Annotated in this window: 49 protein-coding genes and 1 pseudogene (1 of these 50 running past the window's edge); 30 read left to right on the forward strand and 20 right to left on the reverse strand. The window is 57.4% G+C overall.

Annotation, left to right across the window (positions count from 1 at the left end):
* The 4 genes from AB2L51_RS06340 to AB2L51_RS06355 all read left to right on the forward strand — a co-directional run.
* Positions 1-807: MotA/TolQ/ExbB proton channel family protein (locus AB2L51_RS06340; protein WP_400921178.1), on the forward strand; the 807-nt coding region annotated here is incomplete at its 5' end.
* A 3-nt stretch (positions 808-810) separates the two neighbouring features.
* Positions 811-1,236 (forward strand): ExbD/TolR family protein, encoded by a 426-nt coding sequence (locus AB2L51_RS06345; protein ID WP_395583041.1) that lies wholly within the window; start codon positions 811-813, stop codon positions 1,234-1,236.
* Positions 1,237-1,306: 70 nt separating this feature from the next.
* Positions 1,307-1,738 (forward strand): ExbD/TolR family protein, encoded by a 432-nt coding sequence (locus AB2L51_RS06350; protein ID WP_166117222.1) that lies wholly within the window; start codon positions 1,307-1,309, stop codon positions 1,736-1,738.
* A 16-nt stretch (positions 1,739-1,754) separates the two neighbouring features.
* On the forward strand, positions 1,755-2,984 hold the full coding sequence (locus AB2L51_RS06355; RefSeq protein WP_395581766.1) for a tetratricopeptide repeat protein: 1,230 nt from the start codon (positions 1,755-1,757) through the stop codon (positions 2,982-2,984).
* A 69-nt stretch (positions 2,985-3,053) separates the two neighbouring features.
* Here AB2L51_RS06355 and AB2L51_RS06360 read toward each other — a convergent pair whose 3' ends face one another.
* The 11 genes from AB2L51_RS06360 to AB2L51_RS06410 form a co-directional block, all read right to left on the reverse strand.
* Positions 3,054-4,544 carry an efflux transporter outer membrane subunit gene (locus AB2L51_RS06360; RefSeq protein ID WP_395581884.1) on the reverse strand — a complete coding sequence of 497 codons (1,491 nt, stop codon included), beginning with the start codon at positions 4,542-4,544 and terminating at the stop codon, positions 3,054-3,056.
* A gap of 54 nt (positions 4,545-4,598) precedes the next feature.
* Positions 4,599-7,754 (reverse strand): efflux RND transporter permease subunit, encoded by a 3,156-nt coding sequence (locus tag AB2L51_RS06365; RefSeq protein ID WP_395581767.1) that lies wholly within the window; start codon positions 7,752-7,754, stop codon positions 4,599-4,601.
* A 4-nt stretch (positions 7,755-7,758) separates the two neighbouring features.
* A complete protein-coding gene (locus tag AB2L51_RS06370) occupies positions 7,759-8,955 on the reverse strand; it encodes an efflux RND transporter periplasmic adaptor subunit (protein WP_395581885.1) in 1,197 nt (398 codons plus the stop codon).
* Between the two features lie 246 nt (positions 8,956-9,201).
* The gene (rodA, locus tag AB2L51_RS06375; RefSeq protein ID WP_395581886.1) at positions 9,202-10,356 is read right to left on the reverse strand and encodes a rod shape-determining protein RodA; all 1,155 of its coding nucleotides are present in this window, start codon (positions 10,354-10,356) and stop codon (positions 9,202-9,204) included.
* A gap of 4 nt (positions 10,357-10,360) precedes the next feature.
* Complete coding sequence (mrdA, locus tag AB2L51_RS06380; protein WP_395581768.1) at positions 10,361-12,283, reverse strand: penicillin-binding protein 2; 1,923 nt, start codon at positions 12,281-12,283, stop codon at positions 10,361-10,363.
* A gap of 19 nt (positions 12,284-12,302) precedes the next feature.
* A complete protein-coding gene (locus AB2L51_RS06385) occupies positions 12,303-12,866 on the reverse strand; it encodes a rod shape-determining protein MreD (RefSeq protein ID WP_166113869.1) in 564 nt (187 codons plus the stop codon).
* A gap of 4 nt (positions 12,867-12,870) precedes the next feature.
* Positions 12,871-13,785, reverse strand: a complete 915-nt coding sequence (mreC, locus tag AB2L51_RS06390) for a rod shape-determining protein MreC (RefSeq protein WP_395581769.1) — start codon at positions 13,783-13,785, stop codon at positions 12,871-12,873.
* An 89-nt stretch (positions 13,786-13,874) separates the two neighbouring features.
* Entirely contained in the window at positions 13,875-14,921 is a 1,047-nt protein-coding gene (locus AB2L51_RS06395) for a rod shape-determining protein (RefSeq protein WP_095350065.1), read from the reverse strand.
* Between the two features lie 216 nt (positions 14,922-15,137).
* A complete protein-coding gene (locus AB2L51_RS06400) occupies positions 15,138-16,727 on the reverse strand; it encodes a 2-isopropylmalate synthase (protein WP_395581770.1) in 1,590 nt (529 codons plus the stop codon).
* Between the two features lie 134 nt (positions 16,728-16,861).
* Positions 16,862-17,032 carry a hypothetical protein gene (locus AB2L51_RS06405; protein WP_395581771.1) on the reverse strand — a complete coding sequence of 57 codons (171 nt, stop codon included), beginning with the start codon at positions 17,030-17,032 and terminating at the stop codon, positions 16,862-16,864.
* 11 nt (positions 17,033-17,043) lie between these two features.
* Positions 17,044-18,096: a COX15/CtaA family protein gene (locus AB2L51_RS06410; RefSeq protein ID WP_253530757.1), complete on the reverse strand. Its 1,053-nt coding sequence runs from the start codon at positions 18,094-18,096 to the stop codon at positions 17,044-17,046.
* Between the two features lie 118 nt (positions 18,097-18,214).
* Here AB2L51_RS06410 and AB2L51_RS06415 point away from each other — a divergent pair, with 118 nt between their 5' ends.
* From AB2L51_RS06415 to AB2L51_RS06440, 6 genes are all read left to right on the forward strand, one after another.
* On the forward strand, positions 18,215-18,895 hold the full coding sequence (locus AB2L51_RS06415) for a TVP38/TMEM64 family protein (RefSeq protein WP_395581772.1): 681 nt from the start codon (positions 18,215-18,217) through the stop codon (positions 18,893-18,895).
* A 136-nt stretch (positions 18,896-19,031) separates the two neighbouring features.
* On the forward strand, positions 19,032-20,303 hold the full coding sequence (locus AB2L51_RS06420; protein ID WP_395581773.1) for a multidrug effflux MFS transporter: 1,272 nt from the start codon (positions 19,032-19,034) through the stop codon (positions 20,301-20,303).
* A gap of 92 nt (positions 20,304-20,395) precedes the next feature.
* On the forward strand, positions 20,396-22,657 hold the full coding sequence (locus AB2L51_RS06425) for an ATP-binding protein (RefSeq protein ID WP_395581774.1): 2,262 nt from the start codon (positions 20,396-20,398) through the stop codon (positions 22,655-22,657).
* A 159-nt stretch (positions 22,658-22,816) separates the two neighbouring features.
* Positions 22,817-23,350, forward strand: coding sequence for an adenine phosphoribosyltransferase (locus tag AB2L51_RS06430; RefSeq protein ID WP_166113882.1), 534 nt, complete (start codon positions 22,817-22,819; stop codon positions 23,348-23,350).
* A gap of 150 nt (positions 23,351-23,500) precedes the next feature.
* Positions 23,501-25,735 carry an FUSC family protein gene (locus AB2L51_RS06435; protein ID WP_395581775.1) on the forward strand — a complete coding sequence of 745 codons (2,235 nt, stop codon included), beginning with the start codon at positions 23,501-23,503 and terminating at the stop codon, positions 25,733-25,735.
* 49 nt (positions 25,736-25,784) lie between these two features.
* Entirely contained in the window at positions 25,785-27,083 is a 1,299-nt protein-coding gene (locus tag AB2L51_RS06440; RefSeq protein ID WP_395581776.1) for a glycerate kinase type-2 family protein, read from the forward strand.
* Between the two features lie 11 nt (positions 27,084-27,094).
* Here the strand turns inward: AB2L51_RS06440 and AB2L51_RS06445 are convergent, their stop codons facing one another.
* The 4 genes from AB2L51_RS06445 to AB2L51_RS06460 form a co-directional block, all read right to left on the reverse strand.
* Positions 27,095-27,724: a uracil-DNA glycosylase family protein gene (locus AB2L51_RS06445; RefSeq protein WP_395581777.1), complete on the reverse strand. Its 630-nt coding sequence runs from the start codon at positions 27,722-27,724 to the stop codon at positions 27,095-27,097.
* A gap of 235 nt (positions 27,725-27,959) precedes the next feature.
* A complete protein-coding gene (locus tag AB2L51_RS06450) occupies positions 27,960-29,378 on the reverse strand; it encodes a c-type cytochrome (RefSeq protein ID WP_395581778.1) in 1,419 nt (472 codons plus the stop codon).
* 48 nt (positions 29,379-29,426) lie between these two features.
* Positions 29,427-31,658, reverse strand: coding sequence for a PQQ-dependent dehydrogenase, methanol/ethanol family (locus tag AB2L51_RS06455; RefSeq protein WP_395581779.1), 2,232 nt, complete (start codon positions 31,656-31,658; stop codon positions 29,427-29,429).
* A 208-nt stretch (positions 31,659-31,866) separates the two neighbouring features.
* On the reverse strand, positions 31,867-32,181 hold the full coding sequence (locus tag AB2L51_RS06460) for a hypothetical protein (protein ID WP_395581780.1): 315 nt from the start codon (positions 32,179-32,181) through the stop codon (positions 31,867-31,869).
* Positions 32,182-32,590: 409 nt separating this feature from the next.
* Between AB2L51_RS06460 and AB2L51_RS06465 the strand changes: the two genes are divergently transcribed.
* From AB2L51_RS06465 to cyoD, 5 genes are all read left to right on the forward strand, one after another.
* Positions 32,591-33,364, forward strand: coding sequence for a Bax inhibitor-1/YccA family protein (locus AB2L51_RS06465; RefSeq protein ID WP_395581781.1), 774 nt, complete (start codon positions 32,591-32,593; stop codon positions 33,362-33,364).
* Between the two features lie 592 nt (positions 33,365-33,956).
* On the forward strand, positions 33,957-34,883 hold the full coding sequence (gene cyoA, locus AB2L51_RS06470; RefSeq protein ID WP_395581782.1) for a ubiquinol oxidase subunit II: 927 nt from the start codon (positions 33,957-33,959) through the stop codon (positions 34,881-34,883).
* A 5-nt stretch (positions 34,884-34,888) separates the two neighbouring features.
* Positions 34,889-36,880: a cytochrome o ubiquinol oxidase subunit I gene (gene cyoB / locus AB2L51_RS06475; protein WP_395581783.1), complete on the forward strand. Its 1,992-nt coding sequence runs from the start codon at positions 34,889-34,891 to the stop codon at positions 36,878-36,880.
* Positions 36,880-37,485 (forward strand): cytochrome o ubiquinol oxidase subunit III, encoded by a 606-nt coding sequence (gene cyoC / locus AB2L51_RS06480; protein WP_166113929.1) that lies wholly within the window; start codon positions 36,880-36,882, stop codon positions 37,483-37,485. Before cyoB ends, cyoC begins: the two co-directional genes overlap by 1 nt.
* Complete coding sequence (gene cyoD / locus AB2L51_RS06485) at positions 37,485-37,817, forward strand: cytochrome o ubiquinol oxidase subunit IV (protein ID WP_395581784.1); 333 nt, start codon at positions 37,485-37,487, stop codon at positions 37,815-37,817. The genes cyoC and cyoD overlap by 1 nt, the downstream gene beginning before the upstream one ends.
* Positions 37,818-38,047: 230 nt before the next feature.
* Here the strand turns inward: cyoD and fdxA are convergent, their stop codons facing one another.
* Positions 38,048-38,380 (reverse strand): ferredoxin FdxA, encoded by a 333-nt coding sequence (gene fdxA / locus AB2L51_RS06490; RefSeq protein ID WP_086645070.1) that lies wholly within the window; start codon positions 38,378-38,380, stop codon positions 38,048-38,050.
* 171 nt (positions 38,381-38,551) lie between these two features.
* Positions 38,552-41,131, reverse strand: a complete 2,580-nt coding sequence (locus AB2L51_RS06495; protein WP_395581887.1) for a helicase-related protein — start codon at positions 41,129-41,131, stop codon at positions 38,552-38,554.
* A 112-nt stretch (positions 41,132-41,243) separates the two neighbouring features.
* Between AB2L51_RS06495 and AB2L51_RS06500 the strand changes: the two genes are divergently transcribed.
* From AB2L51_RS06500 to AB2L51_RS06510, 3 genes are all read left to right on the forward strand, one after another.
* Positions 41,244-42,671 carry a leucyl aminopeptidase family protein gene (locus AB2L51_RS06500; RefSeq protein WP_395581785.1) on the forward strand — a complete coding sequence of 476 codons (1,428 nt, stop codon included), beginning with the start codon at positions 41,244-41,246 and terminating at the stop codon, positions 42,669-42,671.
* A 170-nt stretch (positions 42,672-42,841) separates the two neighbouring features.
* A complete protein-coding gene (locus tag AB2L51_RS06505; protein WP_395581786.1) occupies positions 42,842-43,255 on the forward strand; it encodes a MarR family transcriptional regulator in 414 nt (137 codons plus the stop codon).
* A gap of 197 nt (positions 43,256-43,452) precedes the next feature.
* Positions 43,453-43,896, forward strand: a complete 444-nt coding sequence (locus AB2L51_RS06510) for a hypothetical protein (protein ID WP_395581787.1) — start codon at positions 43,453-43,455, stop codon at positions 43,894-43,896.
* Between the two features lie 22 nt (positions 43,897-43,918).
* Here the strand turns inward: AB2L51_RS06510 and AB2L51_RS06515 are convergent, their stop codons facing one another.
* A complete protein-coding gene (locus AB2L51_RS06515) occupies positions 43,919-44,944 on the reverse strand; it encodes an MraY family glycosyltransferase (RefSeq protein WP_395581788.1) in 1,026 nt (341 codons plus the stop codon).
* 66 nt (positions 44,945-45,010) lie between these two features.
* Here AB2L51_RS06515 and AB2L51_RS06520 point away from each other — a divergent pair, with 66 nt between their 5' ends.
* From AB2L51_RS06520 to AB2L51_RS06535, 4 genes and pseudogenes are all read left to right on the forward strand, one after another.
* Positions 45,011-47,029, forward strand: a complete 2,019-nt coding sequence (locus AB2L51_RS06520; protein ID WP_395581789.1) for a polysaccharide biosynthesis protein — start codon at positions 45,011-45,013, stop codon at positions 47,027-47,029.
* The gene (locus AB2L51_RS06525) at positions 47,026-48,162 is read left to right on the forward strand and encodes a DegT/DnrJ/EryC1/StrS family aminotransferase (RefSeq protein ID WP_395581790.1); all 1,137 of its coding nucleotides are present in this window, start codon (positions 47,026-47,028) and stop codon (positions 48,160-48,162) included. The genes AB2L51_RS06520 and AB2L51_RS06525 overlap by 4 nt, the downstream gene beginning before the upstream one ends.
* 12 nt (positions 48,163-48,174) lie before the next feature.
* Positions 48,175-48,639 carry a hypothetical protein gene (locus AB2L51_RS06530; RefSeq protein WP_395581791.1) on the forward strand — a complete coding sequence of 155 codons (465 nt, stop codon included), beginning with the start codon at positions 48,175-48,177 and terminating at the stop codon, positions 48,637-48,639.
* A gap of 138 nt (positions 48,640-48,777) precedes the next feature.
* A pseudogene (locus AB2L51_RS06535) lies at positions 48,778-49,276 on the forward strand (transposase); the annotation flags it as partial.
* A 161-nt stretch (positions 49,277-49,437) separates the two neighbouring features.
* On the opposite strand, the gene AB2L51_RS06540 reads toward AB2L51_RS06535, so the two are convergent.
* Positions 49,438-50,079 (reverse strand): methyltransferase family protein, encoded by a 642-nt coding sequence (locus tag AB2L51_RS06540; protein WP_395581792.1) that lies wholly within the window; start codon positions 50,077-50,079, stop codon positions 49,438-49,440.
* Positions 50,072-51,304, reverse strand: a complete 1,233-nt coding sequence (locus AB2L51_RS06545) for a glycosyltransferase family 87 protein (RefSeq protein WP_395581793.1) — start codon at positions 51,302-51,304, stop codon at positions 50,072-50,074. The genes AB2L51_RS06540 and AB2L51_RS06545 overlap by 8 nt, the downstream gene beginning before the upstream one ends.
* 217 nt (positions 51,305-51,521) lie before the next feature.
* Between AB2L51_RS06545 and AB2L51_RS06550 the strand changes: the two genes are divergently transcribed.
* The 8 genes from AB2L51_RS06550 to AB2L51_RS06585 form a co-directional block, all read left to right on the forward strand.
* Complete coding sequence (locus AB2L51_RS06550; protein ID WP_395581794.1) at positions 51,522-51,716, forward strand: Flp family type IVb pilin; 195 nt, start codon at positions 51,522-51,524, stop codon at positions 51,714-51,716.
* A 115-nt stretch (positions 51,717-51,831) separates the two neighbouring features.
* On the forward strand, positions 51,832-52,293 hold the full coding sequence (locus AB2L51_RS06555; protein WP_395581795.1) for a prepilin peptidase: 462 nt from the start codon (positions 51,832-51,834) through the stop codon (positions 52,291-52,293).
* Positions 52,294-52,303: 10 nt separating this feature from the next.
* Positions 52,304-53,146, forward strand: coding sequence for a Flp pilus assembly protein CpaB (cpaB, locus tag AB2L51_RS06560; RefSeq protein ID WP_395581796.1), 843 nt, complete (start codon positions 52,304-52,306; stop codon positions 53,144-53,146).
* Entirely contained in the window at positions 53,133-54,587 is a 1,455-nt protein-coding gene (locus tag AB2L51_RS06565; protein ID WP_395581797.1) for a type II and III secretion system protein family protein, read from the forward strand. The genes cpaB and AB2L51_RS06565 overlap by 14 nt, the downstream gene beginning before the upstream one ends.
* Before the next feature lie 6 nt (positions 54,588-54,593).
* Complete coding sequence (locus AB2L51_RS06570; protein ID WP_395581798.1) at positions 54,594-54,944, forward strand: hypothetical protein; 351 nt, start codon at positions 54,594-54,596, stop codon at positions 54,942-54,944.
* 3 nt (positions 54,945-54,947) lie between these two features.
* Positions 54,948-56,204, forward strand: coding sequence for a CpaE/TadZ family protein (locus AB2L51_RS06575; protein ID WP_395581799.1), 1,257 nt, complete (start codon positions 54,948-54,950; stop codon positions 56,202-56,204).
* The gene (locus tag AB2L51_RS06580) at positions 56,201-57,601 is read left to right on the forward strand and encodes a TadA family conjugal transfer-associated ATPase (protein WP_395581800.1); all 1,401 of its coding nucleotides are present in this window, start codon (positions 56,201-56,203) and stop codon (positions 57,599-57,601) included. The genes AB2L51_RS06575 and AB2L51_RS06580 overlap by 4 nt, the downstream gene beginning before the upstream one ends.
* On the forward strand, positions 57,598-57,671 hold the 5' end (the start) of the coding sequence (locus AB2L51_RS06585; protein WP_395581801.1) for a type II secretion system F family protein. 892 nt of this gene lie beyond the right edge of the window; 74 of the gene's 966 nt are visible here — the first part of the coding sequence; it begins with the start codon at positions 57,598-57,600; its stop codon lies beyond the right edge, outside the window. The genes AB2L51_RS06580 and AB2L51_RS06585 overlap by 4 nt, the downstream gene beginning before the upstream one ends.

Consider the following 57,671-nt stretch of genomic DNA (forward strand, 5'->3'; position numbering starts at 1 on the left):
GCCGATGGCGCAGCAGCCCCGACCCCGGCCGCCGCTGCGGCGGCGGAAGCCCCCGCACCGGCCGCCAAGGATGACGCCAACCCCTACGGCCTGTCCGCCCTGTGGTCGAATGGGGATATTATCGCCCGTGGCGTGCTGCTGATCATGCTCGGCATGTCGCTTGGCACATGGTTCATCATGATCACCAAGTTCATCGAACAGGGGCGTCTGTTCGCCGCTGGCAAGGATGCCACCAAAAGCTTCTGGACCAAGCACAGCATTCAGGAAGGGGCTTCCGCACTCTCCCCGTCCTCGCCGTTCCGCTATATTGCCGATACCGGCATTACAGCTGCCGAACACCATGAAGGCACGATGCAGGAAGCCATTGACCTGCATAGCTGGACCTCCATGTCCATCCAGCGCGCGGTGAACAATATCCAGAACAGCCTGCAGAAGGGTCTGGCCTTTCTTGGCACCGTGGGGTCCACCTCTCCGTTCATCGGGCTGTTCGGCACGGTCTGGGGCATCTACCACGCACTCACCGCCATCGGCATTGCCGGTCAGGCGTCCATCGACAAGGTTGCAGGCCCTGTGGGGGAATCCCTGATCATGACCGCCATTGGTCTGGCAACAGCCGTGCCTGCGGTGCTGGGGTATAACCTGCTGGTGCGTCGCAACAAGGGGGCCATGGATCAGGTGCGCGACTTTGCCGATGACCTGCAGTCCATCCTGATCGGTGGCGTGCGCCATGGTGCGGCGGCGGAGAGCGTGCGGGTGAATGCCGATAACTCCCCGACCACGGTGACAACCTCCAACCGGGTGGGCTGAACCATGGGAATGCAGGTTGGCAACGGAGGAGGGGACGACGAAGTCGTCTCCGCCATCAACACGACCCCTCTGGTGGATGTGATGCTGGTTCTGCTGATCATCTTCCTGATCACCATTCCGGTGGCCACCCATACGGTCAAGGTCAACCTGCCGCGCGACATGAACCAGCCCACACAGACCAAGGTGAGCAACGTGGTGCTGGCGGTTACGGCGGATGGCAAGGCCTTCTGGGATGAAACCCCGCTGAAGGACCAGGCTGACCTGCTGGAGCATCTGGAGAAGGTTGCGGTGGTCAAGCCGCAGCCGCAGATCCAGATCCGTGGGGACATGAAGGCGCGGTATGAGACGGTCGGCAAAATGGTGGCGGCCTGCCAGCAGGCTGGCATCTATCGGATCGACTTCATTACCGAGAAGCCGAAGACCAACTGACAACGGTGGGCTGCGGCCCCCGTCCCCCGCGCGGCCTGTGTGGGGGCTGGAGTGAAGAGAGTAACTGATCATGGGCATGAATGTCGGGTCGGATAGCACAACGGAAGACGAAGGCATTGTCGACATCAACACCACGCCATTGATTGACGTGATGCTGGTTCTGCTGATCATGCTGATCATCACCATCCCGTTGCAGACCCAATCTGTTGCGATTGATCTGCCGCAGGGCAACCCGCCGCCTTCGACGGAGGAGGTTCCGGTTGTGACCCTTGTGGTGGATTTTGATAATACGATTACCTGGAACGGGCAGCCGGTCAGCAGCGAGGACGACCTGCAGGCCCATCTGCGCGAGATTGCCTCCGCGCAGCCAAAGCCGGAATTCCACATCCAGCCCAACCGGCTGGCGGATTACAAGACTGTCGTCCATGTCATGGCCGACGCACAGAGGCTCGGGGTCACCCAGATGGGTATCGTCGGCCAGGAACAGTTCGTCGATCAGTAAGGGAGTGAAGAAGATCATGACCATGCGTTTTGTGCGGGGCCTGCTGTGTTCCGCGACTGTTTTCTCTCTTGCCATTCCGGCCGTACAGGCGGCGGATACACTGAGCCAGCCTGTTGGCGTGGCATTGCAGCAGGCCCAGAGTGCTCTTGCGGCGCATAATTACGCCAAGGCCATGGAAGCTGTGAACACGGCCGATGCGGTTGCGGGTAAAAGCGCATATGAGGATTACACTATTGCGCAGATGCGGGCTGCTGTGGCCTCGCAGGCGGGCAATGTGGCTCAGGCAACCGCTGCGTATGAAAAACTGATCGCCTCCCCCCGCACACCGCATAACCTGAAAAACCAGATGCTGATGTCCGAAGGAAGTATGGCGTATAATGCCAAAGACTATCCCCGGGCCGCTGTGGCTATCCAGCGTTACCTCAAGGAAGCTGGTCCGAACCCGGCAATGGAAACATTGCTGGCACAGTCTTATTATCTGCAAAAAGACTATACCCATACACTCAGCGTTTTAACGCCGATTGTGTCCAGAACGGTCAAGGCCGGGCAAAAGCCCGTGGAATCGCAGTTGCAGATGCTGGCGGCAAGCGCCACGGCTCTTAAGGATTCCACCACGGCAACACATGCCTATGTTCTGCTGGCAACCTATTACCCTAAAAAGGAATACTGGGCACTGCTGCTGCACGAACTGGTCGTGAATACAAAAATTCCGGCGGCCCTGCAGCTTGATGTGTACCGTATTCGTCTGGCGGCCGGGGACATTTCCACCGCGCGCGATTTTATGGAAATGACCGAAATTGCCATGCAGGGCCATATGCCCCAGCTTGCGCTGGACCTGATGAATCAGGGATATCAGCAGGGTATTCTGGGGCAGGGGGCAGAAGCGCCCAGACAGGCACGCCTGAAGGCAATGGTGGAAAAAACCGTTGCTGCCAGAAAGGAATCCATCGAAGCGGATGAAAAGGCGGCTCTTGCCCAGACATCGGGCAATGAACTGCTGAATGTGGGGTATAATTACGTCACGTTCGGGCAGGCCCCCAAGGGGCTGGCGCTGATGCAGCAGGCCATAACCAAAGGGGTAACAGACCCCGATATTGCCCGCTTGCACCTTGGTCTGGCCCAGATGCAGGCTGGCCACAAGGCAGAGGCCATACAGACCCTCAAGAGTGTTGGCGGGGATAACGGAGCTTATGATATTGCCCAGCTCTGGGTGCTTAGGCTGGGGCAGCCAGCTGCCACGCATTAAACGTATGAAAAGAGAGAGTTCATAAAAAAGGCCGCTTCAAAGCGGCCTTTTTTATTGGGCAGGTCTGGCTTACCCGGCTTTGGGGGAGCCAGACTGTGGAGCCATCTGCTGTTCTGCGTGGGAATGGGTGGAGGTCGCCTGCCAGCCGCCGCCCATTGCGCGGTAAATGGTGACAAGGTTCTGGTATTTTGCAACCGCAACCGTAATCTGGGACTGCTGGGCCTGTAGATAGTAGCGCTGTGAATCCAGTGTGGTCAGGTAGGAATCTGTCCCGGTTTCATACCGCAGTTTGGCCAGACGGTAGGCATCGCCCGAAGCGAAGACCAGATTATCCATCTGCTTTTTTTCGTCCAGATAGGCTTTGCGGGCGGCAAGAGCATCGGCCACTTCGCGGAATGCACTTTGCACCGTTTTTTCGTAAGCGGCAATTTTGCCGTTACGGGTTGCCTTGGCCACCTTGAGGTTGCCGCTATTCATCCCCCAGGTCCAGAGTGGGATCTGAAGATTGGGGTTCAGGCCCCATGTGGTGGCCGCCGCCGTAAACATCTTGTGGAACTGCAGGCTGGAAACACCATCCGTTGCCGTGAGCGTCAGGCGGGGGAAGAACGCGGCACGGGCCGCCCCAATACTGGCCTGGGACGCCAGAAGATCATGTTCTGCCGCGACAATATCGGGTCTGCGGGTCAGCAGGTCCGATGGCAGGCCAGCGGGCAGGTCGGCCAGAATGGACTGTTTGCCCAAAGGTAGGGGGGCGGGCAGGTTTTGTGGAATGGGTGCGCCAATCAGCAGGGTTATCAGGTTTTCATCCTGCTCCACCTTGCGGCGGGCATCGGTCAGCAGGGTAGCACTTTGCTGCACCTGTGTTTCCAGCTGTCGTACGGTCAGCAGGTTTTCTTCGCCGTGGGCGTATTTGTCCTGTGTCAGCCTCAGGCTGTTCTGCTGGCTGGCCAGCGTGCTTGCCGCCAGTGCCTGCGTGTCCCGGTCGCCCAGCCATGTAATATAGGCCATGGCTACCTGCGAGACGATGCTGATGACCATGCCACGCATGTTTTCCTGCTGGGACAGGGCACGCTCGGCGGCTTCTCTGGTCAGGGAGCGGATACGCCCGAACAGGTCAATCTCGTAGGAGGAAAAACCAATCCCGCCCGAATAATAGCGGAACGGGTTTCGAGCCATGCCGCTGCCGGTTTTATCGGTATCCAGCCCAGGTGCAAAGCTAAGCCCTGCCGCATCGGATGGTGCCTGATACATTGGCCCACCCATGGCGGAAATGGTCGGGAACAGGCCCGCATGCTGCACGTCATACTCGCCCTGTGCCGTGGCGATATTGGCGGCAGACGTGCGCAGGTCCCGGTTTTCACGCAGGGCAATGGTGATCAGGGCCTGCAGGCGCGGGTCTATAAAGAACTCGCGCCAGCCAATATCCGCTGCCACTTCTGGCAGCAGCCTGTCCCCGGTCTTGGCATAATCGGGCCATGTTGTGGCCAGTGGGGGTGTGGGGCGCGTGTATTTGGGGATCATGGTACACGCGGAGAGTGCCTGTGTTGTTGCAACGGCCATAACAACAGCACGGAGCCGCAGGGAGCGACGGAAAAAGGACTGAGGCACCATATCTTATTCGTTCCCTGTTGCGGTCTGGGCGGGGGTGGTGGCCAGTTTGCGTTCGCTGATGCGTTTGACCTTAAACACACGCAACACCAGAACAAAAAAGACCGGCACAAAGTAAACGGCCAGAAGTGTTGCAGTGGCCATGCCCCCAACCACTGCGGTACCAATGGCCTCGCGGGATGCGGAGCCAGCCCCGGCGGCAAGGGCGAGCGGGAACACACCCACAACAAAGGCGATTGAGGTCATGAGAATGGGGCGCAGGCGTTCGCGCGATGCGGTAATAACCGCGTCTTCCAGAGATTCCCCACGTTCAAAGGCTGCTTTTGCAAACTCCACAATAAGAATGGCGTTTTTAACAGCCAGACCAACGGTGGTGAGCAGCCCGACCTGAAAATACACGTCGTTGTTCATGTCGCGCCACAAGGTGGCGGCAATGGAGCCCAGAATACCCAGAGGAATAACCAGCATGACCGCAAACGGAATGGCCCAGCTTTCGTAAAGTGCGGCAAGGCACAACAGAATAACCAGACTGGCGAGCGCATAGAGTGGTCCGGTGGAGGAGCCGGAGGAAATTTCCTCAAACGAGAGGCCGGTCCATTCGTAGCCTATGCCTTCTGGCAGTTTTTTCAGAATATCCTTGATGGCGGCAAGGGAATCACCCGAACTGTAACCGGGTGCGGGCTGGCCCAGAATTTCAAAGGCGTTAAAACCGTTGTAATCCTCAACCTTTTGCGGGCCGGTCAGCCAGTAGCCGTGAATAAAGGCATCCAGCGGGGCCAGCGTATTGGTGCTGGTGCGGATGTACCATTTGTTCAGGTCCTGCGGCAGCATGCGTGAATCCAGGTCGCCTTGAATATAAACCTGTTTTACACGGTCATCTCGGGTGAACTGGTTCACGTAGATCGACCCCAGTGCGCCTTCGATTGTTGTGTTGATGTCATCAATCGTAATGCCCAGCGCATTGGCTTTTTCGCGGTCAATATCCAGATGATACTGCGATGCGTCTTCCATGCCATTGGGGCGCACGGCAAGCAAGCGGTGGTCCTTGCTGGCAAGGCCGAGCACCATGTTACGCGCAGCCAGCAGCTTTTGGTGGCCAAGGTGTCCGCGGTCTTCCAGCTCAAGGTCAAACCCTGTGGCGTTACCCAGTTCGAGCACGGCAGGCGGGTTGATGGCAAAGATCTGGGCGCGTGGGTCAAACCAGTAGTGCATCATGATCCGTCGTGCGATGGCGGATGATGTCTGGCTTGCAAGGGGACGGTTTTTCCAGTCTGTCAGGCGGATAAAGAATGCGCCCGAGTTCTGGCCCTGCCCGGCAAAGTTAAACCCGCTGATGGCATAAACGGATTCCACAAGTCCCTTCTCGGACTTCAGGATATAATCCGTAATTTCGCGGTTCAGCTTTGTGGTCTGCTCCATGGGTGTATTGGGGGGCAGTGTCACCTGCCCGAAAATAAGCCCCTGATCCTCGTCTGGCAAAAAGCCGCTGGGCAGGCGGGTAAACAGATAGCCCGCCAGAGCGCTGATCAGCAGGAAACAGGTAATGGACAGTGCCGTGGAGGAAATAAGCCTGCGCACGCCCTTGAGGTAACCATTGGTCAGGCGCTCAAAATTGCGGTTGAACCAGCCAGCGGGGCCAGTTGTTTTAACATGCGTGCCGGGTTTGAGCATGGTGGCGCACAAAGCGGGCGTAAGCACCATGGCCACCAGCACCGACAACCACATGGCGGAGACAATGGTGATGGAGAACTGCCGGTAAATAACCCCGACCGAACCGGAAAAGGCTGCCATGGGCAAAAACACGGCGGTCAGCACCAGCACAATGCCGATCAGTGCGCCTGAAATTTCGTCCATGGAAACGCGGGCCGCCTCGATGGGGGAGAGTTTTTTCTCCGACATCACACGTTCCACGTTTTCCACCACCACAATGGCATCATCGACCAGCAGGCCCACGGCCAGTACCATGGCCAGCATGGTGAGCGTGTTAATGGAAAAACCAAAGATGTTGAGCAGGCCAAAAGTACCCAGCAGCACAACCGGCACAGCAATGGTGGGGATAAGTGTTGCGCGGAAGTTCTGCAAAAATACCAGCATGACCAGAAAGACCAGCCCGATGGCTTCAAGCAGGGTGATGACCACTTCCTCGATGGAGAGGGTGATGAAGGGCTCCGTATCCAGCGGGTAAACGGTTTTCAGCCCTGGCGGGAAGAACTTTTCCAGATCGTCAATTTTGGCGCGGACTGCCGCTTCGGTCGAAATCTGGTTGGCACCGGGGGCGAGCTTGAGCGCCATGCCCGATGCCGGGTGATTGTTGTAGTAAGACGAGGTGTTGTAGGTCTGCGGTCCCAGTTCCACCCGTGCCACATCCTTGATGCGGACCTGCGAGCCGTCGGGCTGGACCCTGAGCAGGATTTTCTCAAACTCGCCAGCCGATGTCAGGCGGGTCGGGCCAATGATCGTGGCATCCAGACGGATGTCCTTACGGGCAGGCAGGCCGCCGAGTTCACCCGATGAAACCTGAATGTTCTGGGTCTGGATAGCGGTTTCAACATCCCGCACGGTCAGGCCGTAGTTGAACAGTTTGTTGGGGTCCAGCCAGATGCGCATGGCATATTCGGAACCGAAGAGCGTGTGGTCACCAACGCCGGTGACGCGGCTGAGCGGGTCAGAAATGTTGGAGGCCACATAATCGGCAATGTCCGAGCCGGTCATGGAATTGTTGGTGGAAATAAAGGCCAGCACCAGCATGAAGTTCTTGACGGCCTTGGTAATGCTCAGCCCCTGGGCGGTTACTTCCTGTGGCAGTTTGGGCTGGGCAAGCTGGAGCTTGTTCTGCACCTGCACCTGAGCAATGTCGGGGTTTGTGCCCTGCTCAAAGGTCAGGTCAATTTCCATCTGCCCCGAAGCGTAGGACTGGGCAGAGATATATTCCAGATGATCCAGTCCGAACATCTGCTGGAGTATGGGGCGCACGACCGTATCATTCACCGTATCGGCGGAGGCGCCGGGGTAGGTTACGGTAATGGCGATCTGGGGTGGGGCAATGCTGGGGTACTGCGCAATAGGCAGCCGCAGGATGGACAGGCCGCCAAACAGCATGATGATCAGGCTGATCACCCACGCAAAAATGGGTCGGTTGATAAAGAACCGCGAAAGCGACATGGATTTACTGCCCTTTTTGTGCAGGCTGTGCCGCAGCAGCGGGTGCGGTGTCGGTCTTGGGTTTGCTGTCCAGCACCGAGACCTTTGCTCCGGGGGTTATTTTCTGCGTGCCGCTGACCACCACGCGTTCACCGGCCTTGAGCCCGTCTGTCACCAGCCAGTTGGTATCTATGGCCATGCCGATCTGGATCTGGCGCAGGGCCACGGTGCTGTCGGGCTGCACAACCCATACCTGCGGATCGCCGTGGGTGTTGCGGCTGACGGCCTCCTGGGGGACGAGCAGGGCGTTGGGGTCAATCCCCTCGTCAAGCTGGGCGTGGACATACATGCCCGGCAGCAGCAGCTTTTGCGGGTTGGGCATGATCGCACGCACGATAACGGTGGAGGTTGTTGTATCCACGTTTACTTCGGCCAGCGCCATGTGGCCCTTGAATTCGTAAGTTGAGCCGTCTTCCAGCGTCAGAACCACGGGGACCTCGCCATTGGCCTGACGTTTGATGCGGCCTTCCGCCAGTTCACGCTTGAGGCGCAAAAGGGTAATGGCGGGCAGGTTGACGTCCACATAAATGGGGTCCAGCCGGGTGATGATGGCCGTGTTGGAGGTCTGCTCGGCGGTAACAAGCGCGCCCACCGTAATCAGTGTGCGGCCGATACGTCCGGAGATCGGGGCATACATCTTGGTGTAACCAAGGTTGACCTGAGCACTTTCCACCTGCCCCTGAGCGCTCTGTATCTGTCCCTGAGCCTGCTTTTCCGCGGCTACGGCGTCATCATAATCCTGCTGGCTCACGGCGTGCTCACGCACCAGCTTCTTGTAGCGGCGGACCTTCGCCTTTGCTGTGGCATCAAGCGCCATGGCCTGGGCCAGTTGCCCACGGGCGGTATCGTACACGGCTTTATAGCGGGCGGGGTCAATCTGGTAGAGCTGCTGGCCAGCCACCACATCCGAGCCTTCAACAAACAGGCGCTTGAGGACAACACCCGTGACCTGTGGGCGGACCTGAGCAATTTCAAACGCATCCGTACGGCCGGGCAGGCTTGTATGCACACTTACGGGCTGGGGTTGCATGGTGACAATGCCCACAGCCTGCGGGGGCGTCCGCGGTGCGCTCTGTTGGCGTTTGCAGCCTTCCAGCGCAAGCAGGGCAACCGTGCAAAGCAGGACCGGACGAAGAGAAAAAGTGTGTGTTGTCACTTTGATGTGGCCCTGTGTGTTGAAAGGTTTTCCGCACATTTCAGGCTTGGTCAGGCAGTGCAGGGGCTGGAAAATAGGCCATTTCCTGCCCTGATGGGAGCTTGAGCCGCAGGCCGCTTTGTGGAGAAAACAGAGTGGACAAATGAAGGTGGGGAAACAGTACTAAGTGTTACCTTTAGCATGCAAGCTAAAAGTGCAACCCTACCGAGTCAAGAGTAGATCAAACCAGAAACACAAGCTTTATCGCTGGTGTCAGGCTATGCGGCTGTTGCTTTCGTCCAGCCGTGTGTCTCTATGGACCCATGTTGAGAGGAGAAGGCCAAACCCCAGCATGACATTCAGCATGGCCGATCCCCCGTAGGAGACCAGTGGCAGGGGTACCCCCCCGACCGGAATTGCCCCCATGACCATGGAAAGATTGACCAGACAGTAAAAGAAAAAGTTCATGCTGATGCCAAGAGCAATCAACCGGCCAAAACGGTTGCGGCAGCGTATGGCCATGATCATGCCGCCCATAATCAGCAGCACCAGCAGGGCAATCACGGCTGAAGCACCGATAAAGCCCCATTCTTCGGCGATCATGGTGAAAATGAAGTCTGTCTGCTTTTCGGGCAGAAAGTTCAGCTGCCCCTGCGAGCCGTGCAGGTAGCCCTGCCCCCACATGCCGCCAGACCCAAGGGCAATCTTGGACTGGATAATGTTGTAGCCTGCTCCGAGTGGGTCGTTTTCGGGGTGGAGGAAGGTGGTAATGCGCGCCTTCTGGTAGTCATGCAGGTGCCCGTAGGCAAATTGCACAAGGGAGGGAAGTGGCAGAATAAGCAGAATGATCTGCCAGAGCCGCATGCCCGCCGTAAAAAACAGGGACGCGCCAATACCCCCGATAATGACCGCCGTGCCCAGATTGGGCTCCTTGAGCACCAGTCCGACAGGCACCAGCACCATAAAAGCGGGGGGAATAAGCCAGAGCGGGTTGCCCATGCGGGCATAATCCATGCGCGAAAACCATGTGGCCAGCACGGCCACAAGGGCGATCTTGGCAAATTCGGAAGGCTGTACCTGCAGCCCCCCGATCATGAGCCAGCGCTCGGCCCCTTTGCCAACATGGCCCATGTGCAGGACCGCAACCAGCAGTACGAGCGAGAGTGCATACATCCCCCATGATGCCCGCATGAGCAGGTGGGGGGGCAGCATGGCAATGGTGACCATCAGCACAAGGCCAACGGCAAAACGCGCGGCCTGCGGGGCTGCAAACGGGTAAGGCACACCGCCTGCGGCGGAATAGAGGGTGACGTAGCCAACACCGGCCAGCGCGCAGATCAGCAGCACATAAAGCCAGCTTATCCGCCACAGCTTGGCCATCAGGCGGAAGCTGGGCTCGGCCCGTAACAGGCGTTTGTGAAAACGGATGGGGTTATTCAAAGCTGTCATCCACAGCGGCCACGCTTTCAGGCGGGGGTGTGGTGTGGTTGGAAGGGTCGCGCAGGAGCGTGTCGCGCATGATGTTGCGCGCCAGTGGTGCGGCGGCGTCTGCCCCTGCGTTGCCGTGTTCGATCACGACCGATACGGCGTAGCGCGGCGCATCATACGGGGCAAAGCAGATGAACAGCGCGTGAGGCCGGTATTCCCACGGCAGGTTGGCGGAGTTGAAGTGCCCGCTCTCACGCAATGCGCGGGAGACGTGGCGCACCTGGGCCGAACCCGTTTTACCCGCCATGGCCATGCCCGGCAGGTCAAGCTGGGCCTTGGGGGCCGTGCCGTGGGGTTCGTTCACCACGGCAAACATGCCTGCCCGCAGGGCTTCCAGATATTTTTCGGGCATGTTTAGGCTGGGCCAGTGCTCGGGGCTGGCCATCGGGCTGAGTTCGCCATTAATGGCGCGCATAAGGTGGGGCTGCACGGCCCGGCCGGTGGCCATCCGGGCGGTGTAGGTAGCCAGTTGCAGGGGGGTAACCTGAATGAACCCCTGCCCGATGCCGCTGACAATGGTATCCCCCCCGTTCCAGTGGTGGTGGTGGGCCTGCCGCCATGCCGGAGTGGGGATGAGGCCCGTGCGTGTATGGGGGAGTTCAATATCCAGCGGTACGCCAAGGCCCATGCGGTGTGCGGTTTCAGCAATACGGTCCATGCCGATCCGGCGGGCAATTTCGTAAAAATAGACGTCGCAGGAGTATTTGAGCGCCAGATGCAGGTCAACCGACCCATGCCCCCAGCGTGACCAGCAGTGGAAGCGTGTGCCCCCCACATCCAGATGACCGGGACAGAAAACCCGGTCGGTGGGGGAGATCAGCCCCGATTCCAGTGCGGCCATGGCCACGGCGGGTTTGAAGGTGGAGCCCGGTGGGTAAACGCCTGCCACTGCCTTGTTAATAAGTGGAGTGTGCTGGTTGTTGGTCCATTCAATCCACTGTGCGTGGCTGACGCCGCTATCAAACAGGGATGGATCGAACGAGGGCGTACTGACCATGGCCAGCACCTCGCCATTATGGCAGTCCAGCACCACGGCGGAAGCGGTCTGGTCCCCTATGTGGTTGAGCACCCTTTGTTGCAGTCCGCGGTCTATGGTCAGGGAGATTTCTTCCCCCGGCACGCCTTCCTCGCGGTTCAGTTCGGAAATCACGCGGCCAACGGCGTTGACCTCCATTTCCACTGAACCTGCGGTGCCGCGCAGTTTTTCGTCCTGATTCTGTTCTATGCCCGCGCGGCCCACCCGCATGCCCGGCAGGGCCAGCAGGGTGGAATGCGCGACGTCGCTCTCGTTGGGGGGGGCAACATAGCCGATAATATGGGCCAGCAGTTCCCCTTCGGGGTACACGCGGCGTGTGCCCACATCAATCAGCACACCGGGCAGAGAAGGCGCGTTGAGTTCGATTCGCGCCATTTCATCCCAGGAGAGGAAGTCCCGCAGCATCACGGGTACAAACCGACGCTGGTGGCGCATCTCGCGCGCAATGCGGTTGCGGTCACGTTCATCAAGCGGGATCAGGGTGGAAAAGCGCTCTATGGTGCCGGTCACATCGGTCGTTTCCTCCGGCATCAGGAGTGCGCGCCAGTTTTCCTTGTTGTTGGCAAGGGCAATGCCGTAACGGTCCACAATGCGGCCACGCGGCGGAGCAAGCAGGCGCTTGCTTATGCGGTTGTTGGCCGCCATGCGGGCATAATGGTCACCATCATTGATCTGGATATGGTACAGGCGGCGCGCCAGTTCGCCCATGGCCCCGGCCTGTACCGCCATGCACAGCAAGGCGCGGCGGGTAAAGACACCGCGCGCCGGGTCCTTCTGGTCCCGGATCGGCATCAAGCGGCGGTTATCGCGTTTACGCCGCTTTAGCCACATGGGAGCGCCTCCCATGCGGTCATGGCGCGTCCTTCTCGTCCAGAATATGCAGGAACCACGAGAAAGTGGCGGAAAGCAACGGATAGACCCCTATGCAGAGCAAGGCTTCAAAAAAGGCGGGTGCGGGATCAAGCAGATGGAGCCGGAACAGGCAGGCCAGCGCCCACTGCAATGCCGCTGCAGCCGCTCCTACCAGTCCAAACAGGCACCACACCACTAAAAAATTCATCCGCATGAGACCAAAACGGGCATAACTGCCAATGCCATGCACCAGTAAGAGAATAAAGGCGCTCACCCCCAGCGGTGTAAACCCCACAAGGTCCATAAAAAGTCCAAGCAGGAACACGGCCAGCGAGGGCATGCCCGAAGGCCGCCACACGGACCAGAAAAAAATCGTGTTGATGACTATGGCCGGGAGCAACTCCGCCGCTCCGGGAACGGTAAGGGGGCCCGAGAAAAAAATAATGACCAGCGCCGTAAAAACGGACGGCAGAAGATGCCGCGCCGTACGGTCGAGTCGCTGGCGGGATGTGAGCTGGGTTCCGGTATCATGTTCCCAGCGGGGCTGGTGGGGGTCAGACATACCGCTATCCCTCCTGCCCCGGACCAAGCAGGGTTTTAAATGGCAGCGTCAGGGCACGGTGCGGGCGGGTCAGGGGCACATGGCCGGGGGCTTCTGGCGGTTCTATTTCGGATTGCCCAAAGTCAAACACGCGCAGCATGGTCAGCCTGTCCAGCCGGGCAAAAGGCTGCACCACGGGCTGGCCGGGGTGCAGGTAATGCACGCTGCCAATGGGAATACCAGAGGGAAAAGCCCCAGCCTGATCGGAGGTCACAACCCGCTCACCCTCTATGGGGCGGGTATCCTGCGAATAATAGAGCAGCCTAGGCAGGGGGGAGTTGTCCCCCACCATAATGGCTGCGGCATGGCTGGATTCCAGCTCTACCGGCAGGCGGCTGGCAATGTCGGTAATCAGCAGGATGCGGGCGGCATGCGCGCCGACTTCCGTAACCCGTCCGGCCAGCCCGCTGGAGGCCAGTGCTATGTTACCAGCCTGCACGCCGCTGGTCGTCCCGGCCACCAGCAGTACGGCGCGGGCGTAAATCCCCCCGCTATCGGCCACCACCCGGCCTGTTACAAATGCGGGTGTGGGTTCGGGTACCCAGTGCAGTTCGGTTTTGAGGGCGTCATTTTCCCGTGCGAGGGAGACCGCCACATCGTACCACCGTCGCAGATTGGCGTTTTCAGCGATCAGGCGGTGGTTTTCCTCCGCCAGATTACGGGCTTCCTGTATCCCGTGCACAAAACGTTCGCTGTCGGTCTGTGTGCGTGAGAGCAGGCCCCACAGGGGGGCAAGCACGTCAGTCACGCGCATACGCGCCTTGTCTGCCAAAGGGCGGTCGGCCTGCCCGGCAATAATGATCCCGACAGACATGAGCAGCAGAACTGGTAGAACCAGTTTGCTCAATGCCTGTCTTACCTGAATGGAAACCGGGACCATGGAAAACCGGATGCCCTTACTATCTGACGGCATAAAGAACCAGATTCAGCCACGTACCGCAAAGTGGCCGGGGTGGCTGAACCGGGGCGTTAGTACATGGTGGTCAGCACATTACGCAGACGCTTCATTTCTTCCAGCGCGCGGCCCGTACCCAGCGCCACGCAGGAAAGGGCGTCTTCCGCCACGGTTACCGGTAGCCCGGTTGCCAGACGCAGCACATCGGCCATGCGGTACAGCAATGCGCCGCCACCGGTCAGGACAATGCCCTTGTCCACAATATCTGCCGCCAGTTCGGGCGGGGTGTTTTCCAGCGCGGTCTTGACTGCATCCACAATCTGGCTGATCGGCTCCATCAGGCTTTCGGCAATCTGGGCCTGAGAGACCTGCACCTCGCGCGGGACGCCGTTGATCAGGTCCCGGCCCTTTACGTCCAGCCAGGGGCCACTGTCCTCCGGGTCATCGGGGGGGAGGGCCGCACCAAGGTTGATTTTAATCCGCTCTGCCGAGCTTTCACCGATCAGCAGGTTATAGGCCCGGCGGATGTAGGAGATAATGGCTTCGTCCATTTTATCCCCGCCAACGCGCACCGAGCGGGCATAGACGATGCCGCCAAGGGATATGACGGCCACTTCCGTGGTGCCGCCGCCAATGTCCACAATCATGCTGCCGGAAGGCTCGGTTACGGGCAGGCCCGCACCAATGGCGGCGGCCATGGGTTCCTCAATCAGGAAGACCCGGCGCGCACCGGCACTTTCCGCACTTTCCTGAATGGCGCGGCGCTCAACGGCTGTGGAGCCGGAGGGCACGCATACAATAATCTGCGGGCTGGCGAAGGCCCGGCGGTTATGTACCTTGCGAATGAAATGTTTGATCATTTCTTCCGCAACATCAAAGTCGGCAATCACCCCGTCGCGCATGGGGCGGATGGCGGCAATGTTGCCCGGCGTGCGCCCGACCATCTGCTTGGCTTCTTCCCCCACAGCCAGAAGCTGCTTTTTGCCGCGTATGTCTGCGATCGCCACGACCGAGGGTTCGTTCAGTACAATGCCACGCCCTTTGACATACACAAGGGTATTGGCAGTACCGAGATCAATGGCCATGTCCGCAGACATAAGACCGAGCAGACGAGAAAACATCCAGGACTCCTGGTTGAGGCGGCACTATGCGACTGTGCGGGAGGGGCTGGCAAACAAAAGGGACCCCAACGGTCGCTTTGGTCAATATATTTGCACGGATTAACGGGGCATAGCGAGGCAGACAAGCCCTCAGTTCATAAACTGCCGCATAATTTTCTTATGCGGCGGGGTATCTGCCTCGTTATCCGGGGGCGCAGGCCCCCAATGGGAGCCTGTTCAGGCGGTCAGGGCCTCGGGTGCGGTGCGCGCACGTTTGACCAGCAGCTTGTTCAGGGCATGCACATAGGCGCGCACGGCGGACACAACGGTATCCGCATCCGCGCCCTGACCATCAACCAGTTTACCGTCTTCTTCCAGCCGGACCGTGGTGCGGGCCTGTGCATCCGTGCCTTCCGTTACCGCGCCAACGCTGAACAGCGCCAGACGGGCTTCATGCGGGAAGGCCAGACGCAGCGCGTTAAAGGCGGCGTCCACCGGTCCGTTGCCGCTGGCGTTGGTCTGCACGTCCTTGCCATCGACCTGAATGGTCAGGTCCGCTTCGGAAGGTTTGCCCGAGGTGGATGTCAGGCTCAGGGCCGCAAAGCGGATATGGTCGTGGTCACGGGCTTCATCATCAACCAGTGCGACAATGTCATCGTCGTAAACGACCTTCTTGCGGTCAGCCAGATCCTTGAAGCGGGAGAACGCTTCGTTCAGGCGGGTGTCATCCATGTCCGCATAACCCAGTGCCTTGAGCTTGTCGCGGAAGGCGGCCCGGCCCGAATGCTTGCCCATAACCAGAGAAGACCGGCTCCAGCCCACGCTTTCGGGGGTCATGATTTCATAGGTCGCGGCGTTTTTCAGGACCCCGTCCTGATGAATGCCACTTTCATGCGCAAAGGCGTTGCGGCCCACAATGGCCTTGTTGGGCTGCACGTCAAAGCTGGTAATGGTGGCCAGCATGCGGGAGACCTTGAGCAGGTCGGTGGTCTGGATATTGGTGGTGTAGGGGTACTGGTCATGGCGTGTGCGCAGCGCCATCACAATTTCTTCCAGTGCGGCGTTCCCCGCGCGTTCCCCAATGCCGTTAATGGTGCATTCCACCTGCCGTGCGCCACCGCGCAGGGAGGCCAGCGTATTGGCAACGCCCAGACCCAGATCGTTATGATTATGGGCGGAAAAAATGACCTGATCCGCACCCGGCACACGTTCGCGCAGCATGGAAAAGATTTTTTCCATATCTTCGGGGGTTGCGTATCCGACCGTATCGGGCACGTTAATGGTGGTGGCCCCGGCCTTGATCGCGGCTTCCACACAGCGGCACAGAAAATCCGGATCGGTGCGGGAGCCATCCTCAGCGGACCATTCCACGTCATCCGTCAGGTTGCGTGCGGCGGTGTTGCCGGTGGTAATCAGGTCCAGAACGGTTTCCGGCTCCATGCGCAGCTTGTATTTCATGTGCAGCGGGGAGGTGGAAATAAAGTTGTGAATACGTTTGCGCTCTGCCGGCGCCAGTGCCTCGCCTGCGGCGGCAATGTCCTTTGCCCCCCCACTGCGTGCCAGTGCGCAGATAACGGCGCCTCTGGTGTGGCGGGCAATTTCGTTCACGGATTCAAAGTCACCCTTGGAGGCAACGGGAAAACCCGCCTCGATCACATCCACACCCAGTGTTGCCAGCGCTTCGGCCATGCGCAGCTTTTCGGCCAGATTCATGGAAAAACCGGGGGACTGTTCGCCGTCACGCAAGGTGGTGTCAAAAATAATGACACGCTCAGCCGTCATGCGGCCAAAGGATGGGTGATTGAAGCTGGACTGATCAGCAGACATGAAAAATGTTCCTGAATTGACTTTGGTCTGGCGCTGCCAAAGGCTTGTCACGCCTTATGTTTGCCTGTGCCGCACACAGGCGCTCTCACTTGCAAAATCCCCTGGGCGCGGCAGCACATGGCCACCCGGATCGCTCAGGGGCTGATAAGTCGAAGGAGAAGGTCCAGACGAAAAGCCACGCCGCCCTGAGCCGCTGTTACGCGGGTCTTGAGGGAATCGGACATGAACCGGTCGGAGATCATGCCCGATAGAATACCGTCCTGTTTTGTCAGCGCAACAGGAAAATGACCGGCGTGGGAAATCATTCGGCTCTGCTTCAGCCCTGCGGCCTGCCACGGCGCAGGGTGTGCAGCACATACAGCATGACCCCCAGCAGCACGGCGGCAAAGGTCTGGTGCACGGCCCCGGCCCAGACCGGCACAACCAGCAGCAGGGTGGTAACCCCCAGCGCGTACTGCACCAGTACCGCCCAGCCGAGCAGGATAATGCCATTTTGCGCCTGTGGGCCAAGCCCCGCACCCCGCCGCAGCCCGGCCAGCAGTACCGCGCCAATGCTCAGTGCGGTCAGGGTGGCCAGCAGGCGGTGGTCAAACTGGATGGCGGCCTTGTTGACGATCCAGTTCATCCACAGGGGGGAAAGCTGGGCGTAGTCAGCCGGAATAAGGTGCCCGTCCATGAGCGGGAAGGTGTTGAACAAAAAGCCCGCATGGGTGCCCGCCGTAAAGCCGCCCGCAATAATGGTGATGCATAGCAGCCCGATACTCAGGCATGCCAGACGCCGGGTGAGTTTGACACCGGGTGTAAAGGGGGTGGGTTCAGGCTGGGGCCAGCGGATGGAAAATGCAGTCCACAGAATGGCCCCATACAGCAGCAGGGCGGCACTCAGATGCAGCACGAGTCGTACCGGCTCAACCGCCGTGCTGTTGGCCCGGAAGCCTGAGGCAACCATAAACCAGCCAATGGCGCCCTGAAGCGCTCCGAGAATGAAAAACACGAACAGGCGCACGGCAAGGCGGCGGGTGATCATGCCCCGGATAACAAACCAGACCAGAGGCGCCAGCAGCACCAGCCCCATAAGGCGGCCCCAGAAGCGGTGGATCCATTCGGCCCAGAATATTTTCTGGAATCCTTCCAGCCCGAACCCTTCATGCTGGAGGTGGTACTGGGGAATGGTCTGGTACAGCGCAAACAGCCGCTCCCACTCTGCGTGGGACAGGGGCGGGATCATGCCGCTCACGGGCTGCCAGTCCATAATGGACAGGCCAGAGCCGGTCAGGCGGGTCACGCCGCCAATGGCGATCATGCCCAGCAGCATAAAACACAGGAGAAACAGCCAGCCCGAAATCAGGCGGCGGTGGGCAGGCGTCATGTCTTGCTGGCGCTGGGGCGTGATGGGCATGGCACTCTTTCGCGCTGGGGTTAAACTTTATGGCTAGGGTTTACAGCCAGCTTGCGGGCCGCGGCAAGAAGATGCTAGCGCCCAAGGAATGGAACCAGCCACTCCTGCACCGGAGCAGCCCGCCAGGGTCGTGTTCAAACCTTTGCTCATGCTGCTTATTCTGGTGGTGGGGGCAATCGGGTTGCGGCATGTGCCTGCCCTGGAGCAGGTGCTGGGCAGTACGGATATGCTGCGTGCGGGCGTGGGCGGTCGGCTGGTGTTTGTGGCAGGGGCAACGGTCTGGTGTGCTTTTGGGCTGCCCCGGCAGGTTGCCGGCTTTGCCGCGGGGCTGACCTATGGTGTGGCCGAAGGGCTTGCCGTGATTACCATAGCGTCTACATTAGGATGTGTGGCCGGTTTTTTATGGGCCCGCTGGGGTGGTCGTTCATGGGCGCAGGCCCGCCTTGGGCCACGGTTTGAAAAGCTGGATGCGTTTTTAACCCATAAGCCCTTCCTGAGTATTCTGACATTGCGCCTGCTCCCTGTCGGGTCGGCCCTGCTGCTCAACCTGCTCGGAGGGGTGTCCGGCGTGGCTCTATGGCCATTTGTTGCGGCAACCCTGCTGGGCGCGCTACCCCAGAACGCCGTTGTGGTGCTGCTGGGGGCTGGCGTGCAGGTGGGGGCTGCCTGGCAGTATGGTGCGGGGGCCGGGCTGTTTGCCTTTTCTGCCCTGCTGGGTCTGTGGCTGTGGCGGCACGCCCGTATTGCCCGGGCCAGTGCGCAGGGCTAGCCCGGAGCGTTGTGTGCGGGCAGTCCACCAGTGCCTGCCTGTTGTGGCCCCGGCCCTGTTCCTCAATAGTTTTTCCATTATGGGATGAATTTTTTTTGCGGCACTTATTGCATACGGCACACCCGGAGGGCCGGGTATGACGTCTTCTCCCTCCCCCCCCACGGTGCAGGGCGCGCCGGGGCCGGTTTTTGCACAGGGTGTGCCGGGCTGGCTGTCCCTCCTGCTTGGGTTCCTGACTGCTGTTGGGCCTATTTCCACTGATATTTATCTGCCCGCCTTCCCGGCCATGGAGCAGAGTTTTCATACCAGTGCGGGTAATGTGCAGTTTACGCTGGCCATCTGGTTTGTGGGGCTTGCCATCGGGCAGTTGAGCGTAGGACCGCTGGCAGACCGGTATGGCCGGCGCATGCCCCTGCTGGTGGGGAACATACTCTATGCGGTGGCGTCTGCCGTCTGTGCATTTGCGCCGGATATCACGTTGTTTTCCGCTGCCCGGTTTGTGGCGTCTGTCGGGGCGTCGGCCAGTCTGGTGGTGCCCACCGCATGTGTGCGTGATGTGGTGTCCGACCGGGCGGCGGGGGCACGCATGATGTCCCGCCTGATCATGGTCATGGGGGTGGTGCCTATTCTGGCCCCCATGCTGGGTGGTCTGGTGGTGGAGTTTGTATCGTGGCGGATTATTTTCTGGGCTTCGGCGGTGTACGGGCTGGTCTGCGTGGGGCTTGTGCTGTGGGTCCTGCCTGAAACACTGCCTTACCAGAAACGCCAGAGCCTTTCCGCCATGACCCTGCTTACCCGCTATGTGGGCCTGCTGGGGGACAGGGGTTACAGCATTTACGCCCTGATCACGGCGTTTTCGACGTTTATGAGCTTTAGTTACCTGACCGCCGCGCCGTTTGTTTTTGTGCAGCTTTTCCACTTTTCGCCATTGCATTTTTCCATGCTGTTCGGCGTCATGTCCGTGTTCATGATCGGAGCGTCACAGGTTAATGGCCTGCTGGTCGGACGGGTGGACCCGGCCCGTCTGTTGCATGGGGCTGTGGTTCTGTCGGTTCTGGGTACGGTGCTTATGGTGGGGGTTGGCGTGTGGGGGGGCTGGTACGCGCCTGTGGCGTACAGGTCGTATGAGGTGTGGCTGGTTATTGGGGCCATGGTCATAGCCCTTGCGCCAACGGGCATTATTTTCCCCAATGCGATGATGATGGCTCTGGCCGACCACCCGGCTCAGGCAGGCGCGGCATCCGCCCTTGCGGGCACATTGCAATACGTGCTTGGTGCATTGGCCGGGGTGGTGGTTGGCCAGTTTGCCGCGACATCTTCGGTACCAATGGCTGGCTGTATGGGCTTTGGTGCGCTTATGATGCTGTGTATGCACACGTTCCGTCCCGCTTTGCATGATGTTGCCTGATCCTGCATGGGCAGCCATGCCTTGCCCGGTTAAGATCAAGCTGTCATGCCCACGGGGATGGCAGGACACAAATAATGGGGGGCATGCCTGACATGCTACGGCATCCAGCAAGACGGGCTCATATTCTGGCTCTTATCGGGGCTGGCGTGCTGATTGTGACCTTTGGTGGCATTGGCATAGAACTCGGGAACGACATGGCCCGCCATGGCAATCTGGACCGCCAGAGCACGGCCGCAGGCAGTTATTTGCGCGGTGTGCACCATGCCACCAGCAATGCCCGCATCTGCCATTACGCCTTTGAAGCCGAGCATAACCCCGCTGATGGCGAATGTTACCTGCAGGCCATTACCCAGCTCTCCGATGCCCGCGCGGGGTTTGATGACTTCCGCTCCGTGCAGCTGCGTGAAGGGAGTGGGCGCAAGGAAGTGCTGGAGGTTGTGGAAAAACAGCTCCAGACCATTAGCACGTGGCCCAGAGCCGCCGAGGCCATGCCGCAGGGTGGAGCGGCCCTGCTGGCCACACTGGACCAGAACCTGTCTGTGCTCAGTCGCGCCAGTACGCTGGATCAGGCGGACCGGGTCGCCAATATGCTGCGCAACACAAGCTGGCAGCGCAGGCTGGCTGTTCTGGGTATTCTCACCGGTGTGCTGAGCATGATCTCGGCTGGCTGGGTGCTGGACCGTTCCTCCCTTGCCGCCGCAAGGGCCGAGGCATCCTCGCGTGATCTGGCGTTGCGGCTGCGCGCTACGCTGGACAGCCTGAGCCTTGGTGTTGCGGTGTTTGGTGCGGATGGGCGGCTATGGCACTGGAATGAGCAGCTGGCCACGGTGCTTGGGCTGGGCAAGGATTTCCTGCGGACCGGTCTGTCCTACAATGCCCTGAGCGGCATGGTGGTGGTGGATGGTGTGCCCCTGCTGGAGCCGTTTGAACATATTGAGAGCAGCCTGTCCAAAGGAGAACTGGCTCCGCCGGTTGTGGTGGAATGCAAAGGCGGCAATGGCGCGGATCTGGAACTGTGCCGTACGCTGTTTTTTGCCCCCGATGGTGCTGCCGAGCGGCGCGGGTTTGTGCTGACTGCGGCCGATATTACCATGCGGCTGCGCAGTGAGCGCGCTCTGGGCGAGGCGCAGAAGCTGCGTGCCCTTGGCCAGTTGACCGCGGGGATTGCCCACGACTTTAAAAACCTGCTCACGGTTATTCTGGGCAATCTGGAACTCGCGGCGGAATATGACCAGCCCGATCAGGTTGAACAGCGGCAGGAATACCTGTCCGCGGCTACACATGCCGGCCATCGTTCCGAAGCGCTGACCGGCCAGCTTCTTTCCTTCATGCGCAGGCAGCGTGGGGCACCGGATTCGTTGCAGCTGTCAGACCTGTTCTCTTTTCTGGGTGGTCTGCTTGGGCGTGTGATTGGCCCGCGCATTGTGGTGGAGTGCGGCGTTGCGGCCGATGTATGGCCTGTCCGCGCGGACCCCGCCCAGCTGGAAAGTGCCGTGCTCAATCTGGCCATCAATGCGCGTGATGCCATGCCCTCTGGCGGGCGGCTGCGCATTACGGCGCGGAATGTCACGTTCTCGGTCAATGCTGACCTGATGGGCCTGCCGGTGGAGGAGGGGCGCAGTATCCGTGTTGTCTCTGACCCCTCCCCCCTGCCTGCGGGGGACTGGGTCCGGCTGGATGTGGTGGATAGTGGCTTTGGCATGACGCGGGAGGTCATGGACCGCCTGTTCGAGCCGTTCTTTACCACCAAGCGCGAGGGAGCGGGTACGGGCCTTGGTATGGCCATGGTTCTGGCTTTTTCCCAGCAGGTGAATGGTCGGGTTGTGGTGGCAACGGGGCGTGGCAGCGGGACCGAGGTTTCGCTGTGGCTGCCGCGCGCCATAATGGCCAGTGCCGGGGGGGAGGGGGCGGTGGTTGAGGCCATGCCCGCCCTGGCCAGACCCGCCAGCCCGGCCCCGCAGGCGCAGGCACGCAGCCTGCAGGTGCTTGTAGTGGAGGATGACGCCGCCATACGCGATATTGTCGTGACCATTCTGGGCATGGCAGGTCACAAGGTGCTGGAGGCGGGGGACGGCGAACAGGCGTTTGACACGGCAGCCGGGGTGGAAGGCACGCTTGACCTGCTGGTGACCGATATCCAGCTTCCCGGCCCGCTTGACGGGGTTACGCTTTCCCGCGTGCTTATGGAGCGCTATCCCGCTCTGGCCGTGGTGTATATGTCGGGCGATCTGACAGCCGATTCTCTTCCGCCGGAGGGGAGCGTGCCCAATGTGCGCCTGCTGGCCAAACCTTTCCGCCGCGATGGGCTGATGGAGGCCGTAACCGCGGCACTGCGCGCGCGCGCGGGGGTCTGACCAGCCGGATATTTCCTTGCGGAACGCTCCCGTGCGGGATAGAGCGGGGCCGGTTGCCTCAGAAATGTTCGCCAGCGGTGCTTGACCTATGGGAATTAAGGCAGGATGGAAACGCGCTTCCACAACGCTGGGCGCATGGATGAAGGATTGTCAAATACCATGACGGGACGTCAGGATATCGACCTTAAGGATTACATCCGTCACATTCCCGATTTTCCCAAGCCGGGTATTTTATTCTACGATATTTCAACTCTGATGCGGAACCCCGATGCGTGGCAGATTGCGATGGGCCGCCTGACGCGCCAGATTGCACCCATGCAGCCGGACCTGCTGGCCGCCGTGGAATCCCGCGGGTTCCTGACCGCCGCTCCGATTGCCGATCGTATCGGCTGTGGCATGCTCATGCTGCGCAAAAGCGGCAAGTTGCCGGGCAAGACAATCTCGCACACCTATGAGCTGGAATATGGCTCCGACACGCTTGAAATTCAGGCCGATGCGGTCAAGCCCGGCCAGCGTGTTGTGGTCATGGATGACCTGCTGGCAACTGGTGGCACGCTCGCTGCCTCCATTGACCTGCTGCGCAAGGCCGGAGCCGAGGTTGTTGGCGCGTCCGTTCTGGTTGAACTGACGGGCCTTGGCGGGCGCGACAAGCTGGACACGACTGTAACAAGCCTGCTGTCCTACGAAGACTGAAAGCGGACGACGTTTTTGTATGCCATGCCCTGCGCGTAACGCTGGGTGCAGGACAGGGCATACGAGGTGTGAATACGCTTTTGGGCTTCTTTGGGGTAAGAAGAAGCAGATGGCAGTCTTTCTGATCAGTCCTGACCGGCAGAACGCGGCATGAAGGCTGCGGCGGTTTCATTTGGCCAGTTCTGTCAGGCCTTCAGAACCATTGTCCGGCAGGCGCTCGAAGGGGGAGGCCCCCCGCGTGATCTGAGCAGGCTGCGCTGGCTGTTTGCCCCTAACCTGCTGTCTTTCGGGTATGCGCTGCGAACCACCCTGTCGTCCCTCATAGCCCTTGGCATTGCCTTGTGGTGGGAATTGGGGAGCCCGCAATGGGCCGCCCTGACCGTGTGGATGGTGGCGCAGGGCACGCGCGGCAAATCCATTGCCAAGGCGCGGTGGCATATGTTCGGCATGGTGGTGGGCATGCTCTGCGCCTTTATCCTTGTCGGGAGCATGCCGCAGTCTCCCCTGCTCTATATTTTCTGGCTTGCGGTGGGCATTGGCGGCTTCTGCTTTGTGGGCACCCTGCTGCCCGGCCCCGCCAGCATGACCAATTACCGTATTCATGGCATGCGGGCCTCGGGGTTTACCTACGCCATTATCGCGCTTGATGGGGCTGCCGCTCCGGATCAGATTTTTCATATCGCCATGGCGCGTGTCACGTATATTACGCTGGGCATTGTGGTGGAAACCACCATATCCTCCCTGTTCCAGTACCGGCTTGGCCTGCGGGCCAGAAACAGGCTTGCCACCAACTTTGTGCAGGCGCTTGATGGCGCGGTGCCGGCCCTTGTGCGCCTGCTTGGGGGGGACCGCCGCGCGGTCGCCAATTCCCCGGATGTGTTTACGACCATTGTGGGACTGAGCGATCAGGTCGAATTCGCGGAAGTGGAAATGGGTGAGCACCAGCACGAGGGTGACCATGCCCGCGCCGCCCTTGCCGCCATTGCGGTGCTGATGTCCCGTGGGCTGGACCTTGGTGCCCTGCTCTCCATGCCTGAAAGTCAGGGTAAGGATTATTTGCAGGTCGCGGAGCAGGTGGCGGCTTTTTTAAAGACCATTCCCCAGCGCCTGACAGATGAGTCGCCCGTGGCCCCGGTCCTGCGGGATCTGACCACCCTGCGCGCGACCTGCACCCAGCTTGCGGCCACCTGCCTGGAGCAGGAGATGATCGCGGCCACCAACCCGCCCATTGATGCGACACAGGAGAGCAGCCTCTCGCGCGAGGGGCAGCTGCTCCACAAGCTGGGTGCCATTCTGGATGAGTTGCAGCAGGCCATTGAACAGTTCGAGATGAGCCGCAACCCGAAGCCGCATGACCACTTCAGGTACCCCATGCGCAGCTACCGGGACTGGCGCATGGCCTTTACCAACAGCCTGCGCGCATCTGTGACCATTTTTGCTTCGGGAGTGATCTGGATTGCCACGGGCTGGACTGACGGGCTGACATTCATGATGTTTGTCTCCATTGTCTGCGCCCTGTTCTCCACGTTGGAGCAGCCCGCTCTGGCCACGCAGGCATTTTTGCATGGCACGATTTGTGTCGTGGGCATGAGTGGTCTGCTCGATCTGTGGGTCATAGCCCAGCCAACACTATACGAAACACTGGCCCTCTGTCTGGCCGTGCCCATGCTGGTAGGGGGGCTGGCCTTTGCCTGGCCCCCGCTTGTACTGGCGGCAGTTGCCTATAACCTGTTCCTGCCCATTCTCATCGGCCCGATGAATCAGGGGCGGATGGATGAAATCCTGTTTTTCAACACTGCTCTGCCGCTGTTTCTGGCCATGGTTTTTTCCATGTGGATGTACCGGCTCTTTCTGCCGTTTGACCCGGATGGCCTGCGCTGGGACCTGCGCGTAAGCATTCTGCGCCGCCTGCGCAGGCTGGCCCAGCATCGCGCTCCCCCGCCCATGACCGAAGTGGTCGGCCGTGGGGTGGATGGCTTTGTCAGGCTGGCATCCATGACAACAGATGACGGCAATACCTATGTGCGTGACCAGTATGTGAGCGGTGTGCTCTCGGGCATGACCATAGAGCTTAATCTTTTGCGCCTGCGGGTTATTCTGGCGCGCAATATTCTGCCAGATGCCGCCCGGCACGCCACACAGGCAATGATGAACCGCATGCAGCAGTTTTCGGGCCGGTATGGCGGGCAGTATGGGCGTACAGCACGGGCGGCCGATCTGGCGGTGGAATACCTCTCGCGCATGGAACAGGCCGAAACTAATCTGTCCGTGCGCGAGGAAATGTTGCGTGTACTGGCCAGCCTGCATGTGATTGCAGCGGAACTTAAAGAGAATCAGGCGTTCTTTGACGCATCCACCCCTTATCTGGACAGGGCGTTTACCTGAGCGCAAGCTGGAGCAGTGACGGTAGGGCCGGGCATAAGGGAGAAACATCATGCCAGAAGCAGGAGTTGCATGGGATAATGCGCGGGCCAGAACCCTGCTGCGCTCCATGTTTGATGCTGCCGTAGCCAGTGCAGACCCGTTTATGGTGCTGGCCAAACACCTGCCCCCCAAACCCAGAGGGCGCTGCATTGTGGTTGGGGCGGGCAAGGCCTCGGCCGCAATGGCCGCAGCTCTGGAAGCCGCATGGCCGGATGTGCCGCTTGAAGGTGTGGTGGTCACGCGTGACGGGCATGCCGCCCCCACCCGCCATGTGCGTATTCTGGAAGCCTCCCACCCTGTCCCCGATGCCCGGAGCGAGGCAGCCGCCCGCGCCATTATGCATGCCGTAACGGGGCTTGAACCGGATGATCTGGTGATTGCTCTTGTATCGGGCGGGGGGTCGTCCCTTCTGGCGTTACCCGCGTCGGGGCTGACGCTGGAAGATAAACGCCTTGTCGGGCGGCAACTGCTGCATTCTGGCGCGACCATTACGGAAATGAACACCGTGCGGCGCTACCTGTCCGCCATCAAGGGTGGGCGGCTGGCGCAGGCCGCCCACCCTGCACAGGTGCTGACACTGGTGATCAGTGACGTGCCGGGGGATGATCCATCGGTGATTGCCAGCGGACCAACCGTGCCACCCTCAGGCACGGCGGCGGATGCGCTGCGGATTGTGGAAAAGTATGGGCTGGACCTTTCCCTCACTGTGTGGGGGGTGCTGGAACAGGCTGTGGCAAACCAGCAGGACCATAAACCCGTAGCGGACCCGCGCAACCGTGTGGAGCTGATTGCCACCCCGCTTATGGCGCTTATGGCCGCAGCGGACGTTGCGCGGCAGCAGGGGGTGACCCCGCTTGTGCTGGGTGATGCACTGGAAGGGGAAAGTCAGGTTGCCGGTATTCTGCTGGGTGGCATGGCGCGTTCCGTGCATGCGCATGGTCTGCCCGTTCCCTCGCCTGCGGTGCTGTTAAGCGGGGGGGAAACAACTGTGACCATCCGCGCGGGGGAACGGGCTGGCAAAGGCGGGCGGAATACGGAGTTCCTGCTCTCCTGCGTGCATTTTCTGGGTGGGGAGAGTGGTATCTGGGGGCTGGCAGGCGATAGTGATGGCATAGACGGTACGGAAGATGCCGCCGGCGCCATTTTTGCGCCTGATACACTGGCCCGTGCAGCGCAGGCAGGCTGTCTGCCTGAGCCATTCCTGCGGAACCATGACAGCTACAGTTTTTTCAAGGCGGTGGATGATCTGCTCATGACCGGGCCAACGCTGACCAATGTCAATGACATCCGCCTGCTTCTGATCGCCTGAAAAATTCGTGCCTAGTCCTGCAATGCGCGGGCGACCTCGCGCCGCAGGGCTGGAAGAACAGTGGCCCCGAATGCGGGCGTGCGCCGTTCCCACGCCCCTGTGCGCCATGAAGGATGGGGAAGGGGGAAGTAGGTAGGCAAAAACTCTTCAAACCGCGCGACCCGGTCAAACACCCCACCTTTGCCCAGTACATAATTCTGCGCATAGGAGCCTACCAGCAGGGTGAGCCGGATATTGGGCAGATGTTCCAGAATGCGTTTGCGCCATAAAGGCGCACATTCCGGCCTTGGGGGGCGGTCTCCCCCTTTGGGCAGCACGCCGGGGTAGCATAGCCCCATGGGTACGATGGCGACTTTTTCCGTATCGTAAAAAAGGCTGCGGTCCATGCCCAGCCATGTCCGCAGGCGATCGCCCGAGGCATCGTTAAAGGGAATCCCCGTTTCATGGACCTTGGTGCCGGGAGCCTGCCCCGCAATCAGCAACCGTGCGCGGGGGGAGATATGGAGCACCGGGCGTGGCCCAAGTGGCAGGGCATGGGCACAGGCCGAGCAGGCGCGGACCTGCTGGAGCAGTGCGTGTAACGGGTGGTCCGTTTCTGTGTGCGCCAGAATCTGGGCTCCTGTTGGTTCCGGGGGCGGCATGGGTGTTGCATCCGCATCGGAGTGGGTGAGGCACCCTTTATGTATGGTCGGGGCGTCTGGAAAAAAGGACTGGAATGTCTTCTTCCGACATTTCTCCAGAACCACGGAACACAAGGTTCAGGGGATGGATGAACTCCGTCGTTTCAGGTCATAAAAAAACACCGCAGCGTTGCCACTGCGGTGTTTTTGTAATCAGGCCCATCTGGTGAGGGGCAGACGTAAGGTCGGTCAGACCTTACTGTTCTGTGTCCACCCCGGTATGGGTCTGCGGAGCAAAGGTCCAGCCAGAGCCGTAAGGCTGCGGCATGAACAGGCCCCAGGTTGCCGTGGCGGACGTGGGGTCAGCCCAGCCGGTGGTCGGGATCGGAGTATGGTCCAGACGGAGTTTCTGAACGTCAGCAGCCGTCACGTTAGCTGGAGCCTTGTTGCCCCAGGCAGAGCGGACAAAGTTGACCACATCAGCCATCTGCTGGTCGGACAGAACGCTCTTGTAGTCCGGCATGGCAACGGCGGAAGGTGCCCAGTTGGTGGGTGGCAGAACACCACCAGCCATAACAATATGGGCAACGGAGGTCGGGTCATCCCCAACAACAACCGGGTTACCAGCCAGAGGCGGGAACATCCGGGCAACACCACCACCATCGTTACGATGGCAGGCAGCGCACTGCTCAACATAGACCCGAGCACCCGGGTTGTTGGCTGTGTTGCCAGAATCCAGAGCCTGCGCCGTGGACGGATCGTACGTGTAATCCCCCCGTGACGGCGGAACCGGTGGCAGGGATTTCAGGTATTTCGCAACGGCGTGCAGGTCGGAGTCCGTGAAGTACTGGGTGCTCCAGCCAACCACGTCGGCCATGCCGCCAAAGACTGCGGCGTGGTCGGTACGACCGGATTTGAGGAACTGGAAGATGTCCTCTTCAGACCAGCGACCCAGACCCACAACCGGGTCGTTGCGCAGTGTGGGCGCAATCCAGTTGTCGATCGGCGCGCCACCCCCCAGGAAGTCCGGACCACCGGAGGCATCCAGAGCTTTTTCCTGCATGGCGAAGCCACGCGGCGTATGGCACATGCCGCAATGCCCCGCACCCGTTACCAGATACTCGCCACGGGCGATGTCCGCATCCGTACCTGGAGCAGGTGTAAAGTCCTTGGGCGCGGGCGCAAACATGGAGCGCCAGATAGCCAGCGGCCAACGCATGGACAGGGGCCAGCTGATGCCGACCTCACGGTTCTTCTGGGCAACAGGTTCCACACCATGCATGAAGTAGGCGTAGAGCGACTTCACATCGTCCTGCGTCATGCGGGAGAAGGCCGGGTACGGCATGGCCGGATAAAGCGTGCTGCCATCCTTGCGGATGCCATGGCGCACGGCTTCATCAAAGTCCTTCAACGTGTAGGTGCCAATCCCGTAGGTGGGGTCTGGCGTGATGTTGGTCGAATAGATCATGCCGACGGGGGTTTTGATCGCCAGCCCACCTGCAAATTTCTGACCATTCAGTGCTGTGTGGCAAGCCACACAGTCACCTAGACGGGCGACATATTCGCCCTTTTTGATCAGGTCTTCATCCGCTCCCTGCGCGTGTGCCAGGGAGGTTCCTGCCAGAAGCCCGACAGTGACCGCTCCAAGAGCGGCTTTGAGTCTGTTCATCATCATTTTTACCACTGTATCGCTTGTGTACCGAATGACGTCATGACTGCCGCTTTATTGGGGCGTAATGCCCACGACAGGGGTCTGAGGAACTCCCTGAGCGTTCTTACGGGCATCCACTTCGCGCTGATAGCTCTCGTTCGCCCTCTTGATGAGGTACTGACGAATGGATTCGATTTCTTCAGGCTTCATGCTCGTGTCAAAACGGTCCATACCGTAAGCGGTCAGCGCACCACGGCCTACAACGTTGTAGAACGCATCGTCGTGGCGGATGGCGCCGGACCAGCGCAGGTCTGGGAGCACGCCCGAACCTTCGCCGTTGTCGCCGTGGCAGGTCTGGCAGTAGGTCTGATACTGGAAGTAGCCCTTGGCAGCTTCCTTGGTGTCATATTCCGCAGGTGGTTTGACGGGCAGGAAGCCCAGTTCGTTCATGGCAGGCAGCTGGGCTTTGCCATCGAGCGAGAATACGGCCACGTAGGAGTGGTTGACGGTCCAGCCCGACGTACGGCCCATGGCGCCCATGGAAATCGGGTAGATGCCGCCCCAGCCCACTTCAACCGCAACATACTGCTTGCCGTTTACGCTGTAGGTCACAGGCGGAGCAATAATGCCGCTCTGTGCGTCAAACTTGTAAAGGTCGGCACCGTTGGTTGCGTCGTAAGCGTGGAACTCACCGTTGGCCAGACCCTGGAACAGCAGGTCGCCGCCCGTTGCCAGAACACCACCGTTCCAAGGGCCCTTGTGGTCGATCTTCCACACGGTTTCCATTTTCACAGGATCCCATGCGAGCAGTTCGCCCTTGAGGTCTTTCAGGTAAGCCGAGCGGGCTTCAGGCGAGTCCGGCAGGCCGGTCTTGGTCATGTCCAGACCAAGGTTCCATGAATCCGGGTGGGGTTTGAAGCCACCTGCCTGATTCTGGTAACCAAACGGAATCTGGTGTGCAGGCAGGTAGATCAGGTGAGTCTTGGGGCTGTACGCCATGGCCATGAAGTTATGGGCACCCAGCGGGCCGGGAATACCGTACCAGAAGTTGCCATTCAGGGTCCACAGGCCTTCGGGCTTGAAGATCGGGCGGCCGGTCAGCGGGTCCAGACCACTGGCCCAGTTTTCGTACACGTAGTTCTTGCCCGCCAGGAATTCACCCGTCTTGGCGTCCAGCATGTAGAAGAAGCCGTTCTTGGGAGCCTGCACCACAACGTGGCGCATTTCACCATTGATCGGCACATCAAGGGTCATGACCTGCTGGACAGAGGTGTAATCCCACTGGTCCATGGGTGTAGCCTGGAAGTGCCAGACATATTCGCCCGTTTCGGGCTTGACCGCCACAATGCTACCCAGGAACAGGTTGCTGCCGACCCCTTCGGAGCGGTATTTGTAGTTCCAGGGGGAGCCGTTGCCGACAGCCAGATAGACCAGATCGGACACGGGGTCATACACAATGGAGTCCCATACGGTACCACCACCGCCCTGACGGACCCATGCCCCGTTGGGGCCCCATGTCCGGTAGGCTTTGGTCATCAGAACGTTATCCGACGCAGCGTGGTCGGGTTCGTTCTTGTTGTTCGGAACCGTGTAGAAGCGCCATTTCAGCTTGCCGGTTTCCGCATCAAAAGCGGAGACAAAGCCACGCGCACCAAATTCCGCGCCACCGTTGCCGATGAGCACAAGACCCTTGGCAATACGCACAGCGCCGTCAACCGTATAGGAGCGCTGTTTGCCCAGAGAGGCATCGGCAGGAATGGTGTTGATTTCCCACACTTTTTTGCCGGTTTTGGCGTCCAGTGCAATCAGGCGGCCATCAAACGTGCCAAAATAGACCTTGCCGTTCCAGTAGCCCGCGCCACGGTTGACCGTGTCACAGCAGCCCTTGTCAGCAATGTTGCCGGGCACCTTGGGGTCGTATTCCCACAGCAGCTTGCCGGTTGCCGCATCAAGGGCCTTCATTTTGGACCAGTTGGTCGTGGCATACATAATGCCGTCCACAATCAGAGGCGTGCCTTCCTGACCGCGGTTGCTGTCCAGGTTGAAGTACCAGGCCAGCTTCAGGTTCCCGACATTGGAGCGGTTGATCTGATCCAGCGGGCTGTAGCGCTGTTCAGAATAGGTGCGTCCATAGGACAACCAGTTTTCGGGGTGCTCATCAGTATGGATGATGGCTTGTCCCGTGTCACTCTGACTGTCGGCACGGGCAGGAGCTGCTGCGTAAGGCAGGGCAGCAGCGCAGATTGTTCCAGCCGCGAGAATTCCTAGCAGCGAACGTCTCTTGGCGGAGGCGGGGCGGGTCATGCGTTCATGTCCTCGACTGTGTATCAAGATGAGGAAAAATAGAGCCGGAAATCCGGTTTCTCACACATCAGCCAAGGCGGGCGCTGTATGTCAATCACGCCGAGAGAATAGCTGCGTCCCCACGTATTCGTTCTTTGTAGAGATCAGGGGCGCGAAAGATCGGTTCCGGTGTATGCCGGGGCAGGAACGGAACTCTGGAAAAACCATGTTATAACAAACTGGCTGAGGGTGAGAGCCCCTCTGCAAACTGGTATTCCGCCATCACTTCCCAAAAGGGGTTTTCACGGTTTTTCCCAGTCTTGAACACGGTGAATTCGTAAACTTCTTCTATTTGGGCAAAGAGATGGCGATGGGTTGCAAGCCATAAACTGCACACATCCGGGTCCACATCGGTTATGTCTGCCAGAGCGATGCCCGAGGGGATGAGAGAGCGCGTCGAGGGGACGCCAGCCAGCCGCGCCTGGTTTCTGATTTTCACGGAAAGGTGATCTATAACAGAGGCTTCTACCGTGGCCTCCAGCATGATTCGGTTCTGTTTCAGACTTACATCAAAACCCGTATGCCGGAGTGTTACCGGGGCAGGCAGGTGGAGTGTGTACAGGGTCTGGTCCAGCTCCTCCCAGACCTGCGGTGGCATGCGTCCAAAGGCCACGAGGGGCAGATAGAGCAGTGGCAGGGGCTTCCAGTCCCGGGATGGAAAAAAGTTTTGAAAACCGTGGAGGAAAAGACGCATCTCCATTGGGAGCGAAAGACCGGCGATAAGGTGCATATCCGGGCCTTGTGACTGGCTGCGGGAAGGAGCGGGCCACGAACCGGACAGATCGCCAGCAGACCCTATGACTATATGATGTACCATACCCTTGACGGAAAGGCAGGGCAGCCACAAGTATAAAGCAAAGCCAGCTTGTCTGGGTTAAGGAGTGTAGAAAACCATGTCGTTTAGTCGCGACTACCGTTCCCCCGCATCAGCGTCAGGCTGGAACGATCAGGCCAGTCTGGACGCTGGACTGCGTAGCTACATGCTGCGTGTTTATAACTGGATGGCATCTGGCCTCCTGCTGACCGGGATTGTGGCTTACGTTATTGCCAATACCGGCCTGAGCAGCCTGTTTTTTCAGGTCTTCCAGACTGCCGCGGGTCCATTGCCGCGCCCCACTTTGCTGGGTGATCTGGCCATGCTCTCTCCGCTGGCGTTTGTGCTGGTCATGTCGTTCGGGATCAACCGTCTGTCTCTTCAGGGTGCGCAGGCGCTGTTCTGGGCGTTCTGTACCGCCATGGGCGCCAGTCTGGCCAGCGTGTTCGTGATCTATACCGGGACCTCCATTGTCCGTGTGTTTCTGGTAACGGCCTGCATGTTCGGTGCGACTTCCCTATGGGGTTATGTCACCAAGGCGAACCTGATGCAGTTCGGATCGTTCCTGATGATGGGGCTGTTCGGTCTGATGATCGCCGGTCTGGTCAACCTCTTCCTCAAAAGCCCGACCGTATATTACCTCTACAGCATTGCGGGCGTGCTCATTTTCACGGCGTTCAGCGCCTTTGACGCCCAGCGGATTCGGGTGACCTATCCGCAGTTTGCCGCGTATGAAGGCCCGGAAATGACCGCCAAGCGTAGCGTTTATGATGCGTTGAGCCTGTACCTGAACTTCATCAACCTCTTTCAGTTCCTGTTGCAGTTCATGGGTGTCCGCAATTCCAGCGACTGACGTTCCAAGGCAGCGTTTTCGCTCCTGCCAGTAAGGAAAGCCCGGCCAGTCATGGCCGGGTTTTTTGTATGGGCAGTTATGCTTGGTCCGAATGATGGCATGAAAATCAAGAATGGGTGCAAAAATAGTCCTGATTTCAATTCTTTAAGTTGTAACAGGGATGTGAGATTTTGTGTGCTCCCTAACAACATGAAATTTCAGACTAAATTTTGCCATTATTGGAATTTTTGAATTATTTTGAAACACTGCGTGATGTGTCGTTTGGGCCATGCAGTCGCCTCAAAAGTAGGCAGAAGCCATGCTCACAGCAGCTAACTGATTGTGACGAAAGGCAGATGGAACTTTTCCGACGTTTGAGAATCCCCGCGTAAGGAATAAAGTAGGCGCGATGCGTTTCCGTTGAGCATGGGAGCTGCGCCGTAAGCAACATATTCGGGGTATCCATCTTGGATAACCAGAATGTGCGGCTGGTGCGGAACAGAAAGGGCTCTTCATGCCGGGACGCGGTTTTTCTTGCTGTTGTCAGGCTTCTGTGGCAGCAGGACAAAAGTCTTTGTGAGGCTAAGTTGATGTCAGAACCAAGAGGCGTGCGATGAAAAACAAGTTACTGGCGAGAATGGCGCGATTGGGCGGCCTATCGTCAGCGTTGCTGCTTGCCGGGTGCGAACTAGACGTTCTGGACCCGAAAGGCCCGGTGGGAGAGGGGGTTAAATCTCTTATTACCACCTCTGTGATCGCAATGCTGATCGTAGTGGTTCCGACCATTATTCTGACACTCTGGTTTGCCTGGCAGTACCGCCAGTCCAACACGAGTGCCGAATATCTGCCGAAATGGAGCCATTCCAACAAGATTGAAGTGGTGATCTGGGGCGTTCCGTCCCTGATTATTCTGTTTCTGGCAGTGATCACCTACCAGACCTGTCATTCTCTGGACCCCTACAAGCCGCTTGAGGCAGAAGCCAATACCAAGCCGCTGCACGTTCAGGTTGTGGCACAGGATTGGAAATGGCTGTTCATTTACCCTGAACAGGGAATTGCCGTGGTTAATCAGATGGCTATGCCGGTCAACACGCCTGTTGATTTCGACATCACCTCTGATTCCGTGATGAACTCGTTCTTCATTCCGCGTCTTGGTTCCATGATTTATGCAATGGCAGGCATGCAGACCCAGCTTCATCTGCTGGCAAGCGAGCCGGGCGATTACATGGGTGAATCCGCCAACTACAGTGGGCGTGGTTTTTCGGACATGCGCTTCCATGCCCTGGCAATGAGCAATGATGAGTTCAATGCCTGGGTTGAAAAGGTGCGTGGTTCTTCCGAACAGCTGGATAGCCAGACCTATTCTAAACTGGTTGCACCGAGCGAAGCGAACCCCGTCGAATATTTCGCGCATGTTGAACCCGGCATGTTCAACACGATCGTTGCCAAATACAACAACGGCATGGTCATGGACAAAAGCACTGGCAAAATGATTCAGGTGCAGCAGTCCGCGATGTCCGACATGAATATGAAGGAATAGGATCTATGCTAGGGAGACTATCGCTTTCGGCCATCCCGTTGGATGTGCCGATCCTAGTAGGTACGTTCATCGGCGTTCTCGTTGTCGGTGTCGCGGTACTGGGACTGATTACTTATTACGGCAAGTGGGGCTACCTCTGGAAAGAGTGGTTTACCACTGTCGATCACAAGCGTCTGGCTGTCATGTACATTGTACTGGCGCTGGTTGCTCTGGCCCGCGGTTTTGCGGACGCTGTCATGATGCGTACCCAGCTTGCGCTGGCTTATGCGGGTAACCCCGGTTATCTGCCCCCGCATCACTATGACCAGATCTTCTCCGCTCACGGGACGATCATGATCTTCTTCCTGGCCATGGCGTTCATGACCGGTCTGTTCAACTTCATTGTGCCGCTGCAGATTGGCGCACGTGACGTGGCTTACCCGTTCCTGAACAACCTGAGCTTCTGGATGACGGCTGTTGCGTTCATGCTGGTGAACATTTCCCTGTTCGTTGGTGAGTTCTCGCAGTGCGGCTGGCTGGCTTATCCCCCGCTGTCCGAAATGCAGTTCAGCCCGGGCGTGGGTGTTGACTACTATATCTGGGCAATCCAGATCTCTGGTGTTGGCACACTGCTGACTGGTGTGAACTTCTTTGTCACCATTGTTAAGCTGCGCGCTCCAGGCATGACCTGGCTGAAGATGCCCGTGTTCACGTGGACGGCTTTCTGCTCTTCCATCCTGATCATGGCAACCTTCCCCGTGCTGACGGTTGCTGTCGCCCTGCTGGGTCTGGACCGTTACTTCGGTATGCACTTCTTCACCAATGATGGTGGCGGCAACCAGATGCTGTACCTGAACCTGATCTGGGCTTGGGGTCATCCGGAAGTTTACATTCTTGTTCTGCCTGCCTTTGGTGTGTTCTCCGAAGTTGTGCCTGCCTTCTCCGGCAAGCCGCTCTTCGGTTACAAGACCATGGTCTATGCAACCTGCTCCATCATGGTGCTGTCCTTCCTCGTGTGGGTGCATCACTTCTTCACCATGGGCGCTGGTCCGGACGTGAATGCCTTCTTCGGCATCGCAACCATGATCATCTCCATCCCGACCGGTGTTAAGCTCTTCAACTGGCTGTTCACCATGTATAAGGGTCGCATCCAGTACCATGCCTGCATGTATTGGGCTGTTGGCTTCATGGTGGTGTTCACCATCGGTGGTATGACCGGTGTTATGATGGCCATCCCCGGTTCCGACTTTGTGCTGCACAACAGTCTGTTCCTGATTGCTCACTTCCATAACGTGATTATCGGTGGTGTGTATTTCGGTTACGTCTGCGGCATGAACTTCTGGGCTCCGAAGGTTCTTGGCTTCAAAATGAACGAAGCCTGGGGCATCCGCGCCTTCTGGTTCTGGCTCGTTGGCTTCTTCTTTGCCTTTATGCCGCTGTATGTCCTCGGCTTCGAAGGCATGACCCGCCGTATGAACCACTATGACAACCCGGCCTGGCATCCCTGGATGCTGATCGCTGAAGTTGGTGCAGTGCTCATCCTGCTCGGTGTTGTTTGCCAGCTGATGCAGATTTTTGTCTCCATCCGCGACTGCAACAAGCCTGAAAACCGTGACTTCACGGGCGATCCCTGGAACGGCCGTACGCTGGAATGGTCCACTTCCTCTCCTCCGCCGGTGTATAACTACGCCATTGTCCCGCATATCAGCTCGCTTGATGCTTATATGCACGACAAGGAAAACGGCATTGATACCCGTCAGGCTGGTGCTCAGTACGAAGCAATCCATATGCCGAAAAACACGGCAGCTGGTATTTCGGCTGGTGTTTTTGCCCTGATCTTCGGTTTCGCCGCCGTGTGGTACATCTGGTGGCTGGCAGCCATTGGCCTTGTGGGCGTGATCGCAACGATCATTGCACGCAGCGCTAACAAGGATATTGACTACTATATCCCTGCCGAAGAGGTTGCCCGGATCGAAAACGAGCACACCCGTAAACTGATGGCACAGGCAGCAGAATAATGGCACAGAACACAACTGTTCCGACCGCAGGCCACGACGAACATCACCACGAAAGTACGGTGGTGTTCGGGTTCTGGGTCTATCTGATGACGGACTGCATTATCTTTGGCTCCCTGTTTGCCACGTTTGCAGTTCTGCGTAACCAGTTCAACGGTGGGCCAACCCCACACGAACTGTTCGAGTTTGGTGGGCTTGGGCTGGAAACAGCCCTCCTGCTTCTCTCCTCCATTACTTATGGGTTTGGCATGATCGCCGCCCATAAGACCCAGATCAACTCGGTTATCATGTGGCTTGGCGTCACATTCCTGCTGGGTCTTGGGTTCGTTGGTCTGGAAGTGCGTGAATTCGCGCATCTGATCGCGGATGGTGCTGGCCCCGATCGCAGTGCATTCCTGTCTGCGTTCTTTACGCTGGTTTCCACCCACGGTCTGCACGTGACGTGTGGTCTGATCTGGATTGTTACCCTGATGGTTCAGCTGATGGGGACAACTGAAATTCCGGAACGCATGATGAACAAGCTCACCTGCCTGAGCCTGTTCTGGCACTTTCTGGATATCGTCTGGATCTGTGTTTTCACCTATGTCTATCTGGCGAGCATGATCTGATGAGCAATCCGAACACATCCTCCTCGGGCGAGAGCCACGGTAGCGTATCTTCGTACCTTATCGGCTTTGTTCTTGCTGTTATCCTGACGGTTCTGTCGTTTGGTGTGGTCATGAGCCACAGCCTTGCGCCAACCGGCACGCTGGCGGTGCTTTCTGTTCTGGCGCTTGTTCAGGTTCTGGTGCACCTGCACTACTTCCTGCACCTGGGTGGCGGTTCTGAAGCACGTTGGAACAACATTGCGTTTGTTTTCACCGTTGCTTTCGTGTCCATCCTTATTGTCGGCACGGTCTTTGTCATGGCGAACACGTCCATGAACATGATGTCTCGCTGATATCATGTCGCTTCGCTGCTCTGGCTTAGGGCAGGGCGGCGGTCAGCAATAAAAACCCCGGGGCTCAGGCTCCGGGGTTTTTTATTGGGCCTGTTGCCGGGCAATGCTGGGGGTGCGGCGCATCGCATCGCCTGTCGCTCTCTGCGAAGGCTGTACTGCGCCCAACAAAAAAGGCACCGGAAAAACCGGTGCCTTTTTTGTTGGTAAAACCCCTTAAGTCAGGTGGGGTTTCAGTCCTTGTGCGGTTCGGGGGAAAGCAGGTCAGCCTTGTTGGGCTTGTCTTTCCATTCCTGTGCATCGGCCGGTGGGGTGCCCTTGCGTGTAATGTTGGGCCACTGGCTGGCATATTTTGTGTTGATTTCCGCCCACGCTGCTGACCGGTCGTCGCTGTCGGGGAAAATGGCTTCGGCCGGGCATTCAGGTTCGCACACGCCGCAGTCAATGCATTCGTCCGGGTTGATAACCAGAAAATTTTCACCGGCGTAGAAGCAGTCAACGGGGCAGACTTCCACACAGTCCATGAATTTGCAGCGGATGCAGTTTTCAGTGACCACGTAGGTCATTGCCATCTCCGAAATTATCTGGCGGTCGAGTGGGGCTCGCCGCGTGGGGTCAGATGGCCAACCTGCCGGTCGTGCCACCAAGGATGGCGCAGATATGATGGGCTTTTTGCACTATGGCAACCCGCATGGATGAAAGGGGGCACTTCAGTGCCCGCAGGGCTGCTCCTACATTTAGCTCCGTAAGGTACGCAGAATGGCAAAAGGACTGTTATTTTGGGCAGTTTGTAGATGTGCCCCGTGTTTGGGACGGTTAGAGCGCTGTTTTCTTTTTTCTGCGGGGCGTGTTGGTAAAACCATAAAAGGCGCGGGTGGCCCGGCGTAATGCGGGGGTAAGGGGGTGGGAGGTTGCAGGCGGACTCCTAACCCTTTGAGCACATGGGGCAGGTCCTTTTTGCTGATCCCCAGACGGGATGCCAGAGAGAGCGGCAAAGGTTTGGGGGTGCTGGCGCACAAAACCCGCAGATCCTGCATGATGCTGGCGGCAATATCGAGTCGAACCAGCGTGTTGTGGCTGAGCAGCCAGCCAAGGCTGGCCAGCAGCGCCTGTGCAGGGGGCGCAAGGGGTGCGCTCAGATGCACGGAAACCGCACCATCAGGCAAAGGCTGCGTTATGGACTGACCCGTGTGGATACGCAGCAGCAGGCTGCGGAGCGCCATGGCATGGGGCTTGAGTAATGGCGAGCAGAAAGCCTGCGTACCATGGAGCCGTATGGCCTGCCGCCGGAGCAGCAGCGCTTCCGCCGGGGGAAGAACGGGGGGAGTGGGCAGGGTGGCAACGCCGCCATTTTCTGTCACGGCATGCACAATGCCGCGGAGCAGGGGGTAATCTGTCACGGCCTGCTCCGCACGAAAGAGCGGGCCAAGGGCATGGGCAAGGACCGAGGCCATAAATTGTGTCAGCCGCTCGCGTATTCTGGCTTTATGGGCGGATTCCAGAAACTCCGCGTCATCAATATGGATCATCGGGTGCAGGACCGAAGGGCCTTTGCGTAAATGGGCGATCGGCTCCTCACACCACAGGATGTGGCCGGTCTGGTTGTCCAGTGTGATCTCGCTCTCAGGGGCTTGCAGAAAACGGGCAACAAGCCGGGGGATCTCGCTCCGGGCAGCGCGCCGTGCGGCTTTGAGAATAAGGGCCTGATCGGAGCGCGCGGCTTCGGGGTCGGGCACAAAGGCAAAGCCGCGCATATGCCCTACGTCATGCCCTTCCACGCGCACTTCCCCGGCCTTGTTAATGGCGCACAGCAGGGGGGCGCCATCCGCCTCTTCCAGCCTGCGGGCCAGACTGGCGGCGCGTTTGTCCACAAACCGGCTGGCCAGGCGCTCGTGCAGGGCATCGGAGAGTGTGTCTTCGAGCATGCGGGTGTGGCACTGCCAGTGCTGGGCGTTTTCCACCCAGTCGGGGTGGGCTGCAACATAGGACCATGTGCGAATACCCATCAGGCGGTGCGTCAGGTCCTCTATCTCGCCCCCTGCATGCTCCAGACTGGCGAGCCGTCCTTTAAGCCAGCTGGAAGGCAACTGCCCATCCTTGGCCAGAATACTGAAGAGCTGGCCACACAGGCGGATATGGCTGTCCAGCCCCAGTTTGCGAAAATCCGGTATCTGGCAGATTTCCCACAGCAGGCGGGTGTGTGCGGCGGTTGTGGCCAGTGTGCGCACGGCAGGGGTCTGCATGAGTGCGCTGAGTGTCTGCATGTCGGCAGCGGGTTCGGCAGGGCGCAGGTTGGGGTGTGGGGTCTTCTGGCACAGGCTGGCATACAGGGCCTGCGGGGAGGCAAAATCGAGCTTGCTGCTGCGCCACCACAAAAAGGGAAGAGGCTCAAACTTGTGGGTTTCCACCGCCTCGGCCATGGCCTCTGGCAGAGGGGGGCACTCCCCGGTGGTGCCAAATGTGCCATCGCGTGTGCCACGGCCTGCGCGCCCGGCAATCTGGGCAATTTCGGCCGGTGCCAGCATGCGGTGGCGCTGTCCGTCAAATTTGGACAGGCCTGCAAAGGCAACATGGTCGATTGTCATGTTCAGCCCCATGCCAATGGCATCGGTAGCGACCAGATAATCCACCTCGCGGTTCTGGTATAGCGCGACCTGCGCATTGCGGGTGCGGGGGGAGAGCTGGCCCATGACTACCGCACACCCGCCCCTTTTGCGCCGGATCAGCTCGGCAATGGCGTACACCTCGGCCATGGAAAAAGCGACAATGGCCGTGCGGGGCGGCAGGCGCGACAGGCGGGTGTGGCCAGTATGGCTCAGGCTGGACAGGCGCGGGCGGGTTTCAATGCTGATGTCGCGGATCAGGCTGCGCATGAGCGGGGCAATGGTGTCCGCCCCAAGGAACAGGGTTTCGGACCGGCCGCGGGCGTTGAGCAGGCGGTCGGTAAAAATATGGCCACGCTCGGGGTCGGCGCAAAGCTGGATTTCGTCCACCGCCACAAAGTCCACCGGGCGGTGCATGGGCATGGCTTCAACCGTGCAGGAGAACCAGCGGGCCTGCGGAGGAATGATTTTTTCCTCCCCCGTAATCAGCGCAACCGAGCGCACCCCTTTAAGCCGCACCATGCGGTCATAGTTCTCACGCGCTAACAGTCTGAGGGGAAAACCGATGACACCGGACGCGTGTGCCAGCATCCGCTCTAGCGCCAGATGTGTTTTGCCGGTGTTGGTCGGGCCCAGAATGGCGCGGACCGGAGCCTGATCTGCGCCCTGGGTTGTGTGCAGGGCAGGAGCCATCTGGCGGGGGGGAACCTTCATGCCGTGCATGGTCCGCTGCCCGCGCCTGAAAAGCAAGTCGGCAATGCGTGCCGCCTCCCCCGTTGCATGATGGAAAAGGGAGGCGCAGGGTACGGACAGAAGGAGGAATGCCATGCCTATTCATGATCTGGACTGCCTGAGCGTTGCGCGCAGGCCGAAGACTCTGTGCACCGTCTATGCCGTGCGGGTCGGTGAGCGAGAGACATGGGTGGCATTGGCAGGGGAGGCGGCAGTCAGCTTTGCCCAGAGCTGTGGTTTTGTCGCACGGGCAGGTCAGCTTGTGCTGGTGCCCGGCCCCGAAGGCAGGGTGCAGGCGCTGTTTGGCCTGCCTGAAAAAAAGACCACACCGCGCGACCCGTTTATATTCGGCAAACTGGCACAGGACCTGCCCGCAGGGGACTGGACCGTGCAGGTGCCAGATGATGTGGTGCGGGATGATGTTATTCTGGGCTTTTGTCTGGGCGCATACCGCTACAGCCTGAAAACCGAAGAACCGGGCGAACAGCCCCGGCTTGTGGTGACGGCGGCCGAGCGCAAGGGGCTGGCGGCACAGATGGCGCGCGCTATCTGCTTTGCGCGTGACCTGATCAATACTCCTGCCAATCTGCTGGGGCCGTCCGAACTCGCACGGGAGGCCAAGACGGCACTCCGCCCGCTTGGGGCTGAGGTGGACGTGCTCAAGGGCGCTGCGCTGGACGAGGCCTATCCGCTGCTGGCGCATGTCGGCAATGGTTCGCGGCGCGGGCCCAGAGTGGTCGTGGCCCGCTGGCACGGTACACATGCTGGCAAGGATGCACCGCTGGTCTCCCTTGTTGGCAAGGGTGTGTGCTTTGATAGCGGGGGGTATGACATCAAACCCTCCAGCGGCATGCTGCGTATGAAAAAGGACATGGGCGGGGCGGCTACCGTGCTGGCGCTGGCTTATCTGGTTATGGCGCAGGATTTGCCCGTGCGGCTGGAACTGCGACTGGGATGTGTGGAAAACAGCGTGTCCGGCCATGCCATGCGCCCGCTGGATGTTATTCGGAGCCGCTCGGGCCTGACGGTGGAAATTGGCAATACCGATGCTGAAGGGCGGCTGGTGCTGAGTGATCTGCTGCATGAGGCAGGCGAGAGCATGCCTGACCTGCTGGTGGATGTGGCGACCCTTACAGGTGCCGCCCGCGTGGCGCTGGGGCCGGACCTGCCCGCCCTGTTCTGCAATGACGACGCCACGGCCATGCTGTTCGCGGAAGCGGCGGAATACGAGGCAGACCCCCTGTGGCGTCTGCCGCTCTGGCCGGGCTATGCAGGCTGGCTTAAAAGCACGGTGGCGGACCTGAACAATATTGCTTCCCGTCCCATGGCAGGAGCAGTTACGGCGGCCCTGTTTTTGGAACATTTTGTACAACCAGACCAGTGCTGGGTGCATATCGATAGTTATGCATGGAATGATTCCAGTAGACCCGGACGGCCAGAAGGCGGGGAGACTCCGGGGATTCGTGCACTTTTTCGTGTTATCCGTTCTCTTTGTGGAACGAATCGGATGGAAAAGAGTTAAGGTTTCCACAGGCCATTCTGGCGTAACATTTTTTTGTGACAGCGCTTTAAAAAATCGTTTCGGTGTCTATATAAAGTGCATCAGATTCATTCCGGTTTGCATATGGGCCGGGAAAACACAGCCGGGCGGGCCAAGGCTCTGGTCCCCGGCACAAAAGGAAGTTGAACGTCATGGCGCAGGCCGCAGAAAAGGCAGAGGATCTGGTCAAGACCCTGCGGGATACCATTGTTGCACTGGTGCGCGGAGAAGGGCCGGACCTGTCCGCCCGTCAGCTCGCCGTGTTCCTGACCTGCTATCTGGATGAGAGCGGGCATACGGTACGCGGTCTGGCGGCAAGCCTGAACGTGTCCAAGCCCGCCATTACCCGGGCACTCGACCGTTTGACCGAACTGGATCTGGCTCGCCGCAAGGTGGACCCGCTGGACCGCCGCTCCGTGCTGGTGCAACGTACCCCTAAGGGCGCTTCCTACCTGAAGGAAATTCGCTCCATCATGGGCACGACCGCGCATGAGGTGGCCCAGAACACCCAGCAGGAAGAAAAAGTGGCAACAGTGCGTCGCCTGCGCCGCGTTGCGGCGGCCTGATCAGCTAGCTTTCGCGCTTATACACGCACGTATAAAGGTTGTCGTGTTGCGGGCTTCGTACCCTTCCGGGAAGGGCGCGGGGCTGTAACCGGCAACCTTTTTGCATGGGGGGCGTTGTTGTTCCTGACTTGTGTCAGATGTTTTCAACCTCAGGTTGCTAACAGTCTTCTGGGCACGCCTGTAAAGGGAGCTGTTCCATGCGTTTTTCTTCTTTTGTTGCCGCTGCTGCTCTGGCTGTATCTGTTGCGGGCGTGCCTGCCGCATACGCCGCCGATGCCATGGGCGCACCCACCGCCAGAATTACCCTGACTGCCAAATCGGCCGATATCGGGCTGGGCTATACATGGGGTGAGGGTAAGCTGACCTACGGTGGCAAAACGCATGCCTTTTCCATTACTGGCGGGACGATTGCCGCTGTCGGTTTTTCCAAGATCGAGGGCACAGGCACGGTTTATAACCTGCACCGCCTGAAGGATTTTAGCGGCACCTATGTTGCCGCCCATGGCGAGGCCACGCTGGGTCAGGGTCTGGGCGGGGCTGTGCTGGAAAACAGGAATGGTGTTCGGATCAAGATCGAGACCATCTCGCAGGGGGCGCGGCTTGCCGGTTCCGCTCAGGGGCTGACGTTAACGCTCAAATAACCGTCTGCCGGGGTGTGTGGCCCTACCATGGGCCAATGGCGTGCTGGCGTGCGCGCAGCACACCCCAAAGGGTCCATGCCAGTTGGGGCAACACAAGCAGGGCTGCACCAGCCATGCCGCTCCAGAGCCCTGTTGTGGGGGCTACAAGGCAGGCTACGCCACCACCCCACAGGGTTAGCCCCCATTCCAGCAGGGAGACAACGGGCACCGCTACGGCGCTACGGTAGATGATCTGGTAAAGGTGCCCCCGGTGCGCCTGCACAAGTGTCTGCCGCATGTACAGACGGCGGATAAGCGTGAACAGCACATCATAAACCAGTGGGAACAGCAGGGCGGGGCCAAGGATTCCCCCGCGCGGCAGGGTAGTATGGCTGGCAATATACAGGCTGGCTATTCCCGCCAGCAGGCCACAGCCCTGACTGCCGACATCGCCCAGAAAAATCCGGGCATGGGGGAAATTAAAGGGCAGAAAGCCCAACAGACAGGTGCTCAGAAGCAAGGCGGGCCATTGCAGTTCCGGCATGCCAAAAAACGGGGCAGCAAGGCCCACGTACAGGGCGGCGCAGGCCAGACACCCTGCAATAAGTCCGTTTAACCCGTCCATGAAGTTAACGGCGTTGCTGATAAAAACCAGCCACAGAACAGACAGGGCCGCACCCGCCAGTGGCGTTGGTCCGGCTAGACGCACACCACCCGCGACAATCAGGCAGGCCGCTATGGTCTGTGCCGCAAACTTAAGGCCGGGATGCCACTGGTAAAGGTCATCCAGCCACGAGACACCGCACAGAAGCACCAGAGCCCCCGCGGCCATGAGGCATGGGAAAGAGAAAACGGGCTGGCCTGTTACTTCCTGCAGAACAGGAAAAAACAGCCCGAACGCCACCATAACCCCGATTCCCCCCCCTTTGGGTGTGGGGGTGGCATGGGCGCTACGGTGGTCGGGGTGGTCCATGACCGCCAGCCTGATCATGCACCGCACAAGGATCGCACACAGCAGGGCAGCGCTGGGCAGACATGAAAAAGCCAGAACGGTGGAAAAAAAAGACATGAAAGAGAGGGTTGTCCAGTTAGACTGCTTCTAGGATGTCGGATGCTGGGCTATAAGCGCAGAATCATGGTATCGCAACGTTCTCAGCTCCAGCATCATTATGCAAGATTTTGGCCGCTGAACAGGATTGTCCTGAATATTCTGCTCGATGGTGCGCTGGCAGCGTTGGCGGCACTGTTCGCCTGCTGGCTGGCGGCTCCTTATGGGGTGCAACTGCATCCATTGTGGTTTGCCCTTGCGGGTGGCGCCTCACTGGTCGTGGGGGGGCTTCCTTTCAGGCTGCCGCAACAGTACTGGCGTTTTTCGGGCATGCCGGACCTGCTGGGGCTTGCCGGAGCGTCACTCAGCAGCGCCCTGCTGCTTTCCGCCGGGGGTGTGTGCGTGGGGCTGCCTCTGCCCAGTGTTGCATTCCCCTTTATTTACACGCTGGTGCTGCTGGTTCTGCTCGGCGGGATACGGGTGTTCCACCGTCTGGCGCACAGGGCAGGCGGGCCAAGGGTCGATGGGCAGAGCGTTCTGCTGGTTGGCTCGGATGCAGCTGCGGATCTGTTTATTCAGATGGCGGAACGTGGCAGGCACATGAATGTCCGCATTGCCGGGTTGGTGGGGCTGGACCGGTCACAAACGGGCCACCGGATTCGTAACGTGCCAATTCTGGGGCACCTGGATGAGCTTGCCCGTGTTCTGGAGCAGATGAACAAGGCGGGGCACCTGCCAGAAGCTCTGGTGGTGCTGGACCCTGACTGCAGGGGCCGCGCGTTAAGCCAGATGCTGGATATGGCGGCAGAATACGGTCTGGCCGTGCTGAGACCGCCGGTCATGCTGGACATGACCCCGGCAGAGCAGGTGCGTTTGCAGCCAATGCAGCCTCAGGACCTGCTGAACCGCCCGCAGGTCCCGCTGGATCAGGCTGGGCTGGACCGCCTGATCAACCAGCGTTCGGTTCTGGTAACGGGGGTCGGGGGGACCATTGGCTCCGAACTGGCGCGTCAGATTGCCCGTCATGCTCCTGCCTGCCTTGTTCTGCTGGATCATGGTGAGTTCGCTCTGTGGCAGATTGATGTGGAACTGGCGGAGTGTGCGCCGGACATTACGCGCAAGGTGGTTGTGGCCGATGTGCGGGACGAGGAGCGGATTAACGCCATTATGGCCCAGTACAAGCCCGATCTGGTGTTTCATGCGGCAGCGCTCAAGCATGTTCCGATTGTGGAGGCCAATCCGGAGGAAGGTGTTTTGACCAACCTGCACGGTACGCGCGTCGTGGCCGATGCCGCAGCCCGGCATGGGGCGGCTGCCATGATCGTTATTTCCACCGACAAGGCGGTTAACCCTTTTAATCTGATGGGTGCTACCAAGCGCGCGGCAGAAATGTACTGTCAGGCGCTGGATGTACAGGCCCGCTCTTCGGGGCGGCCGGAGGCCATGCGCTGCATTACGGTGCGGTTTGGCAATGTGCTGGGGTCTACCGGCTCTGTGGTTCCCCTTTTCCAGCGTCAGTTGGAGCGGGGTGGCCCGCTCACCGTAACCCACCCCGAAGTGCGGCGTTATTTTATGACCGTGCCTGAAGCCGTGGGGCTTGTTCTGCAGGCATGTGTGCGGGGCATGTCCTGTGCAACCGGGACGGAGATGGAGAGCCTGCTCCGTCAGGGCGGTATTTTTGTGCTGGATATGGGGGAGCCTGTTAAAATTGTGGACTTGGCCCGGCAGATGATCTGTCTGGCGGGCCTTAAACCGGATGAGGACATCGCCATTCATTTTACCGGTCTGCGTGCAGGGGAAAAACTGTACGAGGAACTGTTCCATGGACGTGAGACCCTGGTGCCGACCGATGCTCCCGGCCTGCTCATGGCAACACCGCGTGTCGTGGAGGTGGATGAGGTGCGCGCAGCCGTGGACCAGATTACCGGCTATGCCCGGTGCGGTGATGTCTCCGCGATCTTGCAGGCCCTGCGCATGCTGGTGCCTGAGTTCGACCATAACCCTAACGGGGATGTGCGGGCGCTGGCTCCGGCTGGTGCAAATTCCTCGGGTGCTGTACAAGACAGGCAGATAAAAGCCGACGGCACGGAGCAGATGGCACCATGAGCAGTTCAGACAACAGGCCCATTGCGTTTCTTGACCTCGCTGCCCAGCAGAAGCGGCTGGGACCTGTGCTGCGCCAGCGTCTGGACGCTGTGCTGACCCATTGCCGTTTTGTTATGGGGCCAGAAGTTGCAGAACTGGAGGCCCGTCTGGCAGCATGGGCGGGTGCACGGGAGTGCGTGGGTGTGTCGTCCGGCACGGATGCGCTCCAGATTGTCATGATGGCCGAAGGCATTGGCCGGGGGGATGCAGTCTTTCTGCCCGCCTTTACCTATACCGCCACGGCGGAGGTGCCTCTGCTACTGGGGGCAACGCCGGTTTTTGTGGATGTGGACCCCAAGACATTCCAGATTGATCCTGCGCATCTGCAAAGCCGGATTCAAGCCGTGCGGGCGGCAGGCAAGCTGCGGCCGCGCGCCATTGTGGGCGTGGACCTGTTCGGCCAGCCCGCTCCGTGGCCGGAACTTCGGGCCATTGCCGCAGCGGAAGAGTTGTTCCTCATGGCGGATTGCGCCCAGTCTTTCGGGGCGGAACTGGCGGGCAAACCGCTGGGGTGCGAGGCCACGGCAACCACCCTGTCCTTTTTCCCGTCCAAACCACTGGGGGGGTATGGGGATGGTGGTGCCATTCTGACGGATGACCCTGAGCGCGCTGCCTTGTACCGCTCCCTACGCACCCATGGCGAAGGAGCAAGTCGGTACGAGGTCCTGCGTACGGGCATGAATGGTCGGCTTGATACGTTGCAGGCGGCGGTTCTGCTGGCCAAGCTGGAGAGCTTTAAAGATGAGCTGGACCGGCGCGATGTTATCGCCAAACTGTATGATGCAGGGCTTGCCGGATGTGTGCAGGTGCCAGCGCGTGTGGCCGATAGCCGCAGTGCATGGGCCATTTACGCCATATTGCTGGCAGATACAGCCGAGCGGGACGCCCTGCAGGCGCGTTTGACGGATAATGGGGTGCCTTCGGCCATTTATTACCCTTTGCCATTGCATAAACAGCCTGCCTATCGTGACCACCATGATGGTACGGCCCTTCCTGTTTCCGAAGATCTGGCACAGCGTATTCTGGCCCTGCCTATTCATCCGGAACTGACAGACCAAGACATAGCGCGCGTGATTGCCGCAGTCAGAGGTTAAGAAAGACATATCATGCGGAAAGAAACAGCGTTTATTATTGGTTTTCTGGTTTTGACAGTTAGCACATCGGTTGCAATCTGGACCTTTGCCCTTCCTAACTTCAAACCTGTTTCATTCCCGACGGTTGTCAGTGGTATTATTGATGTGGGGCCAATGCATCACCAGCGTCCGCTGGATAAGGACGAAGTGGCGGATCTGAATAAATGGCTTTCGGGGCATAAGTCCGGCTGGGGGCCGTTGAGCCGTACCCCACCGTCCTCGGGGGATTCGCACCTGCTGCTCAAGGACGCTCAGGGCAAGGACGTTCTGACCCTTACACTGTGGACCGGGATTAGTGCAGCCGATTGGAATGCTACGGTTTTTGTGGAATCACCCGATGGTGGATGGGTACGCACGGAAACATTTTCCAATAAGGAATTTGCCCCATTGCGCATGATGGTTGACCAGTATCCGTTCAAACATTCCAGTTTTCCATAAGGTGGTTGCAAGGTGGAGGGTTCTAAAAACCTCTTGGTTTTGAAGCCCTCTCTGTGTTTCCATTTCTTCGGTTTTTATTGGAGGAATGGCGATATGAAACAGCCCGGTTTCTTTGATGTTGAAGAGCAGCTTGCCTGATTGAGCGGGCTGGGTGAGCATCTGGAAGTGTTTTCCTGAACTGTGGATTTTGAAATCTTCCGTTCTGATATGGACAAGATCCGAGCCTATGTGGATGGAAGCAAAGGCGGGCGTCTTCCGTTTGATCCGGTTCTGATATTTAAAATTCTGGTCAGCCACGCTGAACAATTTGTCTGATGAGCGAACAGAATATCCGATAAACGACCGCCATTCCTTCATGCGTTTCCTTGGCTCTGGTCTGTCGGACAGAGTGTCCGATGCCAAAACGGTCTGGCTGTTTCGCGAATGCCTGACACAGGCTGGTGCTATTGAAAGACTGTTTGAGCGGTTTAAAGTGGCCGTGCGGAACACCGGTTATCTGCCGATGTCAGGCCAGATTCTGGACGCAACGTTGGGCGCGGCTCCAAAACAGCGCAATATCAATGGAGAGAAGGAGGATCTTCAGGAAGGACGGCTCCCTAAAGACGGACAGGACAGACTGACAAAGTTATCGCACAAATTAGCGTACAAGACATCGTTTAACGGTTCTTCGATCCCACCACGTTACTTCATTCATAAAATAAATAAATTTTTATTTTTGGTGATTTTACGCTGTATTATCAGAAATTTTCCATACGGGTGCGCATAATAATTGGGTAATGTCTGTAGAGGGTTCTGGTATCAGTAAACAAAAGGCAGAAGCTTCCAGCGGACCTGTTTTGACCAAAGAGACCATTGTGGGTCTGTGGAAAGCATTTTTTCTTCCGCCTGAATACGCAGAATTTGTACAAACCATGCGCTAAAAATGGTACAAATATTCCAAAGACTAAAATTATAAAGCAGGAACCCAAGGCTGGTTAACATATAGCCTGCATACATCGGATGCCGAATAAGACGGTATGGACCATAAGTTTTTACAATTCGTACGGCGGCAACAATCGCAAAGCTTCTTCCCAGGCAGACTTTGGCGGAAAGACTGACAAGAATCCCTATAAAAGATAGAATAAAGCAGAAAGTAACAGAAGCAAGATGGGTGTCACTGGCATGAGTAGAGACAATCTGAGCAGCATATGTTCCCAGAATGGCTAAGATCCAGTCTGTTGTGTTATGGCTTATTTTTCCGGGGGATCTAAATAATGTGAAAAAAAGATCCAGAATCATTTCAAATAAATATAATATTAATATGGGGTTCGAAACAATAAATATTGATGAGAAGTTGTTATAAATAAAATAAATATATGGGCATATGATAATAGTTTTTTCCATATATTCATGAGATAAAAATCTTTTCATTTTTTGATTGTCATTGTTTTTATCAAGCATTTTGCGGGTGTTTTTCAAGATAATGGTGGCGGCGTAAAACAAGGCAGAGAAAAATTGTGGCAACAATGGGTTCAACAGGAAAATGATAACGCCAAGTCAAGATAAGTGTAAAAAAAGGTACAAAATATAATACAAGCAGGAAGGGTTTTTCCCATGAGAAAAATCCTGTCCGGAAAGCTGTATTGATAACCCATATTGCGGGGATGAGCATATATGTCAGATCATAATGTAAGAGGTAGGGTGTGCATAAAGGAGACGCGGCCAAGGACAGAATAACATTATTATAAATATTTTTACTTTTTATAGTGTTGTACAGAACACAGGCGACAACAATGAGCGAAAATGTGATCTGTATCCAGAAGGCCGCAATAAATGGGAGGCCATGCACGCTTAGAAATCCAAAAACTGTGATAAAAATCTGACACAAAGAAACATCATGCAACATGCTGTTGTGCATCACATGAGAATATTCAAAAAAACGCTTCCAGATTTCAAGGCCAAATACGCAAGAGGAGAGAATGACCAGGAATGAAGCGGATGTAGTCATGCCTGCGACAATCCGCCATTGTCTCGAAAAAATCAAACAGAGAGGCACCAGAAAAACAACATGGGGTTTGATGACGAGCAGCCCCAGAACAAGACCCGATAGAAAAGGCTTCTTTGTAAGATAGAAAATCCCCATCGCTAGAATGATAGTAATCAGCAGGCCATTTTGCCCGGTTAAAAGGGAGACGATGAATTGAGGGGAGAAAAAGGCAAAGGCCGTAATTGACCAGTTTTTACATAACAGATTCAGGGTTTTAGCTGTTATGATTGGCGCGCTGAATGCCCAAAGTGTGTAGGACAGTGTATATGTGAAAAAAGCGAGTGGCCAAATAAAAAAAAGCATAGGGGGAGGGTAAAGGAAGGGTAATTTATAAGGATGGCTTAAAAATTGCTCGCTTTGCATGACTGCCTCATGGGCCGCGGTATTATAAATATCAGAAAAATGACCGTGAAGTATTTGCGAAGATGCGGCCCAAAACAGAATAAAATCACCACCCAATTTAAAATTGACCAGCAGGTTTTTGGGGGTCGTAAAGTATGCAATAGAGAAAACAGTAAAAAAGACGAAAACATAAATTCTCAAATAAGCATCACATCGATCTTTATTAAGAAAAGTCATAAACTTCAACTCAAAATAAACGCGATCTATTATTTTTTTTAAAGGATTCTCTGCGAACATTTATGCATTAACTCTAAAGAATTATGAGGATATGTGAGGGGAAACTAAAAGAAATCAACAAAGATTACAACATCAGAGTAGATTGTGTGTGAAGTTTTTTGATTTTTTGATTTAAAGCAATTACTATACGCGGCAGGATGCTTTATATAAGCGTTTAGGTATGTTATCTGCCGCAAGGTGGATTCCCTATTGGGTTTATTAGTTAAGGAGAGTGTGTATGTTACACGTAAATGAATATGCAACTATCATTGCCCGTTTTTTTGCCATTAAAGATAAGCGTGGCGTTACGGCAATCGAATACGGTCTGATTGCTGCTCTTATCGCTGTGGTGATCATTACGGCTGTGAAATCGGTCGGCACCAATTTGAGTGCAGTGTTCAGTTCGGTGGCGACAAGCCTTACATCGTCGTAATTGTAAAAAACAGCTTGTGCTTCTATACTTATTCAATGCTGTTTAGGTCTGGAGGCGCAAGTTACGCCGTGTTTGGTGCTGTGCGGGGCTTATAGTGGTGTCGTGGTTTGTGATCATGGCTGCTTATGCCCTGCTTGGCCATGCAGTGTGGGTTGACCTGCGGGTGCGGGAGATACCTGACTGGGTCAGTCTGGGTCTTTTGGTTCTTGCGGTTTTGAATGGTGCGGCAACCCATTGGGCTTCACTCGCCTGTGGTGTTCTGATTTATCTCCTGTTTTTTTTCTTGTGGAGTGTCGGAGTCGTCGGGGGTGGAGATGTTAAGCTGATTGCCGCAACGTCACTGTTTTTTATACCGTATGAACAGCTTATTTTTCTTTTGAATATTGGTTTGGCTGGTGGCGTGCTGGCAATGTTGTATCTCTTTGGTAGGAATCGACTGCCAATCGTATCAAAGAGGATAACGAAAATTCGCGTTCTTCGCGTGGAGTCATGGCGGATCAGGCGGGGTATGCCCCTGCCATATGCTGTGGCTATTGCGGTTGGCTTTATTATGACGACCCTGCGGGGTGAGTGGTAGGCGGTAAGGAATGATCACGCGTATTGCGATGTTGTTCATTGGTGTGATCGGGTTGATTGGTCTTTTTGTGCTCGGGAAAGTTATAATGTCCCCCGCGCCCGCGCCACAGAAGGTTGTGCAGCAGGAAGTCGTTGTTCATACAAAAAAACTGCTCACAGTCCGACAAGCTATGCATGCAGGTGATTTCCTCCGGGAATCGGATTTAGTTACCTCTTCCATCCCTGATGATTATGTCCCCCCGGGCAGTCTGGAGGATACCCCAGCAAACCGACAGGCTCTTGAAGGGGCGCTGCTGCGGGTGGATCTGCCTGCTGGGAGTGGGATTGTTGAGCAATCATTTCTTCAGGTTGGGGATCATGGTTTTCTGGCGGCGGTTCTCAAGCCGGGGATGCGTGCGTTGAGCATTGGGGTGAATCTGGCTTCTGGTGTGTCGGGTCTTATCGAGCCTGGTGACAGAGTCGATGTGGTGATGACCGAGCGGGTTGGGGATGGTGCGGGAGGTAATGTTTCGCATCTTGTCTCCAAAATTGTACTTTCAGGTATCCGGGTTGTCGCCGTGGGTGGCTCTTTATCCCCGCGTGGGGGTAAAAATGTCGCTGAGCAGGCCGGTGTGGACGTGCGAACAGTAACGCTGGAAGTTACGCCCGAACAGTCAGGTGTTCTGGGAACGGCCCAGCAGCTTGGCCAAATAGTGCTGACGGTTCAATCACTTGGTGGCTCACATGACGATCTTGTCACGCCCCCGGTCTGGGAATACTCTGTCTCTGCGTCTGATAGTCAGCAGCAGAAAGGCGGCGTAAAAGTCATGCATGTCTATAATGGAATTTCAGGCGCTCAAGATGTCCACTTTTAAAAGAACTGTAAGAGTTGTACTGAGTGGCATCATATTGTTTGGGATGTGCCCTTCAATGGAGGCATCTGCGCGGAAATACAAAACGCACCCCAAAAGGCATCATAGACTGATTGCAGCAAAGCGCCCTGTAAGTCAGGCGCCTTCTCTTTCTGTACTGACGATTGAAGTCGGGAACGGCAAGCTGGTTGAACTGTCCGGATCGGCAGAAAATGTGTTTTCAGCTGATCCTAAAGTGGCGGAAATACGTCCGGCAAGTTCACACAGCGTGTTTGTGTTCGGGCTGGCAGCTGGTCGCACAAATATTGTTGCCGCAGATGCCAACGGACAGGCCATTGACCATTATGCGGTACGTGTCGAACCCTCTACCTATCCCGTTAACACGTTAGACCATTCGTCTGGTAGAATTGTGCCAATGCTACGGGCAACAGCCACGCCGGACGGACTGAATATTGATGGGGATTCTAACAATCCTGAAAAAGCCTGGCGCTTCAGTGACCGGGCCCGTGGACTGGTCGGTAAAGACGGTTTTGTGTCTGATTACTCTAAAATGCATGGTTCCATTCAGGTGAACCTCAAGATCCGCATTGTCGAGATGGATCGCTCATTGGTGCGTGAACTTGGGGTAGAGTGGCAGAATGTCAATGCGTTGGGGACATCGGCGGTAATCGGGCTTGCGACCTCAAGTCCTTTGGAAACATTAGCCACTACCAAAAGCAGTATTGGGTTTCTCTCGCGTTTTAAAGCTGGCAGTCAGTCGGTCACACTTGAAACGGTTGTGGACATGCTGGCAAGAGATGGTCTGGTCCATAGTCTTGCCGAACCAAACCTGACCACGATTAGCGGGCAGCCTGCCAATTTTGTAGTTGGCGGGGAATATCCTGTTCCAGTCTCCAGTTATAACAACACGACGAACGTCAGCTTTAAACAATATGGTATTTCTCTGGCGTTTGTTCCTACAGTGCTGGGGGATGGTCGCATCAGTTTACACGTAAGGCCCGAGGTGAGTGCGCTCTCCGCTAATGGGGCAGTGACATTGTCGGCTGGGAATTCTTCTGTTCAGATTCCGGCCATTACTGTCAGGCGTGCGGATACAACTGTGGAAATGGCGAGCGGACAAAGCTTTGTTCTTGCTGGCCTTATGTCGGATAGCACAAAAATTACGGGCCAAGGCCTGCCTTGGCTGGGTGATATTCCTGTGCTGGGCGCACTGTTCAAATCCTCAAGCTTCCAGAAAGATGAGAGTGAGCTGGTCATTATTGCCACGCCGTATCTGGTCAAGCCGGTGAACAGCGAAAAAGAATTGCATACGCCAGATGAAGGGTGGACTCCGCCGAATGACATGGAGCGTATTTTCATGATGCGTCAAAGTGGCACCGATGTATCTCGCAGACGTCCCTGGCAGCGTCTGGAAACAGGCGATGCCGGTTTTATGGTGGAGTAGCACCTTATGTCATATAAAATTGTATCAGGCATTGCTGTTATTTTTCTGATGAGTTTGACGGATTGCTCGGTCATGGAACCGCTGGACCAGTCTTATCACTGGCGGAGTCTGGGGATTTATGATGCCAATACAGCCGCGCAGGTTGATAACAAGAAAGATTTGCAAAGTGGTCGTCCGCTGCCGCCGTCTGATGGGCAGACAGCCGTGGCCGCAGTCGAACGCTGGCGGGAGGACCGTGTCAAAAGTCTTGGCCCAAGTGGTCTGGCTGAGTTGAATATGAGCGGTGGAGATCAGGGATCTTCCGGCGGCGGCGGGGTGGCAGGTGCTGCCAGTAGCAGTGGTGGTGGGGGGCAATAGCAGGTGGCACTTACCCCAGAACAGCTTCAAGAACAGTCTGGTGATTCCGATAACGTAAAGTTGGGGAGTGTTCTTGCCTTTGTGCAGGATGCCGATACAGAAGCGCAGTTAACAGAATGCCTTAAAGAACTCCGATCAGGTACAGTACAGGTTCTGCGTGGGTCCGGGGCGTTTGCGATTTCCTATCTGGGCAAACATGAATTCCCATCTTACCTGATTATTGATGTTGGTGGAGAAAGTGACGCATTAGGTATTCTGCGTACAGTTACGGAATTATTGCCACCCGACGTGACCATTATGGTGTTGGGTGACCGAACTGATGCGGATTTCTACCGTAGTGTGACGCACGTGTTCGGGGCGGTGGAGTATCTGTATCGTCCGTTCAGCCGTAACCTGATCCTGCGTATTTTTGGTCCGATCATTCTCCATGGGCGTGACACGCATCGCCTGATGGAAGGGGCCAGCCTGATCGCCTGCATAGGGGTGCGTGATGGTGTCGGGGCTACGACTCTCACCACGAATCTGGCTTATTTTCTGGCGGAAGAAGCCCGCAGGTATTCGTTGCTGATTGATTTTGACCTGCGCGCAGGCAAAATGGCAACATTATTGGATATTACCACGAACGGTGGTTTTCGCTCTGCGCTGGAAACTCCTGACCGAATGGACGAACTGCTGCTTGAGCGGAGTATGCAGGCAGTTGGTGAGCGTTTGCAGGTTCTGTCGAGCATGGGGGATTTGAACACATTGCCCAAAATCGGGAGTAATGCTGTTACCCGGTTGATGGAGCTTGTGCGGCCCCGGTTTCGTTTCGTCCTGACAGAAGTAAAGTGGTCGGATGATGACGTGTATACGCGTGTTTTAGGGCAAGCGCAGCAGTATATATTGATCATGGATCCCAGCATTGTCTCTGTGCGTGATGCATTGAGAGTCATGGCCAGCCTTCCTCGCGTTTCACCTGTCAGCAAGCCGTTTATTGTTGTAAACAATATGGGGCGGCCTGGCTCCCTGTCGTTAGATGAAATTACACAGAGCCTTGGAACAGAACCTGATATAGTGATGCCTTATCTTCCGGCGGATTGTGGGAATGCAGAAATCGACGGCAAGCTGGTCATTACAAAAAACAAAGCGTATCGTCAGGTTATTGAACAACTGGCACATAATGCGCTTGCCGTTACGTTGAGTCCCTCTCTTTCCAAGGGGGGATTGTTTGCACAGATCAAAGAAAAAATTAAAGCTTTGGGAGCACGGTTTAAGAAATGAGCTCTAGCAAGCAAAATGAAATTGTTGATCGTCTGCGCCGGATGCAGACTGTGCAGGACGAGTTCAGTGTACCTGACGCTGAACCAACCGCTCCGCAAGGCATAGGACCTACCGTAGAGGTGGAAAGTCCTACTCTGTCCGATCAATCACTTATTTTGCGTCCATTATGCTTAAACCGACTTGATCCAACAATAGTTTTATCTTTATCGGCTGAGGATCTGCTTGAGCAGGTCGAACAGGTTGTTGATCAGGTTGCCACGGAGCAGCGGATTCAGCTCAATCTGCGTGAGCAGCGCCTCATTGCGACTGAACTTGTTCATGACATGAAGGGCTTAGGCCCTATTCAGCCACTGCTTGATGACGATAGTATTGCTGATATTATGGTCAACGGGCCCAATAGCATTTTTGTGGAACGGAGCGGGAAAACGCTCCCGTCTAATATCCGCTTCCGGGATGCGCGGCATCTGGCATCTGTTTGTCAGCGCATTGCGTCAGATGTGGGACGACGTGTTGATGAATCGAGTCCAATGGTCGATGCGCGTCTTAAAGACGGATCGCGTGTAAATATTGTTTTTCCACCTTTGGCGTTGGATGGTCCTTATCTGTCCATTCGTAAATTCTCGCGTCATAAAATCAGTTTTCAACAGTTGGTTAGTAATGGCAGTTGTACTCCTGCCGTTGCCAAAATCCTTGAAATTGCTGCACGTATTCGCCTGAATGTTGTGATTTCCGGTGGCACAGGTTCTGGTAAGACCACGCTGCTGAATGCGCTTTCGCATTTTATTGATTTTGGCGAACGTGTGATTACCGTTGAAGATGCTGCGGAACTTCAGCTTCAGCAGCCGCATGTCGTGCGTATGGAAACGCGCCCCATGTCGTTGGAAGGTAAGGGAGAAGTAACGCAGCGTGATCTTGTGCGGAATGCTCTGCGTATGCGTCCTGACCGTATTATTATCGGGGAGGTCCGTGGCCCGGAAGCGTTTGATATGCTTCAGGCTATGAATACCGGCCATGATGGCAGCATGTCCACGGTCCATGCGAATACCACGCGTGATGGCGTGACACGTATTGAAAGTATGGTGCAGATGGGCAATTTTGGTTTGCCTATTTCTGCTATCCGCAACCAGATTGTTGGTGCGGTTGATATGATTATTCAGGTTGGACGTCACAGGGATGGTGGCCGCCGGATTACTCAGGTTACAGACGTATCCGGTGTTGAAGGGGATGTTGTTGTTCTGAATGATATTTTCAGGATGCAGTTTGATGGTGAGGATGCGGAAGGCAAGCTGCTGACAAGCTATGAAGTGTCGCGCATTCGTCCCAGTTTTTATGAAAAACTCGTTTATAATCAGATGGATGGCGTCTGGAACGCCGCATTTGAAAGTGTGTCCTTATGACCAGTATCCTTCTGGTTGCTGGATTTTTATTTTTTGCAGGCATTAATGTCCTCGCGTATGTTCTTTATCA

It is taken from the genome of Acetobacter fabarum, from assembly GCF_040702925.2.
Taxonomy (GTDB): Bacteria; Pseudomonadota; Alphaproteobacteria; order Acetobacterales; family Acetobacteraceae; genus Acetobacter; species Acetobacter fabarum_B.

What these genes read in the sequence shown, in the direction of transcription:
- AB2L51_RS06415 (WP_395581772.1), top strand. Translation starts at nt 18,215, where the DNA reads ATGGAACCAGCCACTCCTGCACCGGAGCAGCCCGCCAGGGTCGTGTTC.
- AB2L51_RS06545 (WP_395581793.1), bottom strand. Translation starts at nt 51,304, where the DNA reads ATGTTCGCAGAGAATCCTTTAAAAAAAATAATAGATCGCGTTTATTTT.
- AB2L51_RS06580 (WP_395581800.1), top strand. Translation starts at nt 56,201, where the DNA reads ATGAGCTCTAGCAAGCAAAATGAAATTGTTGATCGTCTGCGCCGGATG.
- AB2L51_RS06385 (WP_166113869.1), bottom strand. Translation starts at nt 12,866, where the DNA reads ATGTCTGACCCCCACCAGCCCCGCTGGGAACATGATACCGGAACCCAG.
- AB2L51_RS06350 (WP_166117222.1), top strand. Translation starts at nt 1,307, where the DNA reads ATGGGCATGAATGTCGGGTCGGATAGCACAACGGAAGACGAAGGCATT.
- AB2L51_RS06460 (WP_395581780.1), bottom strand. Translation starts at nt 32,181, where the DNA reads ATGCTGGAGGCCACGGTAGAAGCCTCTGTTATAGATCACCTTTCCGTG.
- cyoD (WP_395581784.1), top strand. Translation starts at nt 37,485, where the DNA reads ATGAGCAATCCGAACACATCCTCCTCGGGCGAGAGCCACGGTAGCGTA.
- AB2L51_RS06525 (WP_395581790.1), top strand. Translation starts at nt 47,026, where the DNA reads ATGAGCAGTTCAGACAACAGGCCCATTGCGTTTCTTGACCTCGCTGCC.
- fdxA (WP_086645070.1), bottom strand. Translation starts at nt 38,380, where the DNA reads ATGACCTACGTGGTCACTGAAAACTGCATCCGCTGCAAATTCATGGAC.
- AB2L51_RS06530 (WP_395581791.1), top strand. Translation starts at nt 48,175, where the DNA reads ATGCGGAAAGAAACAGCGTTTATTATTGGTTTTCTGGTTTTGACAGTT.
- AB2L51_RS06440 (WP_395581776.1), top strand. Translation starts at nt 25,785, where the DNA reads ATGCCAGAAGCAGGAGTTGCATGGGATAATGCGCGGGCCAGAACCCTG.
- mreC (WP_395581769.1), bottom strand. Translation starts at nt 13,785, where the DNA reads ATGGTCCCGGTTTCCATTCAGGTAAGACAGGCATTGAGCAAACTGGTT.
- AB2L51_RS06360 (WP_395581884.1), bottom strand. Translation starts at nt 4,544, where the DNA reads ATGGCCGTTGCAACAACACAGGCACTCTCCGCGTGTACCATGATCCCC.
- cyoA (WP_395581782.1), top strand. Translation starts at nt 33,957, where the DNA reads ATGAAAAACAAGTTACTGGCGAGAATGGCGCGATTGGGCGGCCTATCG.
- AB2L51_RS06550 (WP_395581794.1), top strand. Translation starts at nt 51,522, where the DNA reads ATGTTACACGTAAATGAATATGCAACTATCATTGCCCGTTTTTTTGCC.
- AB2L51_RS06540 (WP_395581792.1), bottom strand. Translation starts at nt 50,079, where the DNA reads ATGCTTGATAAAAACAATGACAATCAAAAAATGAAAAGATTTTTATCT.
- AB2L51_RS06410 (WP_253530757.1), bottom strand. Translation starts at nt 18,096, where the DNA reads ATGACGCCTGCCCACCGCCGCCTGATTTCGGGCTGGCTGTTTCTCCTG.
- AB2L51_RS06455 (WP_395581779.1), bottom strand. Translation starts at nt 31,658, where the DNA reads ATGACCCGCCCCGCCTCCGCCAAGAGACGTTCGCTGCTAGGAATTCTC.
- AB2L51_RS06510 (WP_395581787.1), top strand. Translation starts at nt 43,453, where the DNA reads ATGCGTTTTTCTTCTTTTGTTGCCGCTGCTGCTCTGGCTGTATCTGTT.
- AB2L51_RS06345 (WP_395583041.1), top strand. Translation starts at nt 811, where the DNA reads ATGGGAATGCAGGTTGGCAACGGAGGAGGGGACGACGAAGTCGTCTCC.
- AB2L51_RS06365 (WP_395581767.1), bottom strand. Translation starts at nt 7,754, where the DNA reads ATGTCGCTTTCGCGGTTCTTTATCAACCGACCCATTTTTGCGTGGGTG.
- AB2L51_RS06450 (WP_395581778.1), bottom strand. Translation starts at nt 29,378, where the DNA reads ATGATGATGAACAGACTCAAAGCCGCTCTTGGAGCGGTCACTGTCGGG.
- AB2L51_RS06495 (WP_395581887.1), bottom strand. Translation starts at nt 41,131, where the DNA reads ATGAAGGTTCCCCCCCGCCAGATGGCTCCTGCCCTGCACACAACCCAG.
- AB2L51_RS06355 (WP_395581766.1), top strand. Translation starts at nt 1,755, where the DNA reads ATGACCATGCGTTTTGTGCGGGGCCTGCTGTGTTCCGCGACTGTTTTC.
- mrdA (WP_395581768.1), bottom strand. Translation starts at nt 12,283, where the DNA reads ATGTGGCTAAAGCGGCGTAAACGCGATAACCGCCGCTTGATGCCGATC.
- AB2L51_RS06430 (WP_166113882.1), top strand. Translation starts at nt 22,817, where the DNA reads ATGACGGGACGTCAGGATATCGACCTTAAGGATTACATCCGTCACATT.
- AB2L51_RS06565 (WP_395581797.1), top strand. Translation starts at nt 53,133, where the DNA reads ATGTCCACTTTTAAAAGAACTGTAAGAGTTGTACTGAGTGGCATCATA.
- AB2L51_RS06445 (WP_395581777.1), bottom strand. Translation starts at nt 27,724, where the DNA reads ATGCCGCCCCCGGAACCAACAGGAGCCCAGATTCTGGCGCACACAGAA.
- cyoB (WP_395581783.1), top strand. Translation starts at nt 34,889, where the DNA reads ATGCTAGGGAGACTATCGCTTTCGGCCATCCCGTTGGATGTGCCGATC.
- AB2L51_RS06555 (WP_395581795.1), top strand. Translation starts at nt 51,832, where the DNA reads ATGGCTGCTTATGCCCTGCTTGGCCATGCAGTGTGGGTTGACCTGCGG.
- cyoC (WP_166113929.1), top strand. Translation starts at nt 36,880, where the DNA reads ATGGCACAGAACACAACTGTTCCGACCGCAGGCCACGACGAACATCAC.
- AB2L51_RS06520 (WP_395581789.1), top strand. Translation starts at nt 45,011, where the DNA reads ATGGTATCGCAACGTTCTCAGCTCCAGCATCATTATGCAAGATTTTGG.
- AB2L51_RS06570 (WP_395581798.1), top strand. Translation starts at nt 54,594, where the DNA reads ATGTCATATAAAATTGTATCAGGCATTGCTGTTATTTTTCTGATGAGT.
- AB2L51_RS06420 (WP_395581773.1), top strand. Translation starts at nt 19,032, where the DNA reads ATGACGTCTTCTCCCTCCCCCCCCACGGTGCAGGGCGCGCCGGGGCCG.
- AB2L51_RS06405 (WP_395581771.1), bottom strand. Translation starts at nt 17,032, where the DNA reads ATGATTTCCCACGCCGGTCATTTTCCTGTTGCGCTGACAAAACAGGAC.
- AB2L51_RS06515 (WP_395581788.1), bottom strand. Translation starts at nt 44,944, where the DNA reads ATGTCTTTTTTTTCCACCGTTCTGGCTTTTTCATGTCTGCCCAGCGCT.
- AB2L51_RS06465 (WP_395581781.1), top strand. Translation starts at nt 32,591, where the DNA reads ATGTCGTTTAGTCGCGACTACCGTTCCCCCGCATCAGCGTCAGGCTGG.
- AB2L51_RS06425 (WP_395581774.1), top strand. Translation starts at nt 20,396, where the DNA reads ATGCTACGGCATCCAGCAAGACGGGCTCATATTCTGGCTCTTATCGGG.
- AB2L51_RS06505 (WP_395581786.1), top strand. Translation starts at nt 42,842, where the DNA reads ATGGCGCAGGCCGCAGAAAAGGCAGAGGATCTGGTCAAGACCCTGCGG.
- AB2L51_RS06500 (WP_395581785.1), top strand. Translation starts at nt 41,244, where the DNA reads ATGCCTATTCATGATCTGGACTGCCTGAGCGTTGCGCGCAGGCCGAAG.
- AB2L51_RS06400 (WP_395581770.1), bottom strand. Translation starts at nt 16,727, where the DNA reads ATGTCTGCTGATCAGTCCAGCTTCAATCACCCATCCTTTGGCCGCATG.
- AB2L51_RS06395 (WP_095350065.1), bottom strand. Translation starts at nt 14,921, where the DNA reads ATGTTTTCTCGTCTGCTCGGTCTTATGTCTGCGGACATGGCCATTGAT.
- AB2L51_RS06435 (WP_395581775.1), top strand. Translation starts at nt 23,501, where the DNA reads ATGAAGGCTGCGGCGGTTTCATTTGGCCAGTTCTGTCAGGCCTTCAGA.
- cpaB (WP_395581796.1), top strand. Translation starts at nt 52,304, where the DNA reads ATGATCACGCGTATTGCGATGTTGTTCATTGGTGTGATCGGGTTGATT.